Annotated in this window: 50 protein-coding genes, 1 tRNA gene and 1 riboswitch (2 of these 52 cut by a window edge); of the genes, 20 read left to right on the top strand and 31 right to left on the bottom strand. The window is 32.5% G+C overall.

Annotation, left to right across the window (positions count from 1 at the left end):
* The 8 genes from ACZ098_RS04705 to ACZ098_RS04740 form a co-directional block, all read left to right on the top strand.
* On the top strand, window positions 1–155 hold the final stretch of the coding sequence (locus ACZ098_RS04705; RefSeq protein ID WP_487310586.1) for a polyribonucleotide nucleotidyltransferase. Its footprint begins 1,996 nt before the window's first position; 155 of the gene's 2,151 nt are visible here — the last part of the coding sequence; the start codon falls outside the window, past its left edge; it ends in the stop codon at window positions 153–155.
* A gap of 94 nt (window positions 156–249) precedes the next feature.
* Entirely contained in the window at window positions 250–903 is a 654-nt protein-coding gene (locus ACZ098_RS04710) for a hypothetical protein (protein ID WP_487310587.1), read from the top strand.
* Between the two features lie 108 nt (window positions 904–1,011).
* Window positions 1,012–4,617, top strand: coding sequence for a hypothetical protein (locus ACZ098_RS04715; RefSeq protein WP_487310588.1), 3,606 nt, complete (start codon window positions 1,012–1,014; stop codon window positions 4,615–4,617).
* A gap of 125 nt (window positions 4,618–4,742) precedes the next feature.
* Window positions 4,743–5,477, top strand: coding sequence for a hypothetical protein (locus tag ACZ098_RS04720; RefSeq protein WP_487310589.1), 735 nt, complete (start codon window positions 4,743–4,745; stop codon window positions 5,475–5,477).
* A gap of 13 nt (window positions 5,478–5,490) precedes the next feature.
* The gene (locus ACZ098_RS04725; protein WP_487310590.1) at window positions 5,491–8,265 is read left to right on the top strand and encodes a TonB-dependent receptor; all 2,775 of its coding nucleotides are present in this window, start codon (window positions 5,491–5,493) and stop codon (window positions 8,263–8,265) included.
* A gap of 1 nt (window position 8,266) precedes the next feature.
* A complete protein-coding gene (locus ACZ098_RS04730; protein WP_487310591.1) occupies window positions 8,267–9,472 on the top strand; it encodes a DUF4249 domain-containing protein in 1,206 nt (401 codons plus the stop codon).
* A 125-nt stretch (window positions 9,473–9,597) separates the two neighbouring features.
* Complete coding sequence (locus ACZ098_RS04735) at window positions 9,598–10,806, top strand: DUF4249 domain-containing protein (protein ID WP_487310592.1); 1,209 nt, start codon at window positions 9,598–9,600, stop codon at window positions 10,804–10,806.
* A gap of 62 nt (window positions 10,807–10,868) precedes the next feature.
* Window positions 10,869–12,527 (top strand): hypothetical protein, encoded by a 1,659-nt coding sequence (locus ACZ098_RS04740; protein WP_487310593.1) that lies wholly within the window; start codon window positions 10,869–10,871, stop codon window positions 12,525–12,527.
* Window positions 12,528–12,530: 3 nt separating this feature from the next.
* Here the strand turns inward: ACZ098_RS04740 and ACZ098_RS04745 are convergent, their stop codons facing one another.
* Window positions 12,531–13,172, bottom strand: a complete 642-nt coding sequence (locus ACZ098_RS04745) for a CDP-alcohol phosphatidyltransferase family protein (protein ID WP_487310594.1) — start codon at window positions 13,170–13,172, stop codon at window positions 12,531–12,533.
* A 299-nt stretch (window positions 13,173–13,471) separates the two neighbouring features.
* Here ACZ098_RS04745 and ACZ098_RS04750 point away from each other — a divergent pair, with 299 nt between their 5' ends.
* Window positions 13,472–14,335, top strand: a complete 864-nt coding sequence (locus ACZ098_RS04750; RefSeq protein ID WP_007804760.1) for a sigma-70 family RNA polymerase sigma factor — start codon at window positions 13,472–13,474, stop codon at window positions 14,333–14,335.
* Between the two features lie 1,121 nt (window positions 14,336–15,456).
* On the opposite strand, the gene ACZ098_RS04755 is transcribed toward ACZ098_RS04750, so the two are convergent.
* On the bottom strand, window positions 15,457–15,777 hold the full coding sequence (locus tag ACZ098_RS04755) for a hypothetical protein (protein ID WP_487310595.1): 321 nt from the start codon (window positions 15,775–15,777) through the stop codon (window positions 15,457–15,459).
* A gap of 183 nt (window positions 15,778–15,960) precedes the next feature.
* Here ACZ098_RS04755 and rpe point away from each other — a divergent pair, with 183 nt between their 5' ends.
* The 8 genes from rpe (at window position 15,961) to ACZ098_RS04795 (ending at window position 21,356) form a co-directional block, all read left to right on the top strand.
* On the top strand, window positions 15,961–16,623 hold the full coding sequence (rpe, locus tag ACZ098_RS04760) for a ribulose-phosphate 3-epimerase (RefSeq protein ID WP_487310596.1): 663 nt from the start codon (window positions 15,961–15,963) through the stop codon (window positions 16,621–16,623).
* Window positions 16,624–16,890: 267 nt separating this feature from the next.
* Window positions 16,891–17,184 (top strand): DUF6804 family protein, encoded by a 294-nt coding sequence (locus ACZ098_RS04765; protein WP_487311205.1) that lies wholly within the window; start codon window positions 16,891–16,893, stop codon window positions 17,182–17,184.
* A 7-nt stretch (window positions 17,185–17,191) separates the two neighbouring features.
* On the top strand, window positions 17,192–17,401 hold the full coding sequence (locus ACZ098_RS04770) for a KTSC domain-containing protein (RefSeq protein WP_487310597.1): 210 nt from the start codon (window positions 17,192–17,194) through the stop codon (window positions 17,399–17,401).
* Between the two features lie 65 nt (window positions 17,402–17,466).
* Window positions 17,467–17,805 (top strand): hypothetical protein, encoded by a 339-nt coding sequence (locus ACZ098_RS04775; RefSeq protein WP_487310598.1) that lies wholly within the window; start codon window positions 17,467–17,469, stop codon window positions 17,803–17,805.
* A 42-nt stretch (window positions 17,806–17,847) separates the two neighbouring features.
* Window positions 17,848–18,699: a tetratricopeptide repeat protein gene (locus tag ACZ098_RS04780; protein WP_487310599.1), complete on the top strand. Its 852-nt coding sequence runs from the start codon at window positions 17,848–17,850 to the stop codon at window positions 18,697–18,699.
* 24 nt (window positions 18,700–18,723) lie between these two features.
* The gene (locus ACZ098_RS04785) at window positions 18,724–19,350 is read left to right on the top strand and encodes an SIMPL domain-containing protein (protein ID WP_487310600.1); all 627 of its coding nucleotides are present in this window, start codon (window positions 18,724–18,726) and stop codon (window positions 19,348–19,350) included.
* A complete protein-coding gene (locus ACZ098_RS04790) occupies window positions 19,350–20,033 on the top strand; it encodes a hypothetical protein (protein ID WP_487310601.1) in 684 nt (227 codons plus the stop codon). The genes ACZ098_RS04785 and ACZ098_RS04790 overlap by 1 nt, the downstream gene beginning before the upstream one ends.
* A gap of 378 nt (window positions 20,034–20,411) precedes the next feature.
* Window positions 20,412–21,356 carry a tRNA dihydrouridine synthase gene (locus tag ACZ098_RS04795; protein WP_487310602.1) on the top strand — a complete coding sequence of 315 codons (945 nt, stop codon included), beginning with the start codon at window positions 20,412–20,414 and terminating at the stop codon, window positions 21,354–21,356.
* A 134-nt stretch (window positions 21,357–21,490) separates the two neighbouring features.
* Here the strand turns inward: ACZ098_RS04795 and ACZ098_RS04800 are convergent, their stop codons facing one another.
* The 20 genes from ACZ098_RS04800 to mraZ form a co-directional block, all read right to left on the bottom strand.
* Window positions 21,491–22,360 carry a YitT family protein gene (locus tag ACZ098_RS04800; RefSeq protein ID WP_487310603.1) on the bottom strand — a complete coding sequence of 290 codons (870 nt, stop codon included), beginning with the start codon at window positions 22,358–22,360 and terminating at the stop codon, window positions 21,491–21,493.
* A 3-nt stretch (window positions 22,361–22,363) separates the two neighbouring features.
* Window positions 22,364–22,936, bottom strand: coding sequence for an HD domain-containing protein (locus tag ACZ098_RS04805; protein ID WP_487310604.1), 573 nt, complete (start codon window positions 22,934–22,936; stop codon window positions 22,364–22,366).
* Window positions 22,933–25,194, bottom strand: coding sequence for an adenylate/guanylate cyclase domain-containing protein (locus ACZ098_RS04810; RefSeq protein WP_487310605.1), 2,262 nt, complete (start codon window positions 25,192–25,194; stop codon window positions 22,933–22,935). Before ACZ098_RS04810 ends, ACZ098_RS04805 begins: the two co-directional genes overlap by 4 nt.
* 704 nt (window positions 25,195–25,898) lie before the next feature.
* Window positions 25,899–25,972: transfer RNA gene (locus ACZ098_RS04815), tRNA-Arg, on the bottom strand.
* A 90-nt stretch (window positions 25,973–26,062) separates the two neighbouring features.
* Window positions 26,063–26,512 (bottom strand): GatB/YqeY domain-containing protein, encoded by a 450-nt coding sequence (locus ACZ098_RS04820; RefSeq protein ID WP_487310606.1) that lies wholly within the window; start codon window positions 26,510–26,512, stop codon window positions 26,063–26,065.
* A gap of 236 nt (window positions 26,513–26,748) precedes the next feature.
* Window positions 26,749–28,686: a cell division protein FtsZ gene (gene ftsZ, locus ACZ098_RS04825; protein WP_487310607.1), complete on the bottom strand. Its 1,938-nt coding sequence runs from the start codon at window positions 28,684–28,686 to the stop codon at window positions 26,749–26,751.
* 176 nt (window positions 28,687–28,862) lie between these two features.
* On the bottom strand, window positions 28,863–30,239 hold the full coding sequence (gene ftsA, locus ACZ098_RS04830; protein WP_487311206.1) for a cell division protein FtsA: 1,377 nt from the start codon (window positions 30,237–30,239) through the stop codon (window positions 28,863–28,865).
* Window positions 30,240–30,249: 10 nt separating this feature from the next.
* Window positions 30,250–30,984, bottom strand: a complete 735-nt coding sequence (locus ACZ098_RS04835) for a cell division protein FtsQ/DivIB (protein ID WP_487310608.1) — start codon at window positions 30,982–30,984, stop codon at window positions 30,250–30,252.
* Window positions 30,971–32,320 (bottom strand): UDP-N-acetylmuramate--L-alanine ligase, encoded by a 1,350-nt coding sequence (gene murC / locus ACZ098_RS04840; protein WP_487310609.1) that lies wholly within the window; start codon window positions 32,318–32,320, stop codon window positions 30,971–30,973. Before murC ends, ACZ098_RS04835 begins: the two co-directional genes overlap by 14 nt.
* 87 nt (window positions 32,321–32,407) lie before the next feature.
* Entirely contained in the window at window positions 32,408–33,499 is a 1,092-nt protein-coding gene (murG, locus tag ACZ098_RS04845) for an undecaprenyldiphospho-muramoylpentapeptide beta-N-acetylglucosaminyltransferase (protein ID WP_487310610.1), read from the bottom strand.
* Window positions 33,500–33,595: 96 nt separating this feature from the next.
* Window positions 33,596–34,963 (bottom strand): FtsW/RodA/SpoVE family cell cycle protein, encoded by a 1,368-nt coding sequence (locus tag ACZ098_RS04850; protein WP_487310611.1) that lies wholly within the window; start codon window positions 34,961–34,963, stop codon window positions 33,596–33,598.
* Window positions 34,964–35,018: 55 nt separating this feature from the next.
* Window positions 35,019–35,381 carry a four helix bundle protein gene (locus ACZ098_RS04855; protein ID WP_487310612.1) on the bottom strand — a complete coding sequence of 121 codons (363 nt, stop codon included), beginning with the start codon at window positions 35,379–35,381 and terminating at the stop codon, window positions 35,019–35,021.
* Between the two features lie 29 nt (window positions 35,382–35,410).
* On the bottom strand, window positions 35,411–36,742 hold the full coding sequence (murD, locus tag ACZ098_RS04860; protein WP_487310613.1) for a UDP-N-acetylmuramoyl-L-alanine--D-glutamate ligase: 1,332 nt from the start codon (window positions 36,740–36,742) through the stop codon (window positions 35,411–35,413).
* Between the two features lie 60 nt (window positions 36,743–36,802).
* Complete coding sequence (locus tag ACZ098_RS04865; protein WP_487310614.1) at window positions 36,803–37,156, bottom strand: four helix bundle protein; 354 nt, start codon at window positions 37,154–37,156, stop codon at window positions 36,803–36,805.
* Between the two features lie 47 nt (window positions 37,157–37,203).
* Window positions 37,204–38,430: a phospho-N-acetylmuramoyl-pentapeptide-transferase gene (gene mraY / locus ACZ098_RS04870; RefSeq protein WP_487310615.1), complete on the bottom strand. Its 1,227-nt coding sequence runs from the start codon at window positions 38,428–38,430 to the stop codon at window positions 37,204–37,206.
* Between the two features lie 79 nt (window positions 38,431–38,509).
* On the bottom strand, window positions 38,510–39,973 hold the full coding sequence (locus tag ACZ098_RS04875; RefSeq protein WP_487310616.1) for a UDP-N-acetylmuramoyl-L-alanyl-D-glutamate--2,6-diaminopimelate ligase: 1,464 nt from the start codon (window positions 39,971–39,973) through the stop codon (window positions 38,510–38,512).
* Entirely contained in the window at window positions 39,970–41,976 is a 2,007-nt protein-coding gene (locus ACZ098_RS04880) for a penicillin-binding protein (RefSeq protein ID WP_487310617.1), read from the bottom strand. Before ACZ098_RS04880 ends, ACZ098_RS04875 begins: the two co-directional genes overlap by 4 nt.
* Window positions 41,967–42,314 carry an FtsL-like putative cell division protein gene (locus ACZ098_RS04885; RefSeq protein ID WP_487310618.1) on the bottom strand — a complete coding sequence of 116 codons (348 nt, stop codon included), beginning with the start codon at window positions 42,312–42,314 and terminating at the stop codon, window positions 41,967–41,969. The genes ACZ098_RS04880 and ACZ098_RS04885 overlap by 10 nt, the downstream gene beginning before the upstream one ends.
* Before the next feature lie 83 nt (window positions 42,315–42,397).
* Entirely contained in the window at window positions 42,398–43,306 is a 909-nt protein-coding gene (gene rsmH, locus ACZ098_RS04890) for a 16S rRNA (cytosine(1402)-N(4))-methyltransferase RsmH (protein WP_487310619.1), read from the bottom strand.
* Window positions 43,281–43,754 (bottom strand): division/cell wall cluster transcriptional repressor MraZ, encoded by a 474-nt coding sequence (gene mraZ / locus ACZ098_RS04895; protein WP_487310620.1) that lies wholly within the window; start codon window positions 43,752–43,754, stop codon window positions 43,281–43,283. The genes rsmH and mraZ overlap by 26 nt, the downstream gene beginning before the upstream one ends.
* A gap of 397 nt (window positions 43,755–44,151) precedes the next feature.
* Between mraZ and ACZ098_RS04900 the strand changes: the two genes are divergently transcribed.
* Genes ACZ098_RS04900 through ACZ098_RS04910 form a run of 3 tightly spaced genes read left to right on the top strand, consistent with a single transcriptional unit; the run spans window position 44,152 to window position 46,129 of the window.
* On the top strand, window positions 44,152–44,916 hold the full coding sequence (locus ACZ098_RS04900) for an alpha/beta fold hydrolase (RefSeq protein ID WP_487310621.1): 765 nt from the start codon (window positions 44,152–44,154) through the stop codon (window positions 44,914–44,916).
* Between the two features lie 31 nt (window positions 44,917–44,947).
* A complete protein-coding gene (gene yihA, locus ACZ098_RS04905) occupies window positions 44,948–45,568 on the top strand; it encodes a ribosome biogenesis GTP-binding protein YihA/YsxC (RefSeq protein ID WP_487310622.1) in 621 nt (206 codons plus the stop codon).
* A 3-nt stretch (window positions 45,569–45,571) separates the two neighbouring features.
* On the top strand, window positions 45,572–46,129 hold the full coding sequence (locus ACZ098_RS04910; RefSeq protein WP_487310623.1) for a hypothetical protein: 558 nt from the start codon (window positions 45,572–45,574) through the stop codon (window positions 46,127–46,129).
* A gap of 2 nt (window positions 46,130–46,131) precedes the next feature.
* Here ACZ098_RS04910 and metF read toward each other — a convergent pair whose 3' ends face one another.
* The 9 genes from metF to ACZ098_RS04955 form a co-directional block, all read right to left on the bottom strand.
* The gene (gene metF / locus ACZ098_RS04915) at window positions 46,132–47,088 is read right to left on the bottom strand and encodes a methylenetetrahydrofolate reductase [NAD(P)H] (RefSeq protein WP_487310624.1); all 957 of its coding nucleotides are present in this window, start codon (window positions 47,086–47,088) and stop codon (window positions 46,132–46,134) included.
* Between the two features lie 82 nt (window positions 47,089–47,170).
* Window positions 47,171–49,882: a methionine synthase gene (gene metH, locus ACZ098_RS04920; RefSeq protein ID WP_487310625.1), complete on the bottom strand. Its 2,712-nt coding sequence runs from the start codon at window positions 49,880–49,882 to the stop codon at window positions 47,171–47,173.
* A gap of 57 nt (window positions 49,883–49,939) precedes the next feature.
* The gene (locus ACZ098_RS04925) at window positions 49,940–50,917 is read right to left on the bottom strand and encodes a homocysteine S-methyltransferase family protein (RefSeq protein ID WP_487310626.1); all 978 of its coding nucleotides are present in this window, start codon (window positions 50,915–50,917) and stop codon (window positions 49,940–49,942) included.
* Between the two features lie 332 nt (window positions 50,918–51,249).
* Window positions 51,250–51,371: riboswitch (SAM riboswitch) on the bottom strand.
* A 109-nt stretch (window positions 51,372–51,480) separates the two neighbouring features.
* Complete coding sequence (locus ACZ098_RS04930; protein ID WP_487310627.1) at window positions 51,481–52,689, bottom strand: sterol desaturase family protein; 1,209 nt, start codon at window positions 52,687–52,689, stop codon at window positions 51,481–51,483.
* Window positions 52,690–52,745: 56 nt separating this feature from the next.
* The gene (locus tag ACZ098_RS04935) at window positions 52,746–53,846 is read right to left on the bottom strand and encodes a homoserine dehydrogenase family protein (protein WP_487310628.1); all 1,101 of its coding nucleotides are present in this window, start codon (window positions 53,844–53,846) and stop codon (window positions 52,746–52,748) included.
* A complete protein-coding gene (locus ACZ098_RS04940) occupies window positions 53,833–54,828 on the bottom strand; it encodes an alpha/beta fold hydrolase (RefSeq protein ID WP_487310629.1) in 996 nt (331 codons plus the stop codon). Before ACZ098_RS04940 ends, ACZ098_RS04935 begins: the two co-directional genes overlap by 14 nt.
* Window positions 54,829–54,957: 129 nt before the next feature.
* Window positions 54,958–55,413 (bottom strand): OsmC family protein, encoded by a 456-nt coding sequence (locus tag ACZ098_RS04945; RefSeq protein ID WP_487310630.1) that lies wholly within the window; start codon window positions 55,411–55,413, stop codon window positions 54,958–54,960.
* A 5-nt stretch (window positions 55,414–55,418) separates the two neighbouring features.
* Complete coding sequence (locus tag ACZ098_RS04950; RefSeq protein WP_487310631.1) at window positions 55,419–56,711, bottom strand: O-acetylhomoserine aminocarboxypropyltransferase/cysteine synthase family protein; 1,293 nt, start codon at window positions 56,709–56,711, stop codon at window positions 55,419–55,421.
* A 529-nt stretch (window positions 56,712–57,240) separates the two neighbouring features.
* Window positions 57,241–57,671, bottom strand: partial view of a T9SS type A sorting domain-containing protein gene (locus ACZ098_RS04955; protein WP_487310632.1) — the end only. The gene runs 454 nt beyond the window's last position; only the last 431 of its 885 coding nucleotides appear in the window; the start codon falls outside the window, past its right edge; the stop codon is at window positions 57,241–57,243.

A 57,671-nucleotide genomic window follows, 5' to 3' on the forward strand; every position in this document is an offset into this window, starting at 1 on the left:
CAGAAAATGTTACTGATGTTGTAAATATGGGTGACGTATTTATGGTGAAATATTTAGGAGTTGATCCTAAAACTAGAAAAGAAAAAGTTTCTAGAAAAGCACTTTTACCAAGACCTTCTAGAGAAGAAAATAAAATTACTCCAAAAGCGGAATAATTAATTTCAAATCATAAAAAAACCCCAATTCATTTAGTTGAATTGGGGTTTTGCTTTTATAATCGATACCTTTATACTTATTAAATAAAATTTTATGAAAGTAATCGTTGAAATTAAATCGATTTATTCTATTGATGAAATACCAAATTATTGGACCAATGAGGATTATATAGCCTTGCTAGATGCATTTGGTTTTGACGACGGAAAATCTGTCAAACCCGAGAATTTACAAGAAATGTTATTCATGGCAATTGGAGATTTTGAACCCAATGAAGCTGCGCAGATTGTATTAAACTATAAATTGAGTGATGATTTAAATGTAGGTCAAATTGAACAAATCTCTAATGAAATGTTAATCGATAAAGTATGTGAAGAATATCCTGAAATTCATTTGCACAAGCATTTATTTTCTATAAATCAATTGCTTTATAAGGCATTTAACGGAACATTTCCGAATGCAAAAGCGAGTTTGATACAATTTTCAGTTTCAGATAATGATTCAGTAATTTTATTAAAATCCGATGTTTTAAAAGCATTCAATAATGGCTTGAACGACATCAATCTTATCCGAAGATTATTTGATACACCAATGACAACGGATGCTGATTTTCCAGATGCAGAAAGTATTGTTTGGGAATTAAGTTCGTCAGACAACCTAAATTTTGAATTAATTACCTCCGAATATTGGCTGGATAGAGAATCCTTTTTAGAAACTTCTTTTGAAGGAGAAATTTTAAAATCTGAATAATAGACTAAAACTTTTTATACAAAAATACCCCAAATCATTTATTTGATTCGGGGTTTTTTACTTTTATGTATTTAAATACTTACATTTGAATTGACCTAAACCAAAACTATGGAATTCATCATTTTCATTTTAGTAATTTGCATCTTTTTACTTTTCAATAATTTCTTTCAGTTAAAAAAGGAAACCACTTTTATTAAATCGATAGTACAGCGTTACAACGAAGAAAGTGCGGTACTAAAAAAAGAACTTGACGATTTAAAGAAGCTTCTTCAAGAAAAATCAATTCCAATCGAAACTGTAATTACACCGATTGAAGAGGTAAAGCCCGAAGAAATCATCCTACCAACCGAAGTCATTGCACCAATTGAAGAAATTCAAAAACCTTACTTTACTTCATTTAAAGAATCCATTATAGAGGAAAACCCTAGCATTCCTGTAGGTGAATCTTTGGAACAAGACACTATCAAAAAAGAGGAACAACCTGTTTTGAGTTACGAATCAACATCAAATCCTGTTGCGTTACCAACAAAACCCGTTGAAGAAAAAGTATTTGAAGAAAGTGCTTTTTCAGTCTTTATTAAAAAAGCCGAAAAACAATTTGCCGAAAACTGGACTGGGATTTTAGGAACCGCCATCATGGTTCTCGGAATTGGTTATTTAAGCATTTACACAGCCTTAAAAGTAGCACCACTATTTAGAGTATTAATTTTGTGGTTGTATGCAGCATTATTAATAGGATCATTTGAGTTTTTAAAGAAAAAAGAAAAATGGAATTCAACCGGACTTTGGCTCCGAAGTGCAGGCGCAAGTTTGTTTTTATTTGGTTGTTTTGGCGCTTCGCAAATAAAAGGATTGTCGTTTATCGCTAGTCCAATTTTAGGGTATGCCTTAATAGGAATTGGTATTGCACTGAATTTATTTATTGGCTACATCATCAAAAAACAAACGTTTTTATCGCTTCATACGGTTTTAAGTTTGCTCATTCTTTGTGTAATTCCAGAGAAACTTTTAATCACCTTTATTCTGGCTGCAATTACAAGTACAATAGGTATCATTTTATCGTATAAAGAAAAATGGGAATACCATTTACTAACCGTTATTGCGTCGTTTTTAATCTTTGATATTTGGTTCAACTATAATGGACACACCTTGTCCAAAACCGAAAATATTTTTGCTATTTTAGGAATAGTTTTCGTGTTTGCAAGTTGCTTACTTATGCAATACCGAAGCGTTTACGAAAACACAACCTTTGTCAAACCCGCATTTTTTACTCATTTAACCAATTGGGTTTTGTTTGCAATTGGATTAATACTACATTCAACAGGAAGTCATTTTAAAACAATTATTTTGTTCATCGCAGCAATAGTGTGTTTCTTTATCGCACTGAAAGCTCGAAAAAAGAAAATCATTTGGTTGTATCATCTGGACGGAATGGTTTCATTTATCTTGTGCGCGTTAAGCATCATTTTACTCAACGATTGGAATATTGGCATCGACATAATTGCTTGCGTTTTGTATGTACTAACACTGCTTTGCTTATTTGTGGTATTCAAAGAGAAGGAAGTGTTGTTACATAAAATTTTTCTAATAATTAACCATATTCTTGGTTTTGGATTGTTGCTTTTTTCAGCTGCATTACTTTCTAATTCATTAGATGGTTCTAAAATAACAAGCTCGCTACTTAGTTTTATTGCACTATCAATAATCTCTTTATCGGTTCCTATTTATACGGCAATTAAAAAGGAATTTTCTTCTATTGATGCTTTTTTTGGCTCATCTACTTTAAGTTTGAACGGAGTTTTATCTATTTTCTTTTCAGTACTTCTACTCTTTGTATGTGATGAAAAAATTGGCACTACTTTTTATTATGTTGTGCTTGTACTAGCATTGCTGTACTGTTTTTTACGCAAACAATTTGAAGCCAAAGTTTTTGAAATAGGAAGACTTACTTTTTTAATCCTCTCCATTGTGCTTGGATTAATATTGATCAAAATTCAAGAAAAGTCTTATTTAGATTTTACGTTTACCATAGGATTATTTGCTATTTTAATTTTCAATTGGACTTTAAAAAGGTGTTTTTCTAACGAATTCATCATAAGATTTCTATCAATTATTGCGACTAATGCTACTTTTTTGGTGTTGATTTACAAATATTTAGCACCTTATCCTATCTTACAAATTGCAAGTCTATTTGCAGTTGCCTTACTAAATCATGAATTTTTATGGATAAGTTTCAAAAGAAAATGGCTTACCACTGATAATGAAACAGTACTCTACTTTCTTTATTATATATTCATCATTTTTGGAAATTTACTTTTTATCTTTAAGTCATTCGAGTTTTCAACCACCGAAATTGGTTTGTTATGCCTAGGAATTTCAATACTTGAAGGTTACGCTTTATTTGCAAAAAGAATCCAAAACAAAACCAACGAAACCCTAACTGGCTGGACCAATTTCAATATATTAAATGGTGAATTTATACTTTATAATTGCCTCTTCTTCGCCTTTAGTTGCTTACAAATTGATTACGTTACCGTGTTTTTATCAGGATTAGCATTTGCAACTTTTACCGCATATGCTGCCTTTACCGAATTTAAAAATTACAAGTTGTATTCGTTTTTGTTTTTAATTGGATGGAGTGTGCTTTCGCTATTTTTAGCAATAAAAAATGTTGATTTAATTGACAAAACTACTTTATATCTAACTCAAACCATAAGTTTTATAATCTCAATTTTATACCTCTACATATTTATAAACGATAAAAAAGAGAAGCAAAATAGTACAGCAATGGCTCTTCCTTACGTTCTAAATATTTGGGTAATTATGTTACTATTTATTCAAGTACAACTTAGTTATTTACCGCTTGTTTACATGCTTCTTGCACTTACAAATTTTGGAATTTACGTATCCAAAAAAATCAATCTAAATGCGCAGTTTCCGGTTTCTATTAGCGGCGTTGCTATTTTAATTTCGGTATTTTATTCCTTTGATACTTTAAATAGCTTTGCAGTTTTAGATTGGATTGTACAACTATCAAGTGTTGCAATTGCAATTGTTTTATTTTATTTTTTAAGTAAAAAGGAAGAAAATGTAGTGCAAAAAGAACATTTTCAAATTGTGCTCAACGTTTGGATTTCTATAATAATGTTTTCACAATTACCTCATAAATGGCTGCCGCTTTATTGGTCGTTGTCCGCCATTTTAAACGTATTTCTGTACCGCAAAAAAATTAGCACTCAAAAAAATACAAGTATTGTGTACTATTTATTAGCAAATATACATTTAGGATTTTTAAGCTTTATGTATTATGAAACGCAGTATTTACCAATCTATCTTTCCATTTTTACAGCTTTAGCAGTTTATATTTATTTAGCATCTAAATGGTTAGAAGATTTTAAACTTAAAAATAGCATTTTAATTTATCCAGCAACGCTAAGTATTGGATGCTTTTTATATTTAACTTTCGACAAAGGCATACTTACATTCTTCTGGATTTTAGAAGCATTAGGTTTGCTAATCTTAGGAATTGCCTTGAAAGAAAAATACTTTAGATACGTATCATTATCACTTGTAGGCTTGTGTGTCGTTCGATTGTTATTCTTTGATTTATCCAATTCTAACTTTTTAATAAGAGCTTTAGTTTTACTTGGTGTAGGTGTAATTTTGATAATTATGAATAGTTTATTTAAGAAATATAAAGACCGATTTGATTAATCGCAAGTGTTAAAGTTTAAATTTTTAACAGTATAAATTTATTATTCTGCCATATTTTCCTACTTTTATAAAAAATAAGTTTTTATGTTTCCCTAAAATGTAAAAATTTACTTAATATTCCCTCTATGCCTACTCTACTAAATAAAAAACTATTTTTTGTGATTTTATGCGTTATCATCACAAGTAACACAATTGTTGTTGCACAAGAAAATGATCAAGCAACATTATACAAATGGGTTGACAATACTGTCGGAAAAGAATCCTTTGAACTATATAATGGCTTATTACATCAGAATATTTTCAGAACTACCAATGACAGTATACATCGTTATTTTCAAAAAAATCAGTTTGAAAAAGGAACTGTAAAATACAACAACCAAGTGTATTATGATGTTAATATTAAGTACGATGTATATGAAGATCAACTGGTTGTAAAACAGGATAACGAAATTGATTTCAAAGCACTGAACGTGATAAAAAATAATGTAACCTATTTTACTGTAAACAATAGAAAAATTGTAAACATTGAAAAGCTCGAAAATGAAAAAGATTTCATGAAGGGTTACTATGAAGAAAATCTTGTAAATTCAAAGTTTAGCTTTTATATAAAACATCATAAAGGTATTAGAGAAATTCAAAAAGATGGATTTATTTTATACAGTTACACTCCAGATAATTCTTATGTAGTATTGCTTAATGAGCAATATTATGAGGTGAAGAACAAAAATCAATTTATAAAGTTATTTCCAGGTTTGAAGAAAAAAATAAACGATTATTTTCAATTTCACAACAAATTAAGAAAAGGCAACGAACCGCTTTTCATGGAAAACCTAATGAAAATTATTGCAACTTCAATCTAACTACTGTTTATTCATGAAAAAAAGCCTCTACATACTTATCTTATTACTTTTTACCTTCTTTAATTTTGCTCAAGAAACTAAGGATAAAATTTCTATTACATTCGAAAATGATAGTAAACAAGCTGTTATAGATAAAATTGAAAACAAGTCTAATTATAAATTTTATTACGAAGAAGCTTGGCTAAAAAAAGACTCCACATTAGTGACTAAAAAGTTTCAAAACTCAAGTATTAATGATGTTTTGGAGTATGTTTTTCAAAAAACTGAATTGAATTATTTTGTACAAAACAATAAAATTATTCTTACTCAAAATATTGTTATTTATGATAAACTTTCTGAGAATTACTTAGAAATAATTACCAAAGACAACAAACAAATTGAAGAGCGAATAGCTGACAAACCTGTTTTTTACAAGCAATATGATTCTATTGCAGAAATAAAAAAAACCAATCCAGTTGTATTAATTGGTAAGGAAACAAAGGAAAGTAATAAAAAGCCCAACCAACTTTCGGGCTATATAAAAGATGCGAAAAGCGGCTTACCGTTAGCTAATATTACGATACGAGTTAAAAAAGACAATCGCAGTACCATAACCGACAGCAACGGATATTACAGCATTGTACTTTCGCCAGGAGTGAATTATATAGAAATTGATGCTATCAATTATGCCAAATTAACCCAGAAAGTTGCCATTTACAATACGGGGAAACTGGACATAAACCTTGATGAAAAAGTAAATCTTTTAAAAGAAGTTGTCATCAATTTGAAACAAAATGATAAAACAAAATCAACAGTAACTGGACTTACCACAATTGATATTGAATCGATAAAAAATGTTCCTTTAATTTTGGGCGAACGCGACATATTTAGAGTTGCAGCGGCATTGCCTGGGATAAAAACAACCGGTGAAGGTTCGGCAGGATACAATGTTCGTGGTGGAAAAGAAGATCAAAATTTAATTTTGCTAGACAATGCTGTAATCTATAATCCTGCACACTTTTTCGGGTTTTTCTCTGCTGTAAATCCGTTTACCACAAAAAAGGCGAATATTTACAAGGGTAGTATTCCGGCAGAATTTGGAGGAAGATTGTCGTCTGTTTTTGACATTACTACTAAAAATGCCAATACCGAAAAACTAACTGGAGAAGCCGGAGTTGGTCCTGTAACTAGTAATTTATCTATTGGAACTCCAATCGTAAAGGGAAAATCTAGCTTATTATTTGGCGCTAGAGCCACCTATTCTGGTTGGATTTTAAAATCTTTAAATGAAGAAGCTTTAAAAAATAGTGAAGCTTCTTTTTATGACGGAATTCTAAAATACAATCATACTATTAATAAAAACAACACTATTGAAGCCACTGGTTATGTAAGTCGAGATGTTTTTAGTATTTCTTCAGATTCGTTGTACAAATACAGCAACAAATTGATTAGCCTAAAATGGGATCATAAAATAAACGAAAAAAATCGTGGTTCCTTAATTTTTACTAACAGTGATTATAAATTCAATATTGATTACAGAGGCGATAAAACGAAATCTTTTGATTTTGGATACACCATTAACGAGAGTCAGGCGCAAATCAAAATGAATTATTTTTTAAATGATAAGCACACCATTAACTATGGAATTGCCAGTAAATTGTACAATATAAGTCCAGGAAATATTAGTCCATCTAATAGCGAATCGATAATAGAATCGTTGTCAATTCAAAAAGAAAGAGCTTTAGAATCTGCAGTGTATATCAATGACAATTTTAAAGTAAATGAAAAATTACTGGTAGATTTTGGAGTTCGTTTTTCAACTTTTTCAGCGTTAGGAAAATCAAACCAACGCGTTTATCAGGATGGAGTTCCATTGAACGATGCAACAGTTATTGAAACGAAGCAGTATGACAAAAATGAAATCATAAAAACCTATACCGGATTTGAACCTAGAGTAGCTGCACGTTATTTTCTTGCCGACGACTTTTCGGTTAAGGCAAGTTATGACAAAACCAATCAGTACATTCATTTGCTTTCAAGCAATACAACACAAGCTCCAACAGATACTTGGAAACTGTCTGATTTAAATGTACGGCCATCTGTAGCCGAACAATTTTCAATTGGATTTTTTAAGAATTTGAATAAAAACACACTAGAACTAAGCGTAGAAGGCTATTACAAAAAATCTAAAAACATTTTAGACTACAAAGTGGCTGCTCAACTTTTACTTAATGAAAATATTGAAACCGAACTGCTTCAAGGTGAAGGAAAATCATACGGAGTTGAAGTATTATTGAAAAAAGATTTAGGACGACTTAACGGTTGGATTGGATACACCTACAGCCGATCGTTTATAAAATTGGACAGCAAATTTAATGAAGAACGTGTTAATAATGGTGAATTTTTCGCTTCTAATTTCGACAAACCACACGATGTAAGTGTTGTTTTTAATTATAAATTCACAAAGCGTTATAGCATTTCTTCCAATTTTGTATATCAAACAGGTAGACCAATTACGTTTCCAATAGGAACTTACACCTATGGAAATGCCGAATATACATTATACAGTGATAGAAATAAGTTTAGAATTCCAGATTATTATCGATTAGACATAGGTTTTAATGTTGAAGGAAATCACAAGCTCAAAAAACTTGCTCACAGCTTTTGGAACTTTTCGATTTATAACGTTTTAGGAAGAAACAATCCCTATTCAATCTATTTTGTGACCGATAATGGTAAAATCAAGGCTTATAAAACATCAATATTTGCCATTCCTGTTCCTACTGTAACTTATAATTTTAAATTTTAAAATGAAAGATATACTAAAAAACAAATTGTTTGCTTTTCTTGCAATTTGCATTATAACTACAAGTTGTACAGAGCCTTACGCACTTCAGACTAACACTTTTGAGGATGCCATTGTGGTGGAAGCAACCATAACCAATGAATTGAAAAATCAAACTATAAAAATTTCAAGAACATATAGATTTGAGGATGACGGACCAATTCCAGAAACTGGTGCTAATGTAGTAGTAACCGATGATACTGGCACGCAATACAGTTTTGCTGGCCAAGATGGAATTTATACTTCAACTGCAGCTTTTCAGGCAGAACCAAACCGAGAATACCAATTAAAAATTACTACTAGTAATGGAAAAGTTTACACTTCTACCAATCAAAAACTGACTACACAAAGCCAAATTGAAAATATAACACCTGTAATAACTACTAAAGATGGAAACCGTGGCGTACAAATTAATTTGAACAGTTTCGACCCAACAGCTACATCAAAATATTATAGATTTGAATATGAAGAAACTAGCAAAATTACAGCTCCTAAGTGGAAAATTTTGAAAGCTGTAGTAAATCCAGATTTAAATGATTCTGTTGGACATCCTTACATCGAATTGTTTCCAAGAAGTGAAGAAGCTAGAGTGTGTTATACTACAGATAAGTCGATCAATAATTTACTTACCACAACCAACATGTTTTCGCAAGATCGTGTATCTGACTTTCCGATACGTTTTATTAGTGTTACTGATTATACCATTGCAGAACGTTATAGTATTTTAGTAAAACAATATGTACTTAGTTTAGAAGCGTATACTTTTTACAAAACCTTGAATGAATTGTCTGGTAGCGGAAGTATTCTGTCGCAGAATCAACCTGGATTTTTTAGCGGAAATATAAAAGCAGAAGGAAATCCGAACGAAAAAGTAATTGGTTTTTTTGATGTTTCATCAGTTGCATCACAACGTATATTTTTTAATTTCGACGAAATTTTCCCAAACGATTCTTATCCTGAATATATCGAAAATTGTACAGAAGTTGATTTTGATTATTGTTTTGATCCAGCGCCAGCATTCTGTGAAGGTCCCAAACTTAACGCCTACGTTATAAATAATCAATATGTATACATTGCTCATAATGAAAATATTTACACCTATGTAAGAATTGCATGTGGAGATTGTAGCTTTTTTTCGTCTAATATTAGACCATCATTTTGGATAGATTAATTCACATAGTGATAAAATTAATGAAACTATTTTACTCTTTAACTAAAATAGATTTAATTTTATGCAACATAATTTCATTCATTGGTAAATCCCTTGCTGAGTTAACAATAAATAAAATATTTAAAATGAAAAATAAGGTAATATGTAAAGTTTTGAGTTTGATTGTTGTCGTAACAACAATGGTGGCTTGTACTGAACCTTATGCATTACAGACTAACACTTTTGAAGATGCCATTGTAGTCGAGGCAACAATAACCAACGAGCTAAAAAATCAAACTGTAAAAATCTCTAGAACCTATAGGTTTGAGGACGATGGACCAATTCCAGAAGTTGGCGCTACTGTAATTGTTTCTGACGATGCTGGAAACCAATATGCTTTTACAGGTCAAGACGGAATTTATACATCAGAAAATGAATTTCAAGCCGATCCAAATAGACTATACGAACTCAAAATAACCACTAGTAACGGTAAAGTATACAGTTCTACCAAAGAAAGACTAACAACAGTAAACGAAATGGAAAGTGTAACACCAACTGTTGTTACAAATGATATGGGTATACGTGGTGTACAAATCAATGTAAATAGCTTTGATCCGACAGCCAATTCCAAATATTACCGTTATGAATATGAAGAAACTAGCAAAGTTACCGCACCAGAATGGCAAGATACAAAGGCAATTGTAAATCCTGATACTGATGGTTTAGTAGGGCATCCATATATAGAAATTGTTCCAAGAACCGAAGAAGCAAGAGTATGCTACACCACTGAAAAATCTATTGATATTATTCTTACAAGCACAAACAACCTTGTAGAAGATAGAATTGTTGATTTCCCAATACGCTTCATAAGTGTTACAGATTATACCATTGCAGAAAGATATAGTATTAATGTTAAACAATACATTCTAAGTCTAGAGTCATATACCTTTTACAAAACGTTAAAGGAACTTTCTGGAAGTGGTAGTATTTTATCGCAAAATCAACCCGGATTTTTTAGTGGAAATTTAAAATCTGAAAGTAATCCCAATGAGAAAGTAATTGGTTTTTTTGATGTTTCTTCCGTTACTAGTCAACGTATCTTCTTTAATTTTGACGAAGTATTCCCAAACGATAATTTTCCTGATTATTTTGAAGATTGTACACTAGTCGATTTCAATTATTGCTTTCTGCCACCGCCAGCAGATTGTGATGGGTATGCACTAAATGGCTATGTCATAAATAACCAATACACTTTCATAGCGCACAACGACGAAATATATACCTATGTACGAAGCGCTTGCGGCGACTGCACAACTTTTTCATCTAATATAAGACCTACATTTTGGATAGACTAAACAAAAAAATACTCGTAACGCTACTTTTAATCATCAGCTCAATTTCTTGGGCTCAAAAAAGTATGACCAATCAAGAAAAAAACGCTTTAACAAACAATAACGAAACACTTTTCGTTCACACCAACTCCAACACACTGGTTTGTGGTGAAACTTTGTTTTATAAAATGTATTGCTTGAACACAACTAATTTAACCAAAAGTAGCTTGAGCAAAATTGGTTATATCGAATTGATTGACGCTTCAAATAAAACAATATTTAAACAAAAAGTTTTTTTACAGAATAGCGCTGGACAAGGCGAAATCTTTATTCCAACAACTGCTCTAACGGGAAGCTATAAAATTATTGCGTACACTAATCTTATGCTTAACAAAACTAAAAATACTTTTTTTGAGCAAGATATTTATGTTATAAACCCATTCGAAAATACTTTGAATAAAGAATTAACAGATTTGGCTATTCAAAAAAATGATTCTACAATTCAAAACCAAATAAAATCAATCGGTAAAAGTTCACTATTAGAATTAAATAAAGATAAATTTTCTGAGCGTGAATTAGTGACTTTAAAATTCAAGAACCCTGAAGCTGCAACTGAAGGAAACTATTCAATTTCTGTTAGAAAAATAGATAATTTACCTTCACCAACTGCTAAACAATCAACTACCTTTCAGGAAAAAAATACTGAGGTATCGATTCAAAAAGAGTTTCAGTTCATTCCAGAATTACGTGGAGAACTACTATCAGGAAAAATTATAGCTAAAAAAGAAGGTGTTCGTATTAACGACATTTCAGTGGCGCTATACGTACCTGGAAACTCTGCTGCATTAAAAATTGTAAAATCAGATAGTAACGGAAGATTTACTTTTACGTTAGAAAAATCATATCCTGCCACAAACATTATCGTTCAGATTATCGACGGAGATAAATCGTTATTAGGTTTAAAAATAGATGAGTTTGATGTTTTGAATAATGCAAAGTTCAACTTTGCTTCAACATTTAAATTAAATAAAAATCACATTCCAGATATCGAAAATAGAGCAACAGCTAGTCAAATAGAAAATGCTTATTACAACAAGAAAAAAGATGAAATTGTACCGTCGGTGGTAACAGAACCTTTTTACAGTCCTAATCACAAAACGTATAAACTTGACGATTACACGAGATTTCCTTCTGTAAAAGAAACAATAACCGAAGTTTTAAAAGAGTTATATTACAGCGAAAAAAACAAACAATACACCATTTTCGTTAGCGATTATGATGTGAACAGCAAGGCAAATGGACCTGCGATGATCTTGGTTGATGGATTACTGATCCAAAATATTAACGAAGTTTTTGATATCAATCCTGAAACGATCAAACAAGTAGATGTCGTGTCTGGTGGTTATTCATATGGTAAATCTATTTATAATGGAGTTGTAAATTTCATAACATTTAAAAATACATTTGAGACCAAATTAACTGGCGATTACATTGTTAAAATGAATACTCTTCGACCTTTGCCTAACAAAAATTATTACAGTCCAAAATATTTATCGGCTACGGATAATTCTCGTACACCAGATTATAGATACCAATTGGCTTGGTTTTACAATATTCAAAATTTAGATACTAAAGAATATACTTTTTACACCTCGGATGTACATGGCGTTTTTGAAATTTCGTTAGAGGGATTTTCTAAATCAGGAACTCCATTGAGCGCTAAAACGTATTTTGAAGTTGAATAATTATTAGCCATTAAATAGTGAATTTCGTTTAATGGCAACACCCTTTTTAATCAGATAAGCATGATAACAACTTGGAACATCATGCGTCCATTTAGGTAAAAAATAAATAATCAGATACACATCTAGGTGACCTATAATTCCAAAAACAACTGCTACAAGCAATGGTATTCCTGCATGTCCAAATCCAATTATAGAAATAAAGGCAACCAAAAGTGTTAATCCCCAAAGTTTGGATAACAGTGCGTGCGTACACGTTTCTTTTCCGAATTTTAAGAAACTAAAAATGTAGGTTAAGGCTTCCATTGCAAAGATTAACGCAATAGCAAACTTATGTTCTAAAATCAAATCAGGATTCAATATCCATGCACACCAACCTACACAAAGCCAAAATACTAAATCGGTTTGACTGTCTAATCGACGTAATTTTTCAGTAGAGACATTCATTTTTCTTGCAATAATACCATCAAATACATCTGAAAGTAATCCTAAGACAATTAGAAAAACTAACTCCAATCGGATAGCAGTTCCAAATTTATAGGATAATCCAATCAGTATTGGCCCTAAAATCAATCTAAAAAAAATGAGTAATAATGGCGATTTTGCTTTCATAAGTTGCACTTCTAAAATTAATAATACAAGTTTCATAGTTAAAAAATTATAGTTACTTCGCTAGCCTTAACTTTAACTAAACTTTACAATTACCAACGAAATAATACTACATTGTGACGTTATATAACTAGGAGTAAAAAATTTAGTTCAGAAAAAGTACTTGGCTTCGAACAATTCTGATGACAAAATTGCCAAATAGTAAATTTACTGGTGTCCGAAATCATTTAAACAACAAGAATCTGGACTAATTTTCAAAAAAAATAAGAATTTTGTAACTTTTTACTATTTCACTACGTATAATAACTTGAACACTTTAATATAAGGAGATTTAAATAATGAGACAACTTAAAATCACCAAGCAGGTAACTAATCGTGAAACTGCATCGCTAGATAAATATTTACAAGAAATTGGTAAAGTAGATTTGATTACTGCCGATGAAGAAGTAGAGCTAGCACAACGAATTAAAGCTGGCGATCAAAGAGCGTTAGAAAAATTGACGAAAGCCAATTTACGTTTTGTGGTTTCTGTGGCTAAACAATACCAAAACCAAGGTCTTACACTTCCTGATTTAATTAATGAAGGAAATTTGGGATTGATAAAAGCGGCACAACGATTTGATGAAACTCGTGGTTTTAAATTCATCTCCTATGCAGTTTGGTGGATTCGTCAATCGATTCTTCAAGCTCTTGCGGAACAATCTCGTATCGTTCGTTTGCCATTAAACAAAATTGGTTCTATCAATAAAATCAACAAAATGTATGCCTTGTTAGAGCAATCTAACGAAAGACCGCCATCTGCTGAAGAAATTGCCAAAGAGCTTGATATGACTGTAAATGATGTAAAAGAGTCTATGAAAAACTCGGGTCGTCATTTATCAATGGATGCACCACTTGTAGAAGGAGAAGATTCTAACCTTTACGACGTTTTACGTTCTGGTGAATCTCCAAATCCTGATAGAGAATTAATTCATGAGAGTTTGCGTACCGAAATTGAACGTTCTTTAGAAACATTAACTCCAAGAGAAGCCGATGTAGTTCGTTTATATTTTGGTTTAGGTGACCAACACCCAATGACATTAGAAGAAATTGGAGAAACGTTCGATTTAACTCGTGAGCGTGTTAGACAAATTAAAGAAAAAGCTATTCGTAGATTAAAACATACTTCTAGAAGTAAAATATTAAAAACCTATTTAGGTTAATTTATAAAAGTAACGACGGTCTGATTAACTGTTCGTTTTTTGATTGATGATTGAAACTCCGGCTGATTACCGGAGTTTTGTTTTTTTAAAAACTTTAATATTCAAAATTCCAAGTTGGATCTTCTCCATTCCAGTTTCTAAAAATATTGAATATTCAATGTTGAATAACGAATCTTGAAGTTATGAATTTTGGCGTGACCTTCCATTAAAGCTCCAGTCTGTTCACAAAATTTGCTCGTGTTTAGCTTCGCTCTGTTCGACTTTCAGTTTCGAGCCCGGAGTTTTGTTTTTTTAAAACTTCAAAATTCCAAGTTGGACATTCTCCATTCCAATTTCTAAAAAATATTGAATATTCAATGTTGAATAACGAATCTAGAAGTTTTGAATTTGGAAATGACCTTCCATTACAGCTCCAGTCTGTTCACAAAATTTGCTCGTGTTTAGCTTCGCTTTGTTCGACTTTCAGTTTCGAGCCCGGAGTTTTGTTTTTTTTAAAACTTCAACATTCAAAATTTCAAGTTGGATATTCTCCATTCCAATTTCTAAAAAATATTGAATATTCAATGTTGAATAACGAATCATGAGTTGTGAATTTGGGCGTGAGCTTCCATTAAAGCTCCAGTCTGTTCGCAAAATTTGCTCGTGTTTAGATTAGCTTTGTTCGACTTTCAGTCTCGAGTCCGGAGTTTTGTTTTTTTTAAACTTCAACATTCAAAATTCCAAGTTGGATATTCTCCATTCCAGTTTCAAAAAAAAAATATTGAATATTCAATGTTGAATAACGAATCTAGAAGTTATGACTTTGGGCGTGAGCTTCCATTACAGCTCCAGTCTGTTCACAAAATTTGCTCGTGTTTAGCTTCGCTCTGTTCGACTTTCAGTCTCGAGTCCTGAGTTTTGTTTTTTTTAAAACTTCAACATTCAAAATTCCAAGTTGGATCTTCTCCATTCCAATTTCTAAAAAATATTGAATATTCAATGTTGAATAACGAATCTAGAAGTTTTGAATTTGGAAATGACCTTCCATTACAGCTCCAGTCTGTTCGCAAAATTTGCTCGTGTTTAGCTTCGCTCTGTTCGACTTTCAGTCTCGAGTCCGGAGTTTTGTTTTTTTTAAAACTTCAACATTCAAAATTCCAAGTTGGATATTCTCCATTCCAATTTCTAAAAAATATTGAATATTCAATGTTGAATAACGAATCTAGAAGTTTTGAATTTGGAAATGACCTTCCATTACAGCTCCAATCTGTTCGCAAAATTTGCTCGTGTTTAGCTTCGCTCTGTTCGACTTTCAGTCTCGAGTCCTGAGTTTTGTTTTTTTTTAAAACTTCAACATTCAAAATTCCAAGTTGGATATTCTCCATTCCAATTTCTAAAAAATATTGAATATTCAATGTTGAATAACGAATCTTGAAGTTATGAATTTTGGCGTGAGCTTCCATTAAAACTACTGGTCAAACTAGTCGAACTAGCTTTTTTTTTAAATTATTCTATTGCATTACACAATTTAAAAAAGAACTCAAAACAATTGCTCTATCCTTCACGCGACACTAAGTTGAATTAAAAATATACTACTTATTCAACATTAAATTTTACCTTTGCCAAAACAACAACACTACAACAAAATGAAAAATACTATTATTGCACCATCAGTTTTAGCTGCTGATTTTGCCAACTTGCAACGTGATATTGAAATGATAAACAATTCTGAAGCAGAATGGTTTCATATTGATATCATGGACGGCGTTTTTGTTCCCAACATTTCGTTTGGAATGCCAGTGCTTGAAGCCATTACCAAACATGCTAAGAAAACTATTGATGTGCATTTAATGATTATTGATCCTGATCGATATATTAAAACTTTTGCCCAATTGGGTTCAACTATTTTGACAGTACATTACGAAGCTTGTACTCATTTACACAGAACGTTACAAGCCATCAAAGCAGAAGGAATGAAAGCCGGTGTAGCCTTAAACCCACATACTAATATCGATTTATTAGAAGATGTTATTAACGACATAGATATGGTTTGTATTATGAGCGTAAATCCAGGTTTTGGTGGACAATCTTTTATAGAAAACACCTATACAAAAGTTAGAAAATTAAAAGATTTAATAATTAAAAAAAATGCTACAACTCTCATAGAAATTGATGGTGGCGTTACTAATAAGAATGCTTTGCAATTAGTTGAAGCTGGTGCTGATATTTTAGTTGCTGGAAATTATGTTTTCAAAGCTGAAGATCCTATTGCCACAATTGCAGATTTAAAAAAGTTAACTACTGTTTAGAAAAAAAACTTAAAAAAATAAAAACTCCCATTTGAATTAAGCAAATGGGAGTTTTTTTATGTAATTAAATAACAAAATGACATCTAACACATTCATTTTAAGGAATATAAAATAAAATATCTTATATAATTACATTTTTTTATACCCAATTACGGTTTTCCGTAAAATACATTTAGAGGTAAAGTTTATGTTTACCGCAACATATAACTAAAAAGTAAATTAACTAAAAATCCTCAAAATTCAATGCAAGAAATACATCATAAATACATGAGAACCATTTGCATTAGTTGCGCCGCGCTAGCCCTAATAGCGTGTTTTAATTTGCATTCTTATTACTATCTTTTATTACGAATAATCTTGTTTGCGTCCTCCTTGTACATTATTATAACGGATTCAAAAAGTAAATCAGACTTTAAAGCAGTAGCATTTATTGCAATCGCATTACTTTTTAATCCCATAATACCAATATATCTAGCCGAAAAAAAATATTGGTTACCAATTGACCTAATCACCTCAATGCTATTTTTAACTTATGGATTTAAAGAAAAAACAACTAATTAAAGAATCAATGATACGATTTCCAATAAATGCGATCAATATTATATCAGTAGGTTATGACGAAATTTCTAAAATCTTAGAAATAGAATTTAAAATACAAGAGGTTCATCAGTATCATAATGTGTCGTTCAGTACCTATATCTATTTCATAACTTCAGAAAATATTGAAGAATATTACTTTAGTACTATTATGTCAAAATACCAATATCAAATTTTATAAATTTTATTTTAAATACAATCCAACCTTTTGACCAAAAAACGAATCTTAATTAAAAAACCTAGATTATGTGTAACCAAAATGCAGATCCAGATTTAATGGCAGCAGTAGAAAATCAAAATCTTATAGAACTATTCTATGATAATCAGGTGCATGTTATTGGACCTATTTGTTACGGGATAAATAATCTTGGAGAAGAAATAATCTTGGCACTTCAAACAATACCAAGCGAAGAGCAGAATAAAGTTAGTATACATAAATATATTCTCAATAATGCTTACGACTGTAATGTATTAACAGAAAAATTCAAACTTAGGCCAATTGAAAATACCAACTATAAAAATGAATTCTATAAAATTTTCGCAGCAATAGAAAATGTTAAAAAACGAATTTCATCAATAAAATAAAATACTTACATTACAAATCAAATTAACCAAAAAAAAACCATTATGAAATACCTACTAATTTTTTTTACATTTTTCAGCATAACAACCAATGCACAAAATAGTTTAAATTTTGACAAAACCAACGTTCAGTGCGAAGATAAATGGGTTGCTTTTCAAAAAGGAAAAGACAGCACCTATATTTTTGGATTTATATATATCGATCTATCTGCAGGACTAACCTTCAGACGTGAAGGAAATTTCAAAGCAGACAACAAAGGAAACTTCATACGAACAGATAATCCAGAAGAGAGCAAAATAACGATGATGTTAGTAAGACTGGAACCAAGTAGAGTTGCAATTGCAGAAATTCCAGAATCAAAATTTAAAGAATTAAAAATTGACAAAACTCCTTCCTGGTTAAAAATATACAAAAGTGGAGAAAATACTGTAGCAAATTTATATAAAAAAGGCTATTGGTACAACGCTTGGAATGAAAGCGAAAAAGCATTAGAATTCCTAGAAAAGGCGGAGAAATTAGATGCTAATTTTAAGGGTTTACAAACCGAATTGGCTTTTTCATACAACGCTTTAGAAAAATTTGATAAAGCAGAAATAGCCTTAAAAAAAGCAGTTGCCAACGATCCAAATGATTGTTATACTTATAAAGAACTAGCTTACACCTATACCAAAATGCAAAATTTTGATAACGTAATGCAAACGTATACTACCATGACCACTAAATGCAAGGAAACAAATTACCTAATAGAAACAGCTTATAATTTAGCTTACGAATATTTCAAATTAAAAGATAAAAAGCAATTTGATAAATGGAAAACCGAAGCAGAAAAGTGGGCAAAATCTGAAAATCAGTTTACCAAAAATCTCAAACTTATGGATTCAGAACTTAATAAATAAAAATATCAATATAAATTAATACAAATGAAAAAATTACTTACAATTTCGTTACTAGTCTTACTATTTAGCAATTCCATTTCTGGACAATCTACCGAGCGTTTTATTCGAATAATTGGGAATTCAGCACACGAATTTAAAGCAGACACCTATAGAGTTTATTTTAACATTACAGAAATACTACCTACTAATTACAATAAAGAAGAATACAAATCTTTAGAAAATAACATAGCAGAAACCATGGATTTTTTGAAAAAAAATGGCGTAAAAGAAACTCAAATATTTAAAAATTACAAAAGTAAAAATGCAAATAACTACAACAATTTAAAAAATGAGTTTTACTATATGGATATTACGTCCAAAGAAACGTTGAGCAAAGTTATAGCAATGAAAAACTCAGGTTTTAAGGTAGAAACGACTAAGTTTTTATACCTAAATATTGATCCAAATATAGAAAACAACTTGAGTAAACAAGCTATCAGTGATGCCGAAAGAAAAGCTAAAAATATTGCATCAGAAATAAGAAAAAAAGTAGGTAAAATTTTGAACATAGAAGATAAATCAACTAATTGTTGCGCTGAATTTGGAGAAACAGACCAAGACCGAGTAAGCAAAAAATATACGCTAAACATTACTTTTGAGCTTTTAGACTGATGAAAAAGCTACAGCTCATTTGCATTTTATGTTTTACTTTTAATGTTGGTATTTGTCAAGAAACCGCATTACGCATTTTAGGAACAAGTCACTATTCTGAAAAGGCGTACAGCAAAGTATTGCTACTGAACTTTGAATATGACCCAGAAATCTGTAATCCAATTACATTAAACAAATCGATTGATATACAAGTAAACGAATTAATTGAAAATTTAAAGTCAGAACAAATAGAAAATCAACTGATTCAGAAGGAAAATTTCAATAAAAATCCCGAGAAAAACAAGTTGTATGAAATGGTAATTTCTTTAGACGCTGATGATTATAAAATATTTAAACTATTGAACACTAGCGGTATCAAATTGATCAAAACTTACTATAAATATCCTGAAGATAATTTTTTATTGGAAGATGAAAGAGCGATTCTTGCGTTAAAAAATTCAGAAAATAAAGCAATTGAAATCTCTAAATCATTAGGATATGAAATTTTAGAAATTATAAGTATTGATGACGAAACTTCGGATGCTACAGAAGATGATGAAAATATCGATGATACTATAAGTGAAGAAGCAAGAGTATTATTAAATTCTTTTTATGAAAGATTAAATGCTAGTGAAATTAACTCTTATCCAACTAGAGAGAGTGAATACAATATATGGGTAACGTTTAAAATCAAAAAAACATGAATAAAATACCAACCAAAAAAATAGTACAATTACTGATAAAATGATAAAGTTATTAAACTTTTATCTGATCAATATCCTAAACTAAATTTAAAGTTTGTAGACGATTTAAATGTCCTCAATCGTAAACGATATTCCTTTAGTATTTCTAAAAAAATGGAGTAGCAAATGCCATTTGCAAAATCAAAAATTTCACTTAACCAAGAGTATAAGAACCCAACCTATTTGGCATTAGAATTTGATAACCTTAACATCCGAGAGCTATACCATATTGAAAATTTAATTGGAATTAAAATTTATGTTATTTTTCAAATGTTAAAATTCGTTTCCAATTCGATTAATTTCTGCAAAGAGTGGTAAGTTTACATCAGAATAAAATTCATGACAACTACCTTACTTTCATCTCCTTTACAAGGATTTACCGATTTCAGATTTAGAAATGCACAGAACAAGATTTTCGGCGGCATTGATACTTTTTACTCTCCTTACATTCGTTTAAACGGAAAATTAAGCATCAAATCGTCTTATGAAAGGGATTTATTACCCGAAAACAATTCGACTTTAGAATGTATTCCTCAAGTAATTACCAACGATGCAGATGAGTTTTTATTTGTAGCCGATTATGTTCAAAGTTTAGGATACAACGAATTGAATTGGAATTTAGGTTGTCCGTATCCAATGGTAACCAAATGTGGAATGGGTTCGGGATTGATTAGCAATTCTGAAAAGATAAGAGCTATTTTGGACAAAGTACATTCAGAATCAGATATAATAGTTTCAATGAAAATGCGATTGGGTTATGATACCAATACCGAAATACTGGATGTTTTGCCAATTCTTGATACATTTCCAATTAAGAACATCGCTATTCACGCTCGTATTGGGAAGCAACTTTATAAAGGTGGCGTACATCTTGATGCTTTTCAAAAATGTATCGATACTACCAAACATAAATTATACTACAACGGCGATATTACCACAGTAGCAAAATTTAAAGAGATGCAAGATCTCTTTCCTACCATTGATCATTGGATGATCGGTAGAGGCTTAATAAGCGATCCTTTTTTACCAAGTATGATTAAAAACGATAGTACTGAATATCCCAAAAACAAACTGGAATTGTTTAGTAACTTCCATGATACGTTATACGAGGGCTACAGTCAATCGTTATCAGGTGCGACGCATATTCTATTAAAAATGCACCATTTATGGGAATACTTTGCTACGACATTTGACAATCCGCACAAAGTGGAAAAAAATATTAGAAAGGCAAAGAGCATTAGAAATTATGAAGAAACGGTAAAATCTGTTTTTAACGCAGGATAAACAATTTATAGTTTATCAAAAAACAAAATAGTTTGTGTACCATTGTACAAATTACAATCTAAAACAGCTTCTTTGATAAATTTAGTTAAAAATGAAAGTATTTTTATCACGCTACAACAAAAAAATTAATGCTATTAATGTTGGTGTCTCTTCTTTAAAATTCCACCTGCAGTTTCTTTTACAGAATTTGAAAAAATGAATGCGTTACTATCAATTTGATGTATTATATTTTTAAGTTTTCTGACTTCTAATCTTGTAACCACTGTATAAATAATATCGGTAGGAATGCTGCTTTCAAAATTTTCTTTCATAAAACCTCTTTCACCTTTATAAACTGTAATTCCTTTACTCATTTGTAAAACTAAAAATTGTTTTACTTCTTCACTTTTCGACGATATAATTGTCACACCTGTAAATTCCTCAAAACCTTCCACTACATAATTAATGGTTTTTGATGCTACAAAATAAGTAAGCATGGAATAAAATGCAGCTTCTAATCCAAAAAACAATGCGGCAACTAAAAAGATTATAATATTTATTCCTAAAATAATTTCGCTCATTGAAAAGCCCACTTTTTTACCTGTAAAAACTGCTAACACTTCAATACCATCAAGTGCAAAACCACTTTTCATTCCCAAACCAACTCCCAATCCTATAAAAAAACCTCCAAAAATTGCAATTATTAACTTATCATGTGTAATAACAGGATACGGAATAAATATTAAAAAAAGTCCGAGTAGCATGATTGCTAGCAATGATTTTATTGCAAAAGAATTTCCGATTAGTTTTGCTCCTAAAATCAAGAAGGGAATATTAAATATTATAAAGATTAATGCAATGTTAAAATGGAATTTTTCATGCACCAAAAGTGCAATTCCGGTAATTCCTCCGTCATAAAAATGATTGGGAATTAAAAGACTTTTTAAAGCAAAGCTAATAGAAAAAATACCAATTATTACAAGTATGTAATCTTTAAAATTATCTTTTATTTTTATGTTTTTCATTCTTTAATCAAGTTGTGTATTTGAAATAATTTTCTGTAAATTTTCTTCCTTTTTGTCGTTTCTCAGGCGTTTTGCAGATTTGGTAAAATAGGTATGTTTTTCAAAAAATGAAATTTGAATTTTATTCCAATCATTTCTACTAGAAATATTTAACTCTTCGAAAAGTTTTTCTGAGATTTCTTCAAAATCATCCCTTCCCAGATAATCCAAATCGGAATCTGCTAAAATTTCTTCCAAGTGATTGGTTGGCGTCTGCGGAATTTTGGTTGCCCTTATCATTCCTTTAATTTTTTGAATCTGCACTGCATTGTAATCAAAATGCGGCAAGATTTCTTCGGCAATAGCACCTGATATTGCTTCATGATTTTCTGCTTGAACTATAAATCCAGAATCATGAAATAAGGACGCTGTTTTTAATAAAATAGTATCTTCACGACTCACTTTTTCTAATTCAGCATATTTTATAGAAGCTCTGTAAACATCTAGAATATGATCTATATTGTGATATTTCAAATGTTTTGGCAATTCTAGTTCTAACTTTTTAAGAATGAATTCTTTTGCTTTTTCAAAAATCATCTATTTTCCTCTTTAGGTTCTACGAAATACATGTTAATTTTTCCTTTTCCTTTAACTTCAATTTCTCCTCTCTGAGTAAAGTAAAAATCTTTATCCACTAGTTTATAAGTGGATTCGCTAATATTTACTTTTCCGACAACTCCATTACTTTCCATTCGAGAAGCGGTATTTACTGCATCGCCCCAAATATCGTATGCAAATTTCTTAATACCTACAATTCCTGCTACTACTTCACCCGAATTTATTCCGATACGCATTTCAAAAAACGACTTTCCTTCTTGTTGTCTTTTCTCTTTGTACGTTTCAATAAAATCTCTAATTTCTAAAGCAGCATCAACCATTTTTTGAGCATGATTTCCATATTTTGCAGGAAGTCCGCAAACTGCCATATAGGAATCTCCAATAGTTTTTATTTTTTCGACACCGTGCTTGGTAATAATATGGTCAAATTCTTTAAAGCAATAATTCAATTCTTGAATTAATTCTGTTGAAGGTATTTTTTCAGAAAGTTTCGTGAAGTCTTTAAAGTCAGTAAACATTATAGAAACACTGTCAAAATGTTTGGCTTCCGAAGTACCTTTTTCTTTCAGTTCTTTGGCAATTTCGGCAGGTAAAATATTAAGTAATAAGTCGTCTGATTTTTGCTTTTCTTCCGAAATAAGTTTGTTGTCTTTTCTTTTTTGAACATACGCATATCCCGAAAACCCTGATATAAGGATAAAGAAACCAATTCCTCCAAAGGCGATATTTCGATTATTTTTTTCGTTTGCGAGTTCTTCTCTTGCTAGCGCATCTTTTTTATTTTGTTCTGCTTTCTGCAATTTTTCTTTTTGGTTAAATTCAAATTGCATTTGATTTTGAACTAGTAACTCCCTATTTTCTACAGTAGCTAAACTGTCTTTGTAAACTATATGTTTTTTGTATGCTTCGTATGCTTTTACATTATTACCTAAAAGCTCGTACGCTTCAGAAATAGCAGCATAAATCTTCTGTTTTTCAGAGTGATTTTTGGTTTTCGATAATTTCTGTAATGCTTTATCCAAATAGTTCAAACTTAAGTTCAACAGTTGATTTTTATTTTTTGGAAATGAATAATCAGCATTAATAAGATCCGTGTTTTTGGCTAACATTAGATAATTATAACCAATAGCCGTTTTTAATTCAATATCTAATTCTTTATCTTGTGTAATTTCTGGGCAAGTAGTTTCAGGCTTTAACAAATAGGTTAAGGCTTTTGCATATTCTTTTTGATTTTCAAATTCAGTTGCGATATAAGTATAAGATATAGATTTAGTAGTACAGTTATTTAATTTATCAACCACAGCAATAGCGTCTTCTAAATATTTTTTTGCTTGAGAAACATCATTAATTTTTATGTAAAGATTACTTTTTTTAGCTTTCAATGCAATTAAACGTAGTAGTGATTCTTTTTCAAAATAACGCTCTGCTTTATTGTACGCGATTAAAGCATTTTTATACTCTTTTACTTTTACATAATTATCCGCTAAAAGTTCTACTACATGAGCATAAAATATTTGATTTGTCCTCTTACTTTTTTCGATATAGTACACCGCCATTTCTAGATTTTTAACAGCTTCTTTATACTTTTCCTGTTTTGAAAAAATAGAACCAATTCCTAAATACACGTTTGATTTTTCTGATTCTGACGGATTCTCTTTTAGATAATCATCATAATTTTTAAGTGCTTCATTATAATTTTTTATGTCTAAATTATAACCACCTAAATTCAACAAAGTGTACTTAATATTGTTTTTGTCTTTACTTTTTTTAAACAACTCTAATGCCCTATTAAAGCTTTTAAGCGCATCCTTATTTTCCTTTGGATAATATGCAGCAAACTCACCCAAATGAAGATAGGCTAAACCTAAAATTCTGGAATCTCCTTTTTCATTGGCAAAAACAATCATTTTCTGAATAGTTTCCAATGCTTTTTTTGTATTTCCTTTCGCATCGTAATAGTTGCTTTCTACATTATATGCCTCTATTATTCCTTCCCAATAGCCAATTTTTTCAGAAATTGCAATTGCTTTTTTAGTATAAATACTATATTCTTCTATGTTCTTTTCAAAAGTATAATTATAACCTAGCTCATTTAAAATTTTTACTTTTGCGGTATCATTTTTTTCTTTAGAAAGTTTAGCTTTTAATGATGCAATTTCTTTTTCATATCCGATTTGTTGACCAAATAGATTGCAAAACATAAGCAGAAAAATAGACAGAAACCAATTTTTACTCATAAGTTTTATTTTTTTAATTCTATTAAAAAATTCACAGAATAATTTCAAATATCGTAAGCAATTTTCATAATTCCTACATTTTTATAAATTAAAAATAAAAAGAAATTTTGAACGCTAATTTTTTACTGTTATAGCAGAAACAATTAATTTTTTAGACTAAATTTTGGTTTAACGCTATCACCTTACAAGTTTTTAGAAAAAAAATGGGTTGCTCTATTATTAAAAAACCTGAAATTAAACTACTTTTTTTGATTGAGCATCAAAGCGACCTTACTATAAAGTTCAGGAAATTCCTGCCTGAAGCGTCTGGCGTCTCAATGAAATGCTCAATTACAACCGCAAGAAATTCAAAGGCATTTGTGTAGACATATACCCTAAAATAATTGGAATTTATCAACCGGTCTCGGTTTACGGATTATTGACCTCTTTATTGATCTGGGTGAACCATCTTGTAAAAATTGTAGCGCTGGCCTCGTCACTTTTTAAGGAATTGTAAAATTTAAATTGTTTCTGCAGAATATCAAACTTATTTATAGTCAGTACTTTCTTAGAAATATAGAAATGCACAAAAAAAGGCTTATTTGTAAACAAGCCAAAATTATGTTCTAAAAATGTGAAAACAATAGTAAAGAAAAGAATTACAATAATTATTAGTAGAAAAAAATTACTACAAAAATAAAAAAATCTTCCTTATATTTAAATTGTGACCGCGAAGGGATTCGAACCCCCAACCCTCAGAGCCGAAATCTGATATTCTATCCAGTTGAACTACGCAGCCATTTTTTAGATTTTTTGATTTTTAGACAATTGGATTTTTAGAATGATAATAATCTAATACCTCTAAAATCTAGTAATCTAATAATCTGTATTAAACCAATAATTTTTTTACAATTGAAGAAATTACTTTTCCTTCGGCTTGACCGCCAATTTGTGAAGAAGCTAATCCCATAACTTTTCCCATTGATGCAATTCCTGAAGCTCCAGTTTCTGCGATAATTTTAGCAATTACTGCTTCAATTTCATCTTCTGATAATTGGGCTGGCAAGAATTTTTCGATTACTGCTATTTGAGCCAGTTCTGGTTCGGCTAAATCTGGTCGATTTTGCGTAGTGAAAATTGAAGCGCTATCTTTTCGCATTTTCACTAGTCGTTGTAAGATTTTAATTTCGTCTTCTTCTGATATTTCTTCTTTACTGCCTGTGGCGGTTTGTGCTAACAATAATTCTGACTTAATGGCGCGCAACGCTTCTAGAGCAACAGTATCTTTTGCTCTCATTGCGGTTTTCATTTCGTCCATTAATTGTACTGATAAACTCATATTTTGAATTTTAAATTGTTGGTGTAATGCTGTTTAATTTTGTCAAAATGATTTAGAATCTAGCCCTGATGCAAGGGAAAAACTCCCAATTTTTTTTATTGGGATTTTGGAATAGCAGCAGGAAAATGGTGTGTTGAAAATGCCCAAGCCATTTGCTCCTAAATCTTTGCAAAGTTAAAAAAATAACCCGAAATTTCTACTGAACTTTCGGGCTACTTTAAATTTATTTTTTTCAATTAGTCTACGTTGTCATGTAGAAATGAATTGTTGGAACGCAATTGAATATCGTCATTACTGTCAGTTCCTAAAGACATTCTTGAATTATTATTGGTTGCCTGATTGGTTGAAACATCAAGACCTAAACGCTTGTAAGCTGGTTCTTTTTCAAGTTCATCAACACGTGATGGGTTGTTATGGAACTTGTAATTGAATTCTTTAAGCTTGCGTCGTCTTTCATCAGCACGCATTTTCAAAGTTTCTTCGATAGTCATTTCTACTGGCGACACCTCGTCAAAATGAGTAGCATAGGTTGGCGATTTAGGCTCCTCTACTTTCATTGTTATTTTCAGCTCTTCTGCAATTGGTTCTTCTACAACTGCTGCAGCTGGTTTAGATGACAACAAGTCGTTTTCGATTTCCATGTACTCTTCCAACGAATATTTGATAATTCCGTTTTCGTTTAACTCGGTTACAGGAACAAACTCGATGTGCTCGTTTACTTTAATATCTTTAGTTTCTTCTGTTAAGTCGAAAAAGATTTTATTTTCAGCAATTTTAGTTTCGGCTTTTGGCTCTGGTGTTGAAACTGGCAAATCGAATGTGAAAAGGTTTTGAATTTCTTCTCTTACTACTTGTGGCTCTACAACTTTTATGTCGTTTACAACTGGCGTAGTAAAGGTGAAATCAATATCTTTTATTGGCGAAACGATTTCGAAAGTAACGTCTAGGTTACGGATGAATTCGTTCATGGCAATCAACTCGTTATCGTTGATTTTGTTTACCACTGGTGCTTGTACCTCTTCTTCTAGTAATTCAAATACTATTTTCTCCTCTTTTTTTTCGATAGGTGCATCAATCATAGTTTGAAAAACATCAACTGATTTTTGCGTTAAATCGCGAACCAACTTTTGATCTTCTTCTAAGGAATGGATGATTTTTTTAGGCTCGGTATTTACGATTTCGTTTTGCTGTTCTACATTAAAACCAGTAGCAATAATAGTAACTGCAATTGCATCGCCATGCACTTCGTCTTCACCAACACCCATAATAATATTGGCGTTGTGACCAGCTTCTGCTTGGATATGATCGTTGATTTCTCCAATCTCGTCAATAGTAATTTCATTAGTTCCAGAAACGATAAGCAACAATACGTTTTTGGCTCCAGCGATTTTATTGTCATTTAACAATGGAGAATCTAATGCAGAAATAATAGCTTCTTTTGCACGGTTTTCACCACTTGCAATTGCTGAACCCATTATTGCTGTTCCACTATTAGCTAATACCGTTTTAGCATCTTTTAAATCGATATTTTGTGTGTAGTGGTGTGTAATAACTTCGGCAATTCCGCGAGATGCAGTTGCTAAAACTTCATCAGCTTTAGAGAAACCAGCTTTAAAGCCAAGATTTCCGTAAACTTCTCTTAATTTGTTATTGTTAATTACGATAAGCGAATCTACTTGCTTGCGCAAACGTTCTACACCTGTCAAAGCTTGCTCAATACGTACTTTACCTTCGAACTGAAACGGAATTGTTACGATTCCAACAGTTAGAATGTCACGTTCTTTGGCTAATTGTGCAATTACCGGCGCAGCACCAGTTCCGGTTCCTCCACCCATTCCTGCGGTGATAAAAACCATTTTGGTATTGCTGTCAAGCATTTTTTCGATTTCAGCAACGCTTTCTATTGCTGATTGCTGACCAACATCAGGATTTGCTCCAGCACCAAGACCTTCCGTTAGATTTACACCTAATTGAATTTTGTTTGGCACAGGACTGTTTTGTAAAGCCTGTGAATCGGTATTACAAACGATAAAATCTACGCCTTTAATACCTTGCTTGAACATGTGATTGATCGCATTGCTTCCGCCGCCACCAACTCCGATAACTTTAATTACATTTGATTGATTTTTTGGTAAATCAAATGAGATGCTTCCAAATTCTGAGTTGCTTATCATACTATTTTGGTTTTTGTTTTATTCTGTATTCTGTTTTATTTCTAGCTTTTTTTCTTTTCTTTTTCTTTTCTTTTTCTTTTCTTTTTCTTACAACACGAATTGCACTAATTAGCACTAATTCTCTGTTTTAAGTTATTTCACGAATTCTAAACTGTGAACTGAAAACTGCAAACTTCTTACTCAGCATTGTCTAAAAAGTCTTTGATTTTATCGACGTATTTATCGAAAAATGACTTCTTAATTTTGTCTTGAGTAGTTTCTTTTTCTTCTTGAACTTCTATAACTGGTTTTTCTTCAATTACAGCTTCGGCAATTACTTCTGAAACCACCGGCGGAACATATCTTGGCGTTGGTATGCTTTGCGTCATTTCAAGTTTGTAGGCACTTTGCGTATTGTTGGCAATGCTATTCATTACTAATCCTACTGCGGTTGCGTACAACGGACTTGAAATTTCTTCGCTTGAATTTCCAGCCAAATGTTCGTTTGGATATCCAATTCTAGTATCCATTCCAGTTATATATTCTACCAATTGCTTGATGTGTTTCAATTGCGCACCACCACCTGTTAGTACAATTCCTGCAATTAATTTTTTTCTTGGATCTTCGTGTCCGTATAATTTTATTTCAGTAAAAACTTGTTCAATAATTTCAACTACTCGAGCGTGAATTATTTTAGACAAATTCTTCAATGATATTTCTTTTGGTTCTCTTCCTCTTAAACCCGGAATTGAAACAATTTCGTTGTCTTTATTTTCTCCCGGCCAAGCTGAGCCAAATTTTACTTTTAACAAATCAGCCTGCTTTTCTATAATTGAACAACCTTCTTTGATATCTTCGGTAATTACGTTTCCACCAAAAGGAATTACTGCCGTATGGCGAATGATTCCGTCTTTGAAAATGGCCAAATCTGTTGTTCCGCCACCAATATCAATTAATGCAACACCTGCTTCTTTTTCTTCCTGACTCAAAACGGCATCTGCAGAAGCTAACGGCTCTAAAGTCAATCCTGACAATTCAATCCCAGAACTTTGAATACATCTTCCCACATTCCTGATGGATGATGCTTGACCAACTACCACATGAAAACTTGCTTCTAATCGCGCGCCAAACATTCCGATTGGTTCTTTAATTTCCGATTGTCCATCGATTTTGAATTCTTGTGGCAACACATGAATAATTTCTTCTCCAGGAAGCATTGCCAATTTATTAACCTGATCAATTAAAATCTGAATATCTTTTCCGCTAATTACTTCTTCAGGATTGCTTCTGCTGATGTAATCAGTGTGTTGAATACTGCGAATGTGTTGTCCTGCAATTCCAACCACAACATCATTAATTTTGTAACCTGAATTTTCTTCTGCCTCAATTACAGCTTGTTGAATAGATTGAATAGTTTGCGTAATATTATTTACTACACCACGGGCTACACCAAGACTTTTGGCTTTTCCAACGCCAAGAATCTCCAATTTTCCGTACTCATTTTTTTTACCAATCATCGCTACGATTTTCGTCGTACCGATATCCAATCCTACTGCAATATTTTCTCTTTCCATCATCCTCTTTTTATTTAGTGCAAACCACTTGTTGCGTAAATCTCAGATTTATTTTCTTATATTTTGTGAGCGTACTATCCAAAACTGCTTTCTGAAAAAACGCCTTGTAATTTTTAAATTTCTTTTCAATATTTACCGTTTTTCCAAATTCGATTTGATAATTAAAATTTCTATTCGTCATAATCAAGTCGTCGTTCGGCAAAATCTGTATGCCAATGATGTTTTTTTTAAGAAACTCATCGTCGTAAATCATCTTCAATAATTTGGATAATTTGGCTTTATTTTTTGCTGTTATTTCACCTGAAACAAGTGGAACTCTAGCAGTAAAATTATCGGACAAAGCCATTTTATTTCCCTCATAATCAATATAAAAAGAACCATTTTTATTGAACACTCTTGCCACAGGTGTTTTTTGAACCACCATTGCTTTCAAGACGCCATCAACACTAAGGAAAACCTCCGACTTCTGAACCATTTCTTGTTCATTGATGGATTTTTCCAATCTATCCAAATCTACTTCAAGTTTTTCAATGGTTTTTACGTCTGATTTATTTTCTATTAACAATTTATTAACCGTTTCTTGTTTAAGAAAATTGTTATTATCTCCAACAAAAACAACCTCTGATTTGACTAATTTTCGGTGTGAATTCCTATTTGCTGTGAAAGCATACAAGAATAAAACCAATCCAAAAATCAGCACTAATCTTAAATTTATCCAGATGTTTTTCCAGTTAAGATTTTTCATTTAATACTTTTTTTATTGATGGAACTAACTCGCCAATATCGCCTGCACCAATAGTAACAATTATGGTAGCATCGCTTTCTAAAATTGTGCCAATTAAGTGCTCTTTTGAAACTAATTTTTTGTTTTTATTCGTCATTTTTTCTAACAACCAACTTGATGTAATTCCTTCCATTGGCAATTCTCGAGCTGGATAAATATCCAGTAGTAAAATTTCGTCAAATTGTGACAGACTTTTAGCAAAATCCTCCGCAAAATCTTTAGTTCTACTGAACAAATGCGGTTGGAAAATTGCTAAAACTTTTTTGTTTGGATACAACTCACACACCGCTTGATGTACCGCATTAATTTCGGTTGGATGATGTGCATAATCATCAATGTAAACTAAATTTTCTGATTTTATTTGATAGGAAAATCTACGTTGAACTCCTTTAAATGATGCTAATGCTTTAACAATGGCATCGGTTGGGGAACCAAAAGTTTTTGCCATCGCTAAAGCCATTAACGCATTCAATAAATTATGTCTTCCTGGCAATCCGAAAGCTATATTTTCTATAATTTCTGATGGTGTTTGTACATCAAAAACATAACTGCTATTTTCTATTCGAACATTGAATGCTTTGAAAGTTGCCTCTTCATCAACTGCAATGGTCAAGCCTTCTAAATCCAATCCTTTTGGAACGAATAATTTGGTTTTATCTTCTACCTTATCGGCAAATTCTCTAAACGAATCCTCAATGGCTGAACTGTCACCATAAATATCTAAATGATCGGCATCCATTGATGTTACGCAAGCAATATTAGGATGCAGATGAAGGAATGATCTATCAAATTCATCAGCTTCAACAACCGTAATTGTTTTTCCGCTACCAATTAAATTAGAATGATAATTTTCTACAATTCCGCCAAGAAAAGCAGTTACATCGGCACCACTTTCATATAAAATGTGTCCTAAAATACTTGACGTTGTTGTTTTTCCATGCGTTCCTGCGACTGCAAAACAAAAAGTGTCTTTGGTAATTAATCCCAAAACTTCGGCACGCTTTTTAATTACATAATTTCTTTCTACAAAATAATTCCATTCAGAATGAGAAACTGGAACCGCTGGCGTAACTATTACCAAGGTATTTTCAACATAAAAGTCGTTTGGAATTGCACTTATATTATCTTCAAAATGAATGGTCATACCGCCAGCAATTAATTCATCCGTAAGCCTAGTTGGCGTCTTGTCATAACCTGAAACATTTTTACCAATGTTTTGGAAATAACGAGCCAAAGCACTCATTCCGATGCCACCAATTCCTATGAAATAGACGTTATGTATTTGGTTTAGATTCATTTTCAATTTCAATTTCAAAATTCAACTTCAATAGCAATTTTTAATTTCAATTTTATAAATTGATTTTTGCAATTGCTATTGAAATTGTTATTGTATTAGTTTTATTATTTCTTCAACTATATCTTTCGTTGCGTTGGGTTTACCTAATTTTTTCATGTTTTCAGTTAAACTTGCTTGCAACTTTTCATCGTGAATTAATTGGTTAAAAACTGTTTTGAATTTTTCGTCCAATTCACTTTCTTTTATTAACAACGCACCTTTTTTATCTACAATGGCTTTGGCATTTTTTGTTTGATGGTCTTCGGCTACATTTGGTGACGGAATAAAAATGGTTGGTTTTCCTACCAAACACAATTCTGATACAGATGATGCACCAGCACGAGAAATTACAAAATCGGCAGCAGCATAAATCAAATCCATTCGGTCTATAAACGAAACTACCTGCACATTTTCTTTTTCTGAAAAATGTTTGTATTCTGCCATGTAAAAATTTCCGCATTGCCAAAAAACCTGAACTTCATTGTCAATTAAAAAATCTAATTCTTTTTCAATCAACTGATTTATTCTTCTTGAACCTAGACTTCCGCCGAGAACCAATAGCGTTTTTTTATTTGAATCTAAATTGAAATAAGACAAAGCTTCACTTCGTTTTTCATCAATATCCAAAACATCTTGACGCACCGGATTTCCAGTAAAAACTATTTTATTTTTTGGAAAAAATCGTTCTAGATTTTCATAAGCAACACAAATTGCATTGGCTTTTTTACTTAATAATTTATTGGTAATTCCTGGATAGGAATTTTGTTCCTGAATAACTGTCGGAATATTGAAGCTATTGGCAACTTGTAACAATGGACCGCTTGCAAAACCTCCAGTTCCGATAACCACATCTGGCTTGAAGTTTTTTATTATTTTACGGGATTTCCATAAACTACTCATTAACTTTACTGGAAACATGGCATTGGAAAAAGTTAGTTTTCTTTGCAATCCTGCAATCCAAAGACCTTCGATTTTATAACCTGCTTGAGGCACTTTTTGCATTTCCATTTTGTCTTGCGCACCAACAAAAAGTATTTCGCAATCTGGGAAACGCAATTTTAATTCATTGGCAATAGCAATTGCTGGATAGATATGTCCTCCAGTTCCGCCACCACTTAATATGAATTTTAATTTTTTCATTTTATCTTTTTACACGAATTGCACAAATTTTCACTAATTTGTTGTATTCTTTATTTCACTAAAACTCTAGAGTTCGACTTTGTTGTTGTATTTGTTTTAACTTTTTCTCATTCCTTTAATTGCAAGCATTGGATTTTCTTCAATTGAATAATCTTCCTCCATAATTTTATCTTTTATGGATGCTTTCATCTGGTTTACTTTTTCTTGATTTGCATCAATTGCAACCACTTCTTCTTCATCTTCTTCTAATTGTTTATCGATAAGTCGTTGTAATGCTTCTTCGCGCTTTTCTTTTTCGGCAATTTCTTGTGCTACTTCTTCTTCTTTTCTAGTTACACTAATTATGATTCCAATTGCGATACAAGTCATCCAAACCGAACTTCCTCCAGAACTTATTAATGGTAATGTTTGTCCTGTAACTGGCAGCAATTCAACAGCAACGGCCATGTTTATCATTGCTTGAAAAATTATCGGAAAACCAAGTCCGACGACAATGAGTTTGCCAAATAACGTTGTAGATTTATGGGCTGCAATAATGAATCGAAACAATAATAAAAGATAAATCCCGAGAATTCCCATGGCACCAATAAGTCCGTATTCTTCGACAATTATGGCAAAAATAAAATCGGAAGAAGACTGCGGAAGAAAGTTTTTCTGAACACTTTTTCCTGGTCCGAGTCCGTAAATTCCACCTGTAGCGATAGCTGTTTTGGCTCTTTCTATTTGATAATAATCGTCGGCATCTTTTTCGTTATCGCCTTTATTGAAGAAACTATCGATACGTTTTTCCCATGTTTTTACACGATTGGGAAATGCATCTGGAAACGCTTTTACAACGAGAATGAAAAATGCGAAAGAAACCAACCCTAATCCGATAATTACGCCAATGTATTTTAATGGATATCTACCTATGAATGTTAGCATTAAAACCATTGCAAAAATTAACGCTGCTGTAGAAAAGTTGGCTGGAAGTATCAATAAAACCGTAATACCAACCGGTGTCCAAAGTTCCCACAATGAGGTTTTAAAAGTTGGCTCGATTTCTCTTTTTTTCGACAAGTATTTGGCAACATAAATATACAATACGATTGCTGCGAAGGTTGATGTTTGAAACGTAATTCCGATGAAAGGAATTCTGATCCAACGACTTGCATTGGCACCATCAATTACAGTTCCTTTTAATAATGTATAAACTAATAACAACCAAACTACTGGTAAAAATAGCATGGACAGTGCGCGGAACTTGTGATACGGAATTTTATGAATTTGATAAATAATAAAAAAACCGATAAAAATGTGAACGGCGTGCTTTACTAAATAGGTTAGTGCGTTTCCAGAACCGTGACGCATGTAGGCCAAATTACTACTTGCGCTAAAAACAGGCATAAACGAAAATAGGCCCAAAAGAGCAATGAATGCCCAAATGACTTTATCTCCTTTTAAACTGTTTATTAATTCTTTCATTTAATATTAGATATTAGATTTTAAATATTAGATATTTTGAATCTGGTGTATTAATTTATTTATTATTGAGTCTGTTATTAACTGTTTTTAGAGTTGAAACAAAAATTGCAACTAATTCATTAGCTTCTTTTTGCAAACCATTCAATTCTGATTGATTTATCCATTTCATCTCTTCTATAATTTCAAGCCAAAATTGAGTTTCATCTGCTTCTTCTAAAACTATATTTAACTTGGCTACAAATTCTCTATCACTTCTTGCTCTACAAACTGCTCTATAATTTGCTCCAACTGAAGTTGCACTTTTAGCAACTTGATTTATCACAACTCTGGTTGACATAAAATTCGGCATTTTTTCAATTAGATTTAAAACCGCTAATGAAAAATGCTTTGTTCTATTTTTAAGTTGTTCGTTTGTCATATCTAATATTTAAAATCTAATATCTGATATTACAAATTCCTAACTTCTCTTTTAAATTGATTTCCTCTGTCTTCATAATTCTCGAACAAGTCGAAACTGGCGCAAGCTGGCGACAATAAAACGGTGTCTCCTTTTTCTGCGATGTGTCTAGCGGTGTTTACGGCATCTTTCATATTGTCTACTTCAACCATCATATCGACTACGTTTCCGAAGACATTTATTATCTTTTTATTATCAACTCCAAGGCAGATAATTGCTTTTACCTTTTCGTTTACCAATGGTAATAATTCGGCGTAATCGTTTCCTTTATCAACACCACCAACTATCCAAACTGTTGGAGTTGTAACACTGTCTAGCGCAAAAAAAGTTGCATTGACATTGGTTGCTTTTGAATCGTTTATGTATTGCACATTTTGTATTTTCAGCACTTTTTCCAAACGATGTTCTACACCTTGAAAATTGGATAAACTTTCACGAATTGTTTGCTTTCTGATGCGCAAAATATTTGCCACAGAAGTTGCCGCCATTGCGTTTTTCATGTTGTGTTTTCCCTCAAGTGCTATTTGAGTTGTTTCCATTAAAAACTCTTCTTCGTTGATGTTGATTTCCATAGTGTCTTTGTTTAAAAATGCTCCGTTTGTGATATTTTTCGTTATCGAAAACGGAATTAATTGTGCTTTTACTTTATTGTTTTGTAACCAGTTTTGACTGGCTTCATCATCTGCATCGAAGATTAAAAAATCATCTTCGGTTTGATTCATTGTTATTCTGAATTTAGATGCGATGTAATTTTCATATTTGTATTCGTATCGGTCTAAATGATCTGGACTTATGTTGGTAATTATGGCAATGTGCGGCTTGTAATTTATGATTCCGTCCAACTGAAAACTGCTTAATTCCAAGACGTAGTAATCAAAATTTTCGTCGGCTACTTGCCAGGCAAAACTCTTCCCGATATTTCCACCTAATCCAACATTCAATCCTGCTTCTTTTAGCAAATGATAGGTTAGCATTGTTGTGGTTGTTTTGCCATTGCTACCTGTAATTCCTATTGTGACTGCGTTGGTGAATTGTGCTGCAAATTCAATTTCGGAAATTACTGGGATTCCTTTTTCTACCAGTTTTTTTATAATCGCTGCTTTATCAGGAATTCCTGGACTCTTCATTACAACATCGGCATTCAGAATTAATTCTTCTGTATGCTTTTCGTCTTCCCATTTTATGTCATTATCTATAAGAACTTGCTTGTAACTATTTTTTATTTTTCCGAAATCGGACACAAAAACATCATATCCTTTCTTCTTTCCTAGAATTGCTGTTCCAATTCCGCTTTCGCCACCACCGAGAATTACTAACCTCATATTAATTAAAAATTGAGAATTAAGAATTAAAAACCACTTTGATTAAAATTCATAATTAGTTTATATTTTACTCTTAAGAGTTATTATAATCTTTGCTAAGATTTTACAAATCTCTTCTGCTTCATTGTGAATACTTACAAACTCATTATTTGAAATATATTCGGTTTCTTTAAGAAGTTTTAACCAATAAATTGTCTCTCTTGCTTCTTTATATGAAATACTTAATTTTGATAAAAAATCTTTGTCAGATTGACCTCCAATAGATTCCTCAATATTTGCTCCAATTGATGTTCCAGATCTTAACAACTGTTTGCTTAAAACAAATTCTTTCTTCTCTGAAACTAAATATTTATATAAATTGATAATTCTAATTGCGAAAGAAAATGACTTCTGTTGAATTATGTTTTCTTTCATTTTATATATTCTTTATTTTAATTTTTAATTACTAATTTTTAATTCATTTAGCGTAGTTTCAAGGTTACTATCGAAACAATGGCAAGCAGAATTGTTACAATCCAAAAACGTGTTACAATCTTACTTTCGTGATAACCTTTTTTCTGATAATGATGATGTAGAGGAGACATTAAAAATATTCGTCTGCCTTCACCGAAGCGTTTTTTAGTATATTTAAAATAGGTTACTTGAATAATTACTGAGGCACTTTCGGCAAAGAAAATTGCACATAAAACTGGCAACAACATTTCTTTTCGAACCGAAATTGCTAAAACTGCAATGATTCCGCCAATGGTCAAACTTCCTGTATCACCCATAAAAACTGATGCTGGATAGGAATTGTACCAAAGAAATCCAATTAATGATCCAACAAAAGCTGCAATAAAAACGGTCATTTCACCCGAATTTGGAATGTACATTACATTTAGATAATTCGACAAAATAATATTACCCGAAATAAATGTAAAAATTCCTAGCGCAAGTACTGATATTGCTGATGTTCCAGCGGCTAAACCATCTATTCCATCGGTAAGATTTGCACCATTTGAAACGGCTGTGATGATGAATATTACAATAGGAATAAAAACCAGCCATGCCCAATTTTGATAATCGTCTGTAAATGGCTCTAAAATTTTAGCATACTCTAATTCATTATTTTTTGTAAACGGAATTGTGGTTACGGTCGATTTCACCTCAATTGGAGTTTGTGTAATTACATTTTCCGTTTGATTGAAGGTTATCGGTGAATTTGATTTTTCTCTAACAGTCACATTTGGACTGAAATACAAAACCGAACCAACTATTAATCCTAAACCAACTTGTCCAATTACTTTAAAAACTCCTTTTAAACCTTGTTTGTCTTTTTTGAAAATCTTAATATAATCATCAATAAATCCGATAGTTCCCATCCAAAGTGTGGTTACAATAAGTAAAATGATGTATATATTATTCAGTTTAGTTAAAAGAATAACCGGAATTAATGTAGCAACAATTATGATTAATCCACCCATTGTTGGCGTACCAGCTTTTTGAGTTTGACCAGCCAATCCTAGCTCACGAACAGTTTCTCCAACTTGCTGATTTCTCAAAAAATTGATAACTTTTTTTCCGTAAACAGTCGAGATCAGCAATGATAGAATCAAGGCTAAAGCAGAACGAAACGTTATATATTGAAACACTCCAGCTCCTGGAACGTCTAATGTTTTGTCTAAATATTCAAATAAGTAGTATAACATATCATCATTTTTTAAATTCCAATTTTTAAATTCCAAATTCCAATGGTTGGGTTTTGGAGTTTTAATTTTTGGAGTTTTACTATTTGTTCATTTGTTCTAAAATTTCCTTTACAATTTCCATGTCATCAAAATGATGACGAACGCCTTGAATTTCTTGATACGTTTCATGACCTTTACCTGCAATCAGAATTATATCATTTGGATTTGCCAATTGACAAGCCGTTTTTATAGCCTGTTTTCTATCTTCAATCGATAGTGATTTTTTGTAATTCTGAGGTTCAACGCCAGCTTCCATTTCAGCAATAATTACTTTAGCATCTTCCGTTCTAGGATTGTCTGATGTAATAATTACTTTATCGCTTAATGCTGATGCGATGTTGGCCATTATTGGTCGTTTCGCTTTATCTCTATCGCCGCCACAACCTACAACTGTTATCAATTGCTCGTTTTTAGTTCGGATATCATTAATGGTTTTCAATACATTTTCTAATGCATCTGGTGTGTGAGCATAATCGACAATCGCAGTAATATTGGAATTAGAAACTATAAATTGAAAACGTCCCGAAACACTTTCTAATTCTGATAACAACCGTAATACTTCTAATTTTTCTAAACCTAATTCGACTGCAGTTCCAAAAATTGCCAACAAATTATAGGCATTAAAAGTTCCAATTAATCGAACCCAAACTTCGTTATCATTAATTTTTAAAAGTAGACCCGACATTTGATTTTCTAAGATCTGCGCTTTATAATCAGCATACGATTTTAAAGCGTAAGTCAATTTTCTAGCTTGTGTATTTTGTACCATGACCATTCCGTTTTTGTCATCAGAATTCACTAATGCAAATGCAGTCTTTGGTAAAAAATCAAAAAACGCTTTCTTCACATCGCGGTATTCAGCAAATGTTGGATGATAATCTAAATGATCGTGCGATAAATTGGTAAAAACGCCACCTTCAAAATGCAATCCTTCGGTACGTTTTTGGTGGATTCCGTGCGAACTAACTTCCATAAAACAATAGTCGCAACCGTTTTCAATCATTTCATTTAAGTAATAATTGATGGTTAACGAATCTGGTGTGGTATGTGTTGCTTTATGTTCAACATCATTCACCATAATTTTAACTGTAGAAAGTAAACCAACTTTGTAACCTGCTTTTTTAAACAGCTGATATAATAATGATGCAATTGTAGTCTTGCCATTCGTACCAGTTATTCCAATTAATTTTAATTTAACTGATGGATTCTCGTAAAAATTGGTTGCCATAAAAGCCAAAGCCGAATTGGTATCTTTAACTTGTATGTATGTAATTCCAGACGTACTATTTTCTGGTAAAGTATCGCAAACAATTGATGTTGCACCAAGAGCAATTGCTTTTTCAATAAAATCATGACCGTTAGAAATTGTACCTCTTATCGCTACAAAAACATCATTTTGCACGATTTTTCTTGAATCAAATTCAATTTTGTTCACGGTAATTTCTGTCGAACCTTTTACAGATTCGATAGCTACTTTATATAATATATCTTTTAATGCAATCACGATAATTCCAATATTATAGTTGCGTTTTTTACAATTGTTTGTCCTGGTTGAATGGATTGCGATTTTACTTTCCCAATTCCTTTTACTACGACTTTAATTCCTAGATTACCAAGAAGTGCTACAGCATCCATTCCTGGCATTCCTTTTACATTTGGAATTTTATTTTTGATACTTTGTTCTTTAGTGTAATATTCTTTATACTTTTCTTCTTGTTTGGCAATTTTTCTATCGATGTTTTTTATCTCATTTGTTGATGGCGCATCGGTAAAAATTTTCTGCGCAATTCGTTTGAAAACTGGTCCAGCCACATCGGCACCATAATAATTATTCATTGACGTATTAGGTTTATGAACCACTACGATGCACGAATATTTAGGATTTTCTGCTGGAAAAAAACCAACGAATGAGGATATATAATGCTTGTCGTTTCCGCCATTGGTTCCATAATTTGCCTGAGCAGTTCCAGTTTTTCCTGCCATCGAAAAATCTTTAGAATATAGTTTTGCTCCAGTTCCACGTTTTACAACATTTTGCAAAAGCGATTTCAATTTTTTTATTGTTGCGTCCGAACATATCTTCGGATTAATAACTTGCTTGTCGTATTTTTTTATGGTTTTGTTCCATTCTTTGATTTCTGAAACAAATTGTGGTTTTACCATTTCACCATTATTTGCTACAGCATTGTATAAGGTTAATGTTTGCAATGGTGTAACTGCAACTCCATATCCGAAAGCCATCCATGGAAGTGAAATTGCACTCCAAGATGCATCTTTAGGTTGTGGTATTTTCGGAATTCCTTCACCTTGAAATGGTAATCCTAAGGGTTTGTTTAAACCTAAATTATCTATTCTATCAACAAATTGCTGTGGATTGTTTTTATAATTTTCATATACCGCTTGAACCAAAATTGTATTTGAAGAAACTTCAAAACCACGTCCTACAGATATTTTTCCGTAACCTCCTTCGTGTGAATCGCGAACTTTTTTACCTCTATAAACTATAGTACCGCCATTGCTATCGTACACTTTCGTGGTATCGATTTTATTGTCGTCTAATAGTGCTATCATGTCAACTAACTTAAAAGTTGAGCCAGGTTCATGCGATTCTGCTACAGCATAATTAATAGTTTCGTAGTAGTTACCCGATTTTTCGTCTCTTCCAAGATTTGAAATGGCTTTTACGTGACCAGTTTTAGTTTCCATAACTACAACACAACCGTGTTCTGCGCCATATTCTTCTAGTTGTTTTAAAAGTGCGTGATGCGCAATATCTTGGATATAAACATCGATTGTAGAAATCACATCGTAACCATCTTGTGGATCAATCTCGTTAATATCTCTGATAGGTTTCCACTGACCTTTTGCAATTTTCTGTTTTAATACTTTACCGTCTTTTCCGTTTAAGTATTTACCAAATGCGCCTTCGATTCCTACTCTTTTTTGGAGTCCGTCGTGATCAATTCTGTCGTAACCTATTGTTCGCTCGGCGATTATGCCAATTGGATGTTCGCGAACGGTTTTTTGTTCTACAATTATTCCGCCTCTATTAGCTCCTTTTTCAAACAATGGAAACGATTTAATTGCCGCATATTCAGTATAACTTAAATCTTCTGCCACCAATGTGTATCGGTTTTTGCTTGCTCTTGCTTTGCGAAAAAGCGATTGGTAAAACGAACTTGGCTTTCCTAATAATTTTGACAATGCATCCGATAATGGCGCAACGTTTTTCTCGAAATCTTCCGCTTTTGGCGTTACAGCATCAAAACGGATGGTGTAATTTGGAATTGACGTAGCGAGTAAGCTACCATCGGCAGAATAAATATTGCCTTTATTGGCAGGAATAATAAAATCTTTTACCGTTCTATCTTTAGACAATTTTCTATAATAATCGCCTTCTACCCATTGGATATTAGTTAGTTTCACCGTAATTGCGATCGCCATCAAAAAGAGAGCAAATGCAACCAAGTAAATTCGGTAAGAGATATTTTTATCTTCTACTGCCATAATTTTTGAAAGAAACTTTTTTCTTCAGGTTTTTTAACTTTTATTTTTTGTGGTGGAACCGATGCTGGAAAAATATTGCGCTCTTCCATTTTTTTAGAAACTGTCGATTCCATTTTTAGCTTCATTAATTCTGATCTTCTATCAACAAATTCAGAGCGTAATTCTTTAACTTCATTTGTTAAATCGGCAATTCTAAATATTTTTTGTTCAAAACGGTGCGTATTTGCAATCATAATAATAGCCAAAATCACTATAAATAGTATAAAACGCCAGTTCTTAGTGGCGTCTTCGTTTACAAGAAATCTTGCTTTTACTATGTTATAAATTCCGGTTTTCATTTGTTCTGTTTTTCACACGAATTGCACGAATTTGCACAAATTCTAAAACTTTATTATTTCACAAATTAAATACTGAACACTACTTACTTTTTCTCTGCAATTCTCAACTTGGCACTTCTTGCCCTATTATTGATTTTTATTTCTTCTTCTGATGGAACAATTAGTTTCCCAATTAACTTGAATGGAACTGAAAAGTTTCCGAAGAAGTCTTTTTCTGGTTCGCCTTCAAACATTCCGTTTTTCATAAATCTTTTTACCAATCTATCTTCTAAGGAATGGTATGAAATAACACTCAATCTTCCTTCTGGCTTCAAAATATCTAACGATTGCTCTAGAAATTCTTTAAGCACATCCATCTCTTGATTGACTTCAATTCGAATCGCCTGATATATTTGAGCAAGTACTTTATTCTTGAATTGATCTGGCAAAAAACGCTGTAAAATAAACTTCAAATCGTCGGTTGTATCAATAGCTTTTATTTCTCGAGCTTCAATAATTGTTCTTGAAAGCGCTGGAGCAATTTTCAATTCACCGTAATCCAAGAAAACTCTTCGCAAACTAGCATCGTCGTATTCGTTAATTACCTTGTATGCGTCCAATTCGTTTCGCTTACTCATTCGCATATCTAAACCAGCGTCGAAACGTGTCGAAAAACCACGTTCTGGAACATCAAATTGGTGTGATGAAACTCCTAAATCGGCTAAAATTCCATCAACACTTTTTATACCATGAAATCTTAGAAATCTCTTGATGTATCTAAAATTTTCCTGAATTAAAACGAATCGTTCGTCTGGCAAAGCATTTTCCCAAGCATCTTCATCTTGGTCAAAGCCAAATAGTTTTCCGTTTGGACCTAATCGGCTCAAAATTTCTCTCGAATGTCCGCCACCACCAAACGTAACATCAACATAAACTCCGTCTGGATTTATATTTAAACCATCAACGGTTTCTTTTAAAAGTACTGGGTTATGATATTCCATTGTCGTCGTCATTTACATTTCCCATTACTTCTTCAGCCAAATCGGCAAAGTCTACAACAGAATCATCAATTGCTTTTTCATACAAATCTTTATCCCAAATTTCAATAATATTTACTGCAGATGACAGCACGATATCTTTAGAAATTTGCGCAAAAGTTGTCAAATCTTTTGGCATCAATAACCGTCCTAAATTGTCAATTTCAACCACTTTTACACCAGCCGTAAAACGACGAATGAAATCGTTGTTTTTCTTAACAAACTTGTTTAACTTATTGATTTTTGTCATCATTAAATTCCATTCGCTCATTGGATACAACTCCAAACAAGGCTGAAACACCGAACGTTTCAAGACAAATCCGTCTTGAAGCGAAGCAGCAAGTTGCTTTTTGAAAGGCGCTGGCAAAAGCAACCTTCCTTTGGCATCAACTTTACACTCGTATGTTCCGATTATTGCGTTCAAAAAACAGTTTTTAAATGATAGGAACAAAAATATAAAATATTTTACCACATTTTACCACAAACTACCACTTTGTTGATAAGTTTTACCACTTTAACATTATTTTGAAAATGTGTTTTGCTGAATTAAAAAACAGAATGTTTAACAAAAAATTAAGAATAGTTACATTACTTCAATCAAAAGCTGATTTAAAGTTGTTTTATTGTGAATATTTTAAAGAAATTGCATAAAAAATGAATCTTTACAAATTGCACTTTTACGTTTTAAATGTTGATAATTAACGTTTTAATGATTTTAGATTACTACAAATCGCCATTAATACTGTTGAAAATATGAAGTAAACAATAGGATTTTCTATATAAACGAGTATATTTGTAACAATTGAAATTTGGACTTAAAAATGGATCTTAACGCTAAGAAAGACGGAAAATACAGTTATATTGAAGTAGGAGAAGGTACGCCGATTGTTATTCTACATGGATTGATGGGTGGTTTGAGTAACTTTGATGGAGTAGCGCACTATTTTCCTGCTAAAGGATATAAAATTGTAATTCCAGAATTACCAATTTACTCGCAAAGTTTGTTGAAAACTAATGTAAAGGCTTTCGCTAAATATGTAAAAGATTTTATAACGTACAAAGGTTATGAGCGTGTAATCTTGTTAGGAAACTCACTTGGCGGTCATATTGCATTATATCATACTAAAATGTATCCTGAAAAAATGCTTGGACTTGTAATTACAGGAAGTTCAGGACTTTATGAAAATGCAATGGGTGATACTTATCCGAGAAGAGGTGATTATGATTACATTCAAAAGAAAGCAGAAGATGTTTTTTATGATCCGAAAATTGCTACTAAAGAAATTGTTGATGAAGTGTACGCCATGGCAAATGATCGAATCAAATTGATCAAAACACTAACCATTGCTAAAAGTGCTATTCGTCATAATATGGCTAAAGATTTACCAAAAATGCATGTTCCAACGTGTATCATTTGGGGTAAAAATGACAAAGTTACACCACCAGAAGTTGCTGTTGAATTTGATAAATTATTACCAAACTCATCATTATATTGGATTGATAAATGTGGTCATGCCGCAATGATGGAACATCCTGCAGAATTCAATCAAGTGTTGGAAGATTGGTTGAAAAAAGTGAATTTGTAATTTAAAATTACATAAATCAACAAAAAGTAACATGAAAATTAATACCGCCGAATTTATAATTAGCAATTCTGATGTAAGTAAATGTCCTACAGAACGTTTGCCGGAATATGCTTTTATTGGTCGTTCTAATGTTGGAAAATCATCGTTGATCAACATGATTACCAACCATAAAAATTTGGCTAAAACCTCTGGAAAACCAGGAAAAACGCAGCTTATCAATCACTTTAAAATCAATTCGAATTGGTTTCTTGTCGATTTACCGGGTTACGGATATGCGAGAGTTTCGAAGAAAACTAAAGAAGTTTTTCAGGAATTTATTACCGATTATTTTGAAACCAGACAACAACTTGTTTGCGCTTTTGTACTAATTGACATTCGTCTTGAAGCTCAGAAAATAGATTTAGAATTTATAGAATACCTAGGCGAAAGTGAAGTGCCGTTTTGTATCGTTTTCACCAAAGCAGACAAAATTGGTAAAAATAAAGTAGCCATAAATGTGGCAGCTTACAAAAAAGAATTGCTTGCCAACAATTGGGAAGAAATGCCACCTTACTTTATAACCTCAGCAACTGATGGTACTGGAAAAGACGAACTTCTGAATTATATTGAAGAAATAAACGTTGAAGTTTACAAGGATTTAAATGAGTTTTAAGTAATGAAAAAAGTACTTTTCTTTTCATTAATTTCTACTTTATCCGGTAATTTATTTTCACAAGAACAAACTCCTGTAAGTGTTGAAAAATCCATATTTGGAATTCAAACTGGTTTTTTAGGAATTTGGGTTCACAACGAATCTCGCCTTTCTAATAAAATTGCATTGCGAAGTGAAATTGGAACTGATGTTGGAGTTACCTTAAATGCTAATGAAACCAAATTTGGACTTATTCCATCACTAAGAATAGAACCTCGATGGTATTATAATTTAGACAAACGAGTTACAAAAGGAAAAAATATTGCCAAAAACAGCGGAAATTTTGTAAGCCTAACGACAAGCTACAATCCAGATTGGTTTGTGATTCCCAAACTTGAAAATGTGAAGGTTATCAATACCATTTCTGTAATTCCAAAATGGGCAATAAAACGAACTTACGGGCAAAACTTTACTTTTGAAACTGGGTTTGGTTTAGGCTACATTTTTTATCTTGACGATTCTTTTCAAGAAAATGGTAATGTTGCCCCTGATCTACACTTAAGATTAGGCTACACCTTTTAATTCTAAAAAACCTCCTTTGCAATTGCCTTAATATTCTCCGCTTTTCCCATAGAATAATAATGTAAAACCGGAATTCCAGCAGCGACCAGTTCTTTACTTTGCTGCGTACACCATTCGATTCCTATTTGTTTTACAGCATCATTATCTTTTGCTTTTACAACTGCCATAATCAAATCGTCGGGTAATTCTAATGAAAAACGATGCGGAATCAGATTCAGTTGTTTCTTAGTTGCAATAGGTTTCAATCCCGGAATAATTGGAACTGTAATTCCTGCTGCACGAACTTTAGCTACATAATCAAAGAATTTTTTATTGTCAAAAAACATTTGCGTGATGATATAATCAGCTCCGTTTTTTATTTTCTGTTTTAGGAAGTGGATGTCGCTATCCAAACTTGGTGCTTCCATGTGTTTCTCTGGATAACCAGCAACGCCAATACAAAAATTAGTACAAGCCGAATTCTGTAAATCTTCGTCAAGGTAGATTCCTTTATTTAGATTGTTAACTTGTAAAACTAAATCGGTTGCATATTCATTTCCTTCACGTTCGGCTCGGAAATAGGTTTCATTCTTTAAAGCATCACCACGAAGAGCAACAACATTATTGATACCTAGGAAATCCAAATCTATCAATAAATTCTCAGTATCTTCTTTTGTAAATCCGCCACAAAGAATATGCGGAATGGCATCAACATCATATTTATTCTGAATTCCAGCACAAATTCCAACTGTTCCAGGACGCTTTTTTACAATTTTCTTTTGCAACAAACCACTTGGCAATTCCTTAAATTCATATTCCTCACGATGGTACGTCACGTCAATAAATGGCGGATTGAATTCCATCAACGGATCAATACTATCAAAAATAGATTGGATATTTTGTCCTTTCAAAGGCGGAAGAATCTCAAAAGAAAATAATGGTTTTCCGTTGGCGTTTTCTATATGTTCTGTTACTTTCATAATTTTAGTCGTAAAGTTTGAAAGTCGAAAGTCGAAAGTAAAAAATCCTTTAAGACTTTTGACTTTTGACTTTGTGACTAATTTAATCTGCTATATTCGGCGAAAGCCATTTGGTTGCCATTTCGGTAGAAATTCCTCTACGTTTGGCGTAATCTATTACTTGATCTTCTTTTATTTTTCCGAGTCCGAAATACTTACTTTGCGGATTTGCAAAATAATATCCCGAAACGGAACTGGCTGGCCACATTGCCATACTTTCGGTTAACTTCACTCCTATTTCTTGTTCTACATTTAATAATTTCCAAATTGTTGGTTTCTCCAAATGGTCTGGACATGCTGGATAACCTGGCGCTGGCCGAATTCCGTTGTATTCTTCTGAAATTAATTCTTGATTGGATAAATTTTCCTCTGAAGCATAACCCCAAATCTCCTTACGAACTTTTAAGTGTAAATATTCGGCAAATGCTTCTGCAAATCGGTCTCCGAGTGCTTTCACCATTATCGAATTGTAATCGTCAAATTGCTTTTCGAATTCGGTTGCTTTTTCGTCAACACCAAATCCAGTTGTAACACAGAAACATCCAATGTAATCCTGTTTTCCAGATTCTTTTGGCGCAATAAAATCTGCTAATGCAATGTTTGGTGCACCAGCGGTTTTTTGAGATTGTTGTCTTAAAGTTAGAAAGGTTGTTGGTTGATGGTTGATAGTTGATGGTTCTTTACTTTCGACTTTCGACTTTTGACTTTCGACTATAATATCATCGTCATTAATTGTATTTGCTGGAAAAATTCCGAGAATTCCTTTGGCTATCAACCATTTTTCTGAAACGATTTGTTGTAACATTTCTTGCGCGTCGGCAAATAAATTGGTGGCTTGTTCGCCTACAATTTCATCCGTTAAAATCGCAGGATATTTTCCGTACAATTCCCACGAATTAAAAAATGGTGTCCAATCTATAAAATCAACCAATTCAGAAAGTTCGACTTCAACGGTTTTTGTTCCGATGAAATTTGGTTTTACTGGCGTGAAATTATCCCAATCTAATTTTAACTTATTCTTTCTAGCTTCTTCAATCGAATGGAAATTTTTATCGCGACTTCTGTTCAAGTAACCATCACGCAACTTGTCGTATTCTTCACGGATTGCTTTTACATAACCTTCTTTGGTTTCAGCTTGCAATAAATTACTAGCAACCGTTACCGCACGCGAAGCATCGTTTACGTGAACTACAGTTTCTTTATATTCGGGTGCAATTTTCACTGCTGTGTGCGCACGAGAAGTTGTCGCGCCACCAATCATAATCGGAATTTTGATGTTTAATTTGTCCAATTCTTTTGCCAAATAAACCATTTCGTCAAGTGAAGGCGTGATTAATCCGCTTAATCCTATAATATCTACATCGTGCTCAATTGCGGCTTGAATGATTTTTTCTGGCGGAACCATAACTCCCAAATCGATGATTTCAAAATTGTTACAACCCAAAACTACCGCTACAATATTTTTTCCAATATCGTGAACATCTCCCTTTACGGTTGCCATCAATACTTTTCCTGCCGAAGATGATTTTCCGTCTTTCTGTGCTTCGATGAACGGCAATAAATAGGCAACAGCTTTTTTCATAACACGTGCTGACTTCACCACTTGTGGCAAAAACATTTTTCCGCTTCCGAATAAATCTCCAACGACATTCATTCCGGCCATTAAGTTTACTTCGATAACTTCGATTGCTTTTTCAGATTGTAATCGTGCTTCTTCAACATCAATTTCGATAAATTCGTCAATTCCTTTTACTAATGAATGTGTCAATCGTTCTTGAACCGAACCATTTCGCCATTCGGCAATTGCTTTTTCGTTTACTTTATAATCACCTTTGAAAGTTTCTGCTAAATCTAATAATCTTTCAGTTGCATCATCTCTCCTATTTAATAGCACGTCTTCAACGTGTTCTAATAATGTTTTGTCAATTTCATCATAAATCTCCAGCATTTCTGGATTTACGATTCCCATTGTCATTCCGTTTTGAATGGCATGGTATAAAAACGCCGAATGCATCGCTTCACGAACGGTATCATTTCCTCGAAACGAAAACGAAACGTTACTTACACCTCCAGAAACATTAGCATAAGGAAGATTTTCACGAATCCATTTTGTGGCTCTGAAAAAATCTAAGGCATTCAGTTTATGTTCGTCCATTCCAGTTGCAACCGGAAAAATATTGGGATCGAAAATAATATCTTGCGCAGGAAAATGAACTTCATTCACAAGAATATCATAACTTCTTTTACAGATTTCAATACGTCTTTCGTACGTATCGGCTTGACCGTCTTCGTCGAATGCCATTACGATTACTGCTGCACCATATCGTTTAATTAATTTGGCATGATGAATAAAAGTTTCCTCTCCTTCTTTAAGCGAAATGGAATTTACAACGGCTTTTCCTTGCACAACTTTTAATCCGGCTTCGATGATTTCCCATTTGGAACTATCAATCATAACTGGAACTCGAGCGATATCTGGTTCGGCAGCAATTAGGTTTAGGAATTTGGTCATAGCATAAACGCCATCCAACATTCCTTCGTCCATATTGACGTCTATTATTTGTGCACCACCTTCAACTTGCTCTCTTGCTACCGAAAGGGCTTCATTGTATTTCTCTTCTTTTATTAATCTGAGGAATTTACGCGAACCTGTTACGTTTGTGCGTTCGCCTACGTTGACGAAAATAGATTCTTCGGTGACGAAAAGCGGTTCTAGACCTGAGAGTTGTAAATTTATTTTGTTTGTTCTTGACATTTTATTTTCAATAATAACTCCGACAGAGTTTGAAACTCTGTCGGAGTTAAGTGTAAACTATACTTTTCTAGGTTTGAATTGTGCTGCGACTTCTGCAATTGCTTTTATGTGTTCTGGTGTTGTGCCGCAACAACCGCCAATTATATTGATTAAATCATCTTGTAAATATTCTTTAATTAATGCTTGCATTTCGATTGGCGTTTGGTCATATTGACCGAATGCGTTTGGTAATCCTGCGTTTGGATGCGCCGAAATATTGAGTTGCGTATTGTGTGCCAATCTTTTTAAATACGGTTTTAACTGATCTGCACCTAGTGCGCAATTGAAACCGATACTTAACAAATCGATATGCTGAATTGATATTAAAAAAGCTTCAACTGTTTGCCCTGATAAAGTTCTTCCAGAAGCATCTGTAATTGTTCCAGAAACCATTACTGGAATGTCGAGATTGCGTTCTTCTTTTACTTCTTCGATGGCGAAAAGTGCAGCTTTTGCGTTTAAAGTATCGAATATTGTTTCTACCAATAAAACATCGCAACCACCATCGATTAATGCTTCGACTTGTTGTTTGTAGGCAATTCGTAAATCGTCGAAAGTTACGGCGCGATATCCTGGATCGTTTACATCCGGTGACATTGACGCTGTTCTGTTTGTTGGTCCGATTGAACCTGCAACGAAACGTGGTTTGTCGGTGAATTCGTCGGCTACTTGTCTTGCTATTTTGGCGGATTCGTAGTTTAGCTCGTAAACTAGATCTTCCATGTGGTAATCTGCCATTCCGATTGTGGTTCCAGAGAAGGTGTTGGTTTCTACGATGTCGGCTCCAGCTTGAAAGTATTGTCTGTGGACTTCTTTTACAGCTGTTGGTTGCGTGATGGAAAGTAAATCGTTGTTGCCTTTTAATGGATGTGGAAAATCTTTGAAACGTTCGCCTCGGAAGTCTTCCTCGGAGAAATTATTACGTTGCAGCATGGTTCCCATTGCTCCGTCTAGGACTAGGATTCTTTCTTTTATTGCTTGGTTTATTTTTGACATAAATTTTTTGTTTCACGAAGATTCACTAAGTTTTCACTAAGTTTCTCTAAGTTTTATTTTATAACAATTTTTAAACCATTAAGTAAGTTAAGTTTTTTAAGAAATAGTTCTTATGGAAACTTGATTTCACAAAAATGGAATACTCTTTAGCCCTGATTGAAGAGGAAATCCTTTTACTTTTCTCATTAAAAAGTAAAAGATTGCATCGAAAAGCAGGAATAAGGTTTGCTGAAAATGCGCAAGCCATTCGCTCTTGATACTGAAACATGTTCAGTATGACAAGTTGGTCTAAAATTTATTTATGTTATTGTGAAAGTGAGAAGAAATTCTCGGGGTTATCTGTTTCTAGATACTGAAATAAATTCAGTATTAAGAATAGAATGTAGCACCTTCTACAATTGTAGGGTTGCTAAGCTTTCATCGAGTCTAATCTCTCCAGCTTTCGTGATAACAGTCAATAAGTTTATGAACACTGCAAAGTAATGACATAGAATTTTATTTTGCAAGTGTTTCTGAAAAATAAAAACCTACAACGATATAGTGTTGTAGGTTTTTGGGTGGAGTTAGTTGGAAAATAAAAATTGTTGGTATTTTGAATTGATTGAATTATAAAATAAAAGTCCCAAACAAACTAGTGTTAGGGTAAATCCTGTGAAATATACTGCCGAAAATGTGGTATTTATGATGATAGAAAGTATTAATAAGCGAGCAAATTCAAGGTGGAAAATCCAACGTTTTTGTTCGAGCATTGCGCCTGTAATTATTACACTCAAAACCAAGAATGTTGTGATAAAAAAAAGATTGGTATTAGTGAAATACTTTGAGAATAAAATTGCTAGAAAAAGTAATACAATTGTTGTGATTGTTTTTACTTTAATGGCACGGATAAGTTTATCTGAAAGTGAAATATGAGTTACTTTTTGTGATAATTTTCGTTCTAAAAAAGGTCGGATTCTTGGATCGTGATCGTTTGGGGAACCGAAGATTACTTTTAGCTTTTGCTGAGATGTTTTGGCTAATCTAACCGCTACAATAAGCTCTAAAAAATAGTGAAAATGCTGCCATAGAAAACTGTGACTTTCTAATGATTTTGTTAAACCGTATTGTGGTTTTACGGTTTCCTCGGCGTAGGTTCCGAAGAGTTTATCCCAGATAATTAGCATATCGCCATAGTTTTTATCAAGATATTCGGGATTACTACTGTGATGAACGCCATGATGAGTTGGGGTTACAATTATGTATTCCAGCCAGCCCAATCTTCCTATTAATTGCGTATGTGTAAAAAATGGATAGGTGCCGTGAATCAATAATAAAACTGTTATCATTTCGGCTGGAAAACCTATTATTGGCAATATGCTCCAAAATAATCCGCGTGCAACGGCTTGAATTACAGTGATTCGTGCAGCAGCCGTATAATTAAAATCCTCGCTTTGATGATGTACAATGTGTGCTGCCCAAAATAGATTTACTTCATGACCAACTCGATGGTACCAATACCAAACCAAATCGGTTGCGAGGAATAGTAAAACCCAAGTAATCCAATTAGCGTCAATTGTGAAAATTGAAAAATTTTTATTGAGCCATGTGAAAACAAAAAAGAAGGAACCTGTTGTTAGTAGATCGGTAATTCGTTCCACAATTCCAACGTTAATATTTGCGATACTTTCATTAAATCGGTGTATTTTTTTATTCCTTTTTCGACTAATAGTATATTCTAAAAACATAAAAAAGATAAAAAATGGAACCGCAAATGCAATTAAATCTAGTTTCATACTTATTTGATTTTTGTTTGTTGTTATATAAAATTTGCGGTTTGGTTTTGACGCGATTAGGACCAAACAGCTTCTTGAATTTTAATTTTTTCGGTAATTTTTAGAATATCCGTCAATACGCCACGAGCTGTAACTTCCTTTCCTGCGCCTGCGCCTTGGACGACAATTGGAATTTCACCGTATGATTTTGTATAGATTTCTATTAGATTATCGGCACCTTTTAATTGACCTAATGCTGTTGATTTTGGAACAGAAACCAATTTGACTTCTAACAATTGTAAAACAACATCGAGTTCGCCAACGTATCGTAAAACGTGATTTTCTGCTTGAGTGATTTTGGCAATACTGAAAGGTTTGTCAAATAATGTTTTGTTGATTGCGTATTGTGCTTTGGAATGGTTTTCGTTTAAATCTGGCAGCAAAAGTGACGAGATTTTAATGTCAGAAAACTCAAATTTTTGCTCGATTTCTCTTGCTAGAATTAATAATTTTCTTGCTACATCGTTTCCTGATAAGTCTTCGCGAGAATCGGGTTCGGTGTATCCGTTTTTTTCGGCATCGGCTAGAATTTTGGAAAACGAAGTTTCTTCAGATGAATATCTGTTGAAGATATAACTTAATGAACCTGAAAAAACACCTCTGATTTTCGTGATTTTTTCACCTGAAAAATGTAAATCGTTTATCGTCTGAACTACCGGTAAACCTGCACCGACATTGGTTTCATAAAGAAACGATTTATCGAAGACTTTCAAATTCTCTCGTAATTCGTTGTAGAAATTTAAATCTAAAGTGTTGGCTTTTTTGTTAGCAGCCACAATATTAAATCCGTTTTGGATTAATGGAATGTAGCTTTTTATAATTTCGGAACTTGCTGTGGCATCGACTGCAATTAGATTTTCTAATTGTTGTTCGTGCACATACTCTATTATATCTTCCACTCTAAACGGTATTGCCGATTGTGCAAAATTAGCTTCCCATTGATTTTTTACGCCTTCTTTTTCAAAAAAAGCGAGCGTTGAATTGGTAATAATTGGAAATCGCAAATCGATATTTCTTTTCTCGAGGAAGAATTTTTGACTTTCGATAACTTGGTTTATTAATGCGCTACCCACATTTCCGATTCCGAAAAGGATTACATTTATTCTAAGCGTTGACATATTTTTTTTGTTTTTGTTTGTTAAAAATAGGTTCTAAAATTTGGGCTAATTGGTCAAACTCAATTAAGAATGCATCGTGACCATGGATGGATTTTATTTCGTGATAGAAAACATTTTCTTTAATAGGTTTTAGAATTTCAAATGCTTCGCGGTTTTCATCTGGAATAAAAAAGTAATCGGTATCGACTGAAACTATATGAATATTGGCTGAAATTTTACTTGCGGAAACTTCAAAATCATTAGTTTCTTTAGTGATATCGATGGTTTTTAGCAAATGATTCATCAGTTTGTACGCGGATAATTTGAAACGGTTCTGCAATTTGAATCCGTGATTAACGAGCCAACTTTCTATCTGAAAATCATTCAATTGAGATTGTTTCTTTCTATTGAATTTTTTCTTAAACGATTGTGGCGTTCGGTACAAAAGCATGGCATGAAGTCGCGCATCCACAATTGGATTATCCGAATTATTCAGAATCTGATCTTGAACCAAAACATTAGCAATTACCCAATCGGAAGCTTTCCAATCGGTTGCAATTGGAATTAAATTTTGAAATTTATCGGGTTGTAAATTTGCCATTTCCCAAGCAATTCCGCCGCCTAAACTTCCTCCAATTAAAGCAAAAACAGTTTCTATTTCTAAAAATTCAATTCCTTCTAAAAAAATGTTTGCAATGTCTTTGGCTGTGAAATCTTTGTAATTCGTGATTAGATTTTCTGGATTTCCGTCAAATCCATTTCCAGGAATATTGAAAGCGATTATCGTGAAAAAATTAGTGTCAATAATATTATTTTCTCCAATTAAATCGTTCCACCAACCGTTTTCTCCAGTCACATTTGAATTTCCTGTTAACGCATGATTAACAATGACAATAGGAGCATTTCCTATTGGCTGACCAAAAGTCTGATAGAATAATGGAATTTCACTACTGAGTTTTCCACTTTCTAATTTGAAATTTAGAATCTCTATTTTTTGTAACATTTTTTATTTTTATAAACCAGTAAGGCATTAAGAAAATGAAGGTTTATGTAGATTTAAATAATCTTTTAAAAACTGCCTTCAATCGCGACATTGAAGACAGTTTCAACAAACAAAAACCTAATCTTTATTTTAAACTTCAATAGATTCGAACTCATGTACCAAAGTAACTTGAATTGGAGTTGGATTTATTAAATTATCGTAGACTGGACAACGACTTTCTACAATGCTAAGCCAATTTTGCAACTCTTCAGTTGTAGCTTCAGCATTTGGTTTTACAACTACATCGATAGTTTTAAAGCCTGCTCTTTCTGATGTTGGTTTTCCCAAAAATTTATCGACATCAAGTTCTCCTGTAATATCAACTTGCAATGATTTCAAATTAAGACCTAACTCTTTTGCAACTAAGGTTCCTACAGCATTAATGCAACCAGCATAACCGGCTAGAATATATTCTATTGGATTTGGTGCATTAAGTTCTGGGTGATTTTGATTGGTACTTATTCGAACTTCATGATTTTCAGTTTTTATGACAAACTGTTCTTGGTTTTTAGCATATCCTTTTATGTTTACAATTTTTGTGCTCATGATATTTATATTTTTTGAGTTTCGTTAATAGTTATGAATACTTCTTTTAAATCCGCTTTCAAATCTTCGATGTCTTCCAAACCAACAGACAGACGGATTAAATCTTTAGAAACTCCTGTTGTTTCTTGCTCAGCATCTGATAATTGCTGGTGCGTTGTACTTGCAGGATGAATAATTAATGATTTGGTGTCGCCGATATTGGCTAAAAGTGAAAATAATTTGGTTTGGTCAGCTACTTTTTTGGCAGCTTCAAATCCGCCTTTTAAACCGAAAGTAACGATGCCGCTTTTTCCTTCTGGTAAATATTTATCTGCAAGTTCTTTATATTTTGAAGTTGCTAAACCTGGATAATTTACCCAAGCTACTTCGTTTTGAGTTTGCAACCATTTTGCTAATTCCAATGCATTTTCAGAATGTTTTTTGATTCTGATTTCTAATGTTTCCAATCCTTGAATGGTTTGAAAAGCGTTGAACGGACTTAAAGATGCCCCGAAATCGCGCAACCCTTCAATTCGTACTTTGGCAATAAATGATACTGCGCCAAGTGCTTCGTAGTATTTTAATCCGTGATATCCAGCTGATGGTTCTGTGAATTCCGGGAATTTTCCATTACTCCAATCGAAGTTTCCTGCGTCAATGATTACGCCGCCAAGAGACGTTCCATTTCCTGTGATGTATTTTGTAAGTGAATGAATTACGATGTCGGCACCATATTTTATTGGATTTAATAAATAAGGTGTCGCAACTGTATTGTCAACAATAAACGGAACTTTATATGCTTTTGCTTCTTTAGAAATGGCTTCTAAATCCAAGACATCTAATTTTGGATTCCCTAAACTTTCTACAAAATATGCTCTTGTATTTTCTTGAGATGCTTTGGTGAAATTTTCGGGATTTGATGGATCAACGAACGTTGTTGTGATTCCAAGTCTTGGTAAAGTAACTTTTAGTAAATTGTACGTTCCGCCATACAGACTATTCGAAGCTACAATGTGATCGCCAGCTTTTAGAAGAGTTAAGAATGTTGTTGCAATTGCTGCCGTTCCTGATGCGGTAACGACTGCGCCGATTCCACCTTCCAATGTTGCTAATCGTTGTTCTAGAATGTCGTTGGTTGGATTGTTTAATCTTGTGTAGATAAATCCGGTTTCGGCAAGTCCAAAAAGATTGGCAGCATGATCAGAATTGTTGAAAACATACGATGATGTTTGGTAAATTGGGACAGCTCTGGTTCCTGCGTTTTTAGTAACATCGTGTCCTGCGTGAAGTGCGTTGGTTGAAAATTTTTGTGTGCTCATGATAATTGATTTTAGATATTAGATTTTAGATTTTTTGATAAGATGCTGAAATAAATTCAGCATAAAAAAAGTCCCTTTGGATGGCTTACCAAAAGGACTTTTACAATAGAAATATGAATTTCTTTTACGTTTTCCGTTTATGGTAATAGCAGCTGTCGATACAACACATTGTGCGCATCATCATGCAAGACATCATCATATTTTTTGCTATTACGTTCATTTCTTTTATGCTGAATTTAGTTAAGTATTTTTGATTTAGTACTTTATATTTTGAGATGCTGAATCAAGTTCAGCATAAAAAAAAACCTCTGCTATTGGCAGAGGTTTCATTTGAATATATTTTAAAAATTTAAAATTATGCAATAGAAGTGCTCTGCGGAATTTTCCACATCATACGACACATATTGCACATAATTAAATTCATTTTTACTTTGTTTTTGACGTTACAAACTTGATAACTAAATTTGAATTAAAAAAATTATTTTCAAATTTTAACATTTATCACTTAATTTAATTTCTGCTTTTTCATTTAATTTTTAATGATTTTACTAGTTCCAGATCCATTTAAAGTGTTGATTTTTAGGAAATAAATACCACTATTTAATTCTTCTAAAGAAATGGAAGAAAAGTCAGAGTTACTATTCTTTACAACTCTACCATTAATATCTGAAATTGTAATAGTAGTTATCTCTTCATTATTTAAATTGGAAATATTAACTATATTTTTCACAGGATTTGGATATACAGAAAAGTTATTTTTAAAGAAACTATCGGTACTTAAGGTTCGATCTACAGAAAACGTATCTATACCTATGTAATCCGAGTTTAAACCGGTTGGGCCACCGCTTGTAACAAAATAACGAAATGCTATTTTGCAACTTGTTGCTGTTGGGAAACCAGTAACAGTATAGGTATATTGCGTCCAAACACTTGGATATCCAGTAGATGTTAGCAATGGAT

The sequence above is a fragment of the Flavobacterium sp. SP2 genome, assembly GCF_057626655.1.

What these genes read in the sequence shown, in the direction of transcription:
- ACZ098_RS04935 (WP_487310628.1), bottom strand. Translation starts at nt 53,846, where the DNA reads ATGTCAACGCTTAGAATAAATGTAATCCTTTTCGGAATCGGAAATGTG.
- ACZ098_RS04795 (WP_487310602.1), top strand. Translation starts at nt 20,412, where the DNA reads ATGACAACTACCTTACTTTCATCTCCTTTACAAGGATTTACCGATTTC.
- ACZ098_RS04855 (WP_487310612.1), bottom strand. Translation starts at nt 35,381, where the DNA reads ATGACAAACGAACAACTTAAAAATAGAACAAAGCATTTTTCATTAGCG.
- ACZ098_RS04780 (WP_487310599.1), top strand. Translation starts at nt 17,848, where the DNA reads ATGAAATACCTACTAATTTTTTTTACATTTTTCAGCATAACAACCAAT.
- ACZ098_RS04805 (WP_487310604.1), bottom strand. Translation starts at nt 22,936, where the DNA reads ATGATTTTTGAAAAAGCAAAAGAATTCATTCTTAAAAAGTTAGAACTA.
- ACZ098_RS04715 (WP_487310588.1), top strand. Translation starts at nt 1,012, where the DNA reads ATGGAATTCATCATTTTCATTTTAGTAATTTGCATCTTTTTACTTTTC.
- ACZ098_RS04885 (WP_487310618.1), bottom strand. Translation starts at nt 42,314, where the DNA reads ATGAAAACCGGAATTTATAACATAGTAAAAGCAAGATTTCTTGTAAAC.
- ftsA (WP_487311206.1), bottom strand. Translation starts at nt 30,239, where the DNA reads ATGGAAAGAGAAAATATTGCAGTAGGATTGGATATCGGTACGACGAAA.
- ACZ098_RS04765 (WP_487311205.1), top strand. Translation starts at nt 16,891, where the DNA reads ATGAGAACCATTTGCATTAGTTGCGCCGCGCTAGCCCTAATAGCGTGT.
- ACZ098_RS04810 (WP_487310605.1), bottom strand. Translation starts at nt 25,194, where the DNA reads ATGAGTAAAAATTGGTTTCTGTCTATTTTTCTGCTTATGTTTTGCAAT.
- ftsZ (WP_487310607.1), bottom strand. Translation starts at nt 28,686, where the DNA reads ATGATAAGCAACTCAGAATTTGGAAGCATCTCATTTGATTTACCAAAA.
- yihA (WP_487310622.1), top strand. Translation starts at nt 44,948, where the DNA reads ATGAAAATTAATACCGCCGAATTTATAATTAGCAATTCTGATGTAAGT.
- mraY (WP_487310615.1), bottom strand. Translation starts at nt 38,430, where the DNA reads ATGTTATACTACTTATTTGAATATTTAGACAAAACATTAGACGTTCCA.
- ACZ098_RS04850 (WP_487310611.1), bottom strand. Translation starts at nt 34,963, where the DNA reads ATGAAAGAATTAATAAACAGTTTAAAAGGAGATAAAGTCATTTGGGCA.
- rsmH (WP_487310619.1), bottom strand. Translation starts at nt 43,306, where the DNA reads ATGACGACGACAATGGAATATCATAACCCAGTACTTTTAAAAGAAACC.
- ACZ098_RS04930 (WP_487310627.1), bottom strand. Translation starts at nt 52,689, where the DNA reads ATGAAACTAGATTTAATTGCATTTGCGGTTCCATTTTTTATCTTTTTT.
- ACZ098_RS04900 (WP_487310621.1), top strand. Translation starts at nt 44,152, where the DNA reads ATGGATCTTAACGCTAAGAAAGACGGAAAATACAGTTATATTGAAGTA.
- ACZ098_RS04730 (WP_487310591.1), top strand. Translation starts at nt 8,267, where the DNA reads ATGAAAGATATACTAAAAAACAAATTGTTTGCTTTTCTTGCAATTTGC.
- murG (WP_487310610.1), bottom strand. Translation starts at nt 33,499, where the DNA reads ATGAAAAAATTAAAATTCATATTAAGTGGTGGCGGAACTGGAGGACAT.
- ACZ098_RS04835 (WP_487310608.1), bottom strand. Translation starts at nt 30,984, where the DNA reads ATGAAAAATCTTAACTGGAAAAACATCTGGATAAATTTAAGATTAGTG.
- murD (WP_487310613.1), bottom strand. Translation starts at nt 36,742, where the DNA reads ATGAGGTTAGTAATTCTCGGTGGTGGCGAAAGCGGAATTGGAACAGCA.
- ACZ098_RS04800 (WP_487310603.1), bottom strand. Translation starts at nt 22,360, where the DNA reads ATGAAAAACATAAAAATAAAAGATAATTTTAAAGATTACATACTTGTA.
- ACZ098_RS04775 (WP_487310598.1), top strand. Translation starts at nt 17,467, where the DNA reads ATGTGTAACCAAAATGCAGATCCAGATTTAATGGCAGCAGTAGAAAAT.
- ACZ098_RS04820 (WP_487310606.1), bottom strand. Translation starts at nt 26,512, where the DNA reads ATGAGTTTATCAGTACAATTAATGGACGAAATGAAAACCGCAATGAGA.
- ACZ098_RS04910 (WP_487310623.1), top strand. Translation starts at nt 45,572, where the DNA reads ATGAAAAAAGTACTTTTCTTTTCATTAATTTCTACTTTATCCGGTAAT.
- ACZ098_RS04790 (WP_487310601.1), top strand. Translation starts at nt 19,350, where the DNA reads ATGAAAAAGCTACAGCTCATTTGCATTTTATGTTTTACTTTTAATGTT.
- rpe (WP_487310596.1), top strand. Translation starts at nt 15,961, where the DNA reads ATGAAAAATACTATTATTGCACCATCAGTTTTAGCTGCTGATTTTGCC.
- ACZ098_RS04770 (WP_487310597.1), top strand. Translation starts at nt 17,192, where the DNA reads ATGATACGATTTCCAATAAATGCGATCAATATTATATCAGTAGGTTAT.
- ACZ098_RS04710 (WP_487310587.1), top strand. Translation starts at nt 250, where the DNA reads ATGAAAGTAATCGTTGAAATTAAATCGATTTATTCTATTGATGAAATA.
- ACZ098_RS04865 (WP_487310614.1), bottom strand. Translation starts at nt 37,156, where the DNA reads ATGAAAGAAAACATAATTCAACAGAAGTCATTTTCTTTCGCAATTAGA.
- ACZ098_RS04755 (WP_487310595.1), bottom strand. Translation starts at nt 15,777, where the DNA reads ATGGAAGCTCACGCCAAAATTCATAACTTCAAGATTCGTTATTCAACA.
- ACZ098_RS04725 (WP_487310590.1), top strand. Translation starts at nt 5,491, where the DNA reads ATGAAAAAAAGCCTCTACATACTTATCTTATTACTTTTTACCTTCTTT.
- ACZ098_RS04940 (WP_487310629.1), bottom strand. Translation starts at nt 54,828, where the DNA reads ATGTTACAAAAAATAGAGATTCTAAATTTCAAATTAGAAAGTGGAAAA.
- metH (WP_487310625.1), bottom strand. Translation starts at nt 49,882, where the DNA reads ATGTCAAGAACAAACAAAATAAATTTACAACTCTCAGGTCTAGAACCG.
- ACZ098_RS04720 (WP_487310589.1), top strand. Translation starts at nt 4,743, where the DNA reads ATGCCTACTCTACTAAATAAAAAACTATTTTTTGTGATTTTATGCGTT.
- ACZ098_RS04950 (WP_487310631.1), bottom strand. Translation starts at nt 56,711, where the DNA reads ATGAGCACACAAAAATTTTCAACCAACGCACTTCACGCAGGACACGAT.
- ACZ098_RS04745 (WP_487310594.1), bottom strand. Translation starts at nt 13,172, where the DNA reads ATGAAACTTGTATTATTAATTTTAGAAGTGCAACTTATGAAAGCAAAA.
- ACZ098_RS04750 (WP_007804760.1), top strand. Translation starts at nt 13,472, where the DNA reads ATGAGACAACTTAAAATCACCAAGCAGGTAACTAATCGTGAAACTGCA.
- ACZ098_RS04925 (WP_487310626.1), bottom strand. Translation starts at nt 50,917, where the DNA reads ATGTCAAAAATAAACCAAGCAATAAAAGAAAGAATCCTAGTCCTAGAC.
- ACZ098_RS04740 (WP_487310593.1), top strand. Translation starts at nt 10,869, where the DNA reads ATGACCAATCAAGAAAAAAACGCTTTAACAAACAATAACGAAACACTT.
- ACZ098_RS04945 (WP_487310630.1), bottom strand. Translation starts at nt 55,413, where the DNA reads ATGAGCACAAAAATTGTAAACATAAAAGGATATGCTAAAAACCAAGAA.
- ACZ098_RS04785 (WP_487310600.1), top strand. Translation starts at nt 18,724, where the DNA reads ATGAAAAAATTACTTACAATTTCGTTACTAGTCTTACTATTTAGCAAT.
- ACZ098_RS04735 (WP_487310592.1), top strand. Translation starts at nt 9,598, where the DNA reads ATGAAAAATAAGGTAATATGTAAAGTTTTGAGTTTGATTGTTGTCGTA.
- murC (WP_487310609.1), bottom strand. Translation starts at nt 32,320, where the DNA reads ATGAATCTAAACCAAATACATAACGTCTATTTCATAGGAATTGGTGGC.
- metF (WP_487310624.1), bottom strand. Translation starts at nt 47,088, where the DNA reads ATGAAAGTAACAGAACATATAGAAAACGCCAACGGAAAACCATTATTT.
- ACZ098_RS04880 (WP_487310617.1), bottom strand. Translation starts at nt 41,976, where the DNA reads ATGGCAGTAGAAGATAAAAATATCTCTTACCGAATTTACTTGGTTGCA.